Raw genomic sequence first — 56331 nt, 5'->3', positions numbered from 1 at the left:
CCGGTGTCCACGGCGAGCCGGCGCAGAGCCCGGGCGTGGGGTCCGTCGCCGGTCAGCAGGAGCACGGCGTCGGGCACCGCGCTCCGCACGGCGGGCAGGGCGCGGATCAAGGTGTCCTGGCCCTTGCGGGGGACGAGCCGGGCCGCGCAGAGGATCACGGGCCGCCCGCCCAGGCCGTACCGCTCGCGGACACCGCCCGCCAAAGGCCGTACGCCGTCCCGCGCCCCGGACCGTACGGGGTCGGCCGCCATGTCCCGTACGGCTCCGCGCGCCTCCTCCCGTACGCGGAACGCCTCCGCGTCCACCCCCGGCGCCAGGCGCACCATGCGGCGGGCGGCGGCCGGGCCGAGTGCGGTGGCGATGGGCGCGCGGGTCGCCTCGCCCAGATAGGTCACGGTGTCGGCGCGGTCGCCGATCCGCCGGAGCAGGGTCCGGGCCCCGGGTGTGCGGGCCCACCACACCTCGTGCCCGTGCGTCGTGGCGACGGCCCGCCGCACCCCGCTCTCCCGGCGCAGCCGGTCCGCCAGGAGCCCGAGCGGTGCGGCGGCCCCGAACCAGACGCTGTCGCAGCCGTGGTGGCGGGCGATCTGGACCGCACGGGCGGCGACGCGCGGGACCGGGAGCAGGGTGCGGGCCGGGTCGCGGACCACGGGGTGGGGCAGGGCGGCGTCATGGGCGGCCGCCCCGGGTTCGGCGGAGGTGTAGACGACGACGGAGTCCGGGGGGAACCGGCTGGTCATGGCGTGGACGAAGGTCTCGATGCCGCCCTGGCGCGGCGGGAAGTCATTGGTCACCACGAGGGTGCGGCGGCGCGTCATCGCAAGGCCCGCTTCGAGAGGGCGCCCGGCGAGAAGGGGTGCGCGGGTGGTCGCCGGGCGAGGGCCCAGGCCGCGAGGACCAGCGGGTGCACCAGATAGCCGAACCGGGTCGCGGGCATGAACGCGATCGCCAGGAGCAGTCCGAGCGCGAGCCGCACGGCGGCCGCCGGCGCCGTCTCCGGCGGCCGGACGAGCAGGGATACGGCGAGGAGGAGGGCGCTGACCCCGAGCAGCAGCAGGGCCAGGGTCCGGCCGCCGGGGGCGTGGTCGGCGAGCAGCCGGCCGGGGAGCGGGCTCGCGGCGGACGAGACCGCTCCGGTGAGCCCGAGGGGGAAGTCGACGACATGGGTCCGGAAGGCTCCCGGGTCGCGCAGCGCGGCGGGCAGGACGAGCGCGGCGGCGGTGAACAGGGCGACGATCCCACAGCGCAGGGCGGCGCGGCTCCCCCCACGGCCATCGCCCTCCCAAGCGGCGCGGCTCCCCCGACGGCCACAGGCCCGGGGTGCCGTGGCGAGCAGGGCGAGGGCCACCGGCACCGCCGGCCACGCGGTCCACTTGAGGGCGGCGGCCAGACCGAGCGCCAGCCCGGCACGGCCCGCCCGCCCCCGTCCCGCCCCGGCCAGCCCCAGGCACATCAGCCCGGCCACCGGCAGATCGACGCCGCCGACCGCGAGCGGCAGCGCCACCAGGGGGCAGGCTGCGAGCCACCGGGACGGTCCGCGGCGGGCCCCCGCCGGGAGGGCGAGGGCGAACGCGCCGAGGAAGGCGGCACCCATCCACAGCCGGGGGTCGGTGAGCGGCCCGGGACCGACCACCGCCTCCGGGATACCGAAAGCCGCCATGCCCGGGAGGTACGGGTTGAAGTCCTCCGGCACGGTGGGTCGTTCGAGGTAGGGCGTCCCCTCGGAGAGCAGGAGCCCCGCCGAGCGGGCGACGACGTCGACCTCCAACTGCGCCCGGTCCACGGCGAGAAGCACCAGCAGGGGCAGCAGCACCGCGCCGGTGACGGCGACCGCCCCGGCCGTACGGGGACTCCGCCCGCGGGCCGCGAGCACCGCTGCGGCCGTGTAGCCGAGGGCCGCTGTGGCTCCCCAGACCCGGTGCGGGCCGAGCGAGGAGAGGGCCCCGAGCGCCAGGGCGGTGGCCGCGCAGAACGCCCACCAGGCCGCGTCACCGGGCAGCGCGGGACGGTTGCGGTGCAGGTCGGGAAAGGTGGGGAGCGCGAAGATGGCCATGCGTCCGAGGCTAGGAACGGGCCGTCCATGGAACGTCACACCAGCCTCCGGTCCTTGAGGTCAACCCGTGGCATGAGACGTCACCGCGAATTCCACCCCTGCTCCGATGCGTCGGCCCACCGGGTGGCGAAGAATCTCCCGTATGACGCGTACCGTCCCGCCGGACCGCCCGGCCACCGCCACCGCCACTTCTTCCGCCTCCGCCTCCGCCACCGGCTCCGACGTCGTGCCGTCGGACCGGGGCGTCCGGCGACGGCTGCGGCACTGGACGGCGGAGCCCGCGTACGCCTGGCTGACCGGAGCCGCGCTGACGCTCTTCGCGGTCGTGGAGCTGGCCGTCGTACCGGGGTCGGCGATCACGGCCTTCGGGGTGCTGGTCTGCACGGTCTCGCTGGCCCTGCGGGCGACGCGGCCCGCCGTGGGTTTCCTGACCGTGGGCGCGGCCCTCCTCAGCTTCGCGACCGACGGCAACATGGCGTACGCGACCATCGCCGGGTCCCTGATCGGCTGCTACACCCTCGGGCGGCACCGGGTGCAGCATCCGGCGGTGCTCGTCCTGGCCGGTTCGCTGGCCGCGCTGGCCGTCAATCTGGTGCACATCGACCGCTGGGCGCGGGACGGCTCCCCCGGACTGCCCGCGCTCCAGGGCACCGACCGGTTCAGCCTGGGGCTGTACGCCGAGACCCTGGTGCTGACGGTGATGATCCTGGGCGCGGTGAGTACGGGCGACGCGGTGCGGGCTCGGGAGGAGACCCGGCATGCCCGGGCCGCCGCGCAGTCCCGCCTGCTGGCGATGGAACGCCGACAGGCTGCCGAGGCCGAACGGGCGGCGATCGCAAGGGAATTGCACGACATGATCGCGCACTCGGTGTCGGTGATCGCGGTGCGTGCCGAGAGCGCGACGTACACGACCCCGGGCCTCTCGCCCCCGGCACGGGACGCCTTCCAGGAGATCGCGGGCACGGCCCGGGCCTCGATGGCGGAGCTGCGGCGGCTGCTCGGGGTGCTGCGGACGGGCGACGGCGCCGAAACGGCCCCGCTCACCGCCCCGCAGCCCTCGCTGGCCGGTCTGGATGACCTCCTCGATCAGCACCGGGCGGTGGGTGGTGCGGCCGAACTGCGGGTCACCGGCGAGCGGTCACCGTTGCCCGCGTCCTGGGAGCTGTCGGCGTACCGGATCGTCCAGGAGGCCCTGACGAATGCCCGGCGGCATGCCCCGGGTGCCCACACGGTCGTGGAACTCCACTACCGTCCGGGTCTGTTGACGGTACGCGCGACCGACGACGGGCCGGGTCCCGATCCGTCCGGCGGCTCCGGACGGCCGGGGCACGGGCTGGTGGGCATGGCCGAACGGGCCACCCTGCTCGGCGGGAGGCTCACTGCCGGCCGGGGCCCGGCCGGCGGCTTTCTCGTGGAGGCGGAACTTCCGTGGTGATCCGGGTGCTGGTGGCCGACGACCAGGCGGTCGTGCGGACGGCGTTCTCCGGCCTGCTGAACACCCAGGACGACATCGAGGTGGTCGGTGAGGCGGAGGACGGCGAGCAGGCCGTGCTCAGGGCGGCCGAACTACGGCCCGATGTGGCGCTGCTGGACATCCGGATGCCGGGGCTCAGCGGCATCGACGCGGCGCGCGGCATCGTCGCGGCGTCGGGCGGGGCGACGAGGGCGCTGATGCTGACGACGTTCGGACTGGACGAGTACGTGTACGACGCCCTGACCGCCGGAGCCAGCGGCTTCCTGCTCAAGGACGCGACCTTCCCCGAGCTGCTGCACGCGGTACGGGTGGTGGCGGACGGCCACGCCCTGCTGGCTCCCGAGATCACCGGCCGGATCATCGCGGAGTTCACCCGGCAGCGGGTCAGCGCTCCCCCGCCGCGCTCGGTCGACGGGCTGACCGCGCGCGAGGCCGAGGTGCTCGTCCTGATCGCGCGGGGCCTGTCCAACGCGGACATCGCCGACCGGCTGACCATCACCGACCACACGGTGAAGACCCACATCAACCGGCTGTTCGCGAAGATGGAACTGCGGGACCGGGCGCAGGCGGTGATCCTGGCGTACGAACTGGGCCTGGTGGTGGCGGGACCCCGGCAGACGTAGCGGATGGCGGCGGGGCTCCGGCAGCGGGCGGCGGGTGGCGGCGGGACCCCGGCAGCGGGTGGCGGCGGAGCGACGGCGGTCGTAGCGGGAGGCGGGGCGACGGTGACCGCTCGTCGTCTCACTCCGTCGCCAGCACCACTGTCTCCGCCGCGTCGAAGCGGACGCCCACGACCGCGCCCTCGTCCGGGGTGTCCCGCAGGGCGCACTCGGCCTCCAGCACCGGCGCGTTCTCGGGTATCAGGCGTACGGTCACATGGTTCCCCCGGAAGGTGCGGACGCCGACCGTGCAGCGCAGCCCGTCCTCGGGAGCGCCGATCAGGACCCCGGCGGGCCGGACCAGCAGATCCGCCTCGCCCTGCGGGGAGCCCTCGGGCACCGGGACCTTGCCCCAGGCGGTGGCGGCGGCCGGGCCGGTCACGGTCGCCCCGGTGACGTTGTCGAAGCCGAGGAACCGGGCGACGAACGCCGAGGCGGGGCGCTGCCAGACGTCCAGCGGGCCGCCCTCCTGCGCGATCCGGCCGTCCCGCATCACGACGACCCGGTCGGCGAGCGCGAACGCCTCACCCTGGTCGTGCGTGACGGCCAGTACGGTGGTGCCCAACTCCTGGAACAGGGTCCGCAGTTCGACGACGAGCCGTTCGCGGAGGCTGCGGTCGAGCTGGCCGAGCGGCTCGTCCAGCATCAGGAGCTTCGGGCGCGGGGCGAGGGCGCGGGCCAAGGCGACACGCTGCTGCTCACCGCCGGACAGCGCGGCGACCGCACGGCGTTCGGCCCCGGGCAGGCCGACCAGCTCCAGCAGTTCGCGGACCCGGTGCCCGGTCTCGACCCGTCCGACGCCGTGCATCCGGAGCCCGAAGGCGACGTTGGCGCCGACGTCCCGGTGCGGGAAGAGCTGATGGTCCTGGAACATCAGGCCGAGGCCGCGCCGGTGCACCGGGACGCCGCTCTGGTCCTGGCCGGCCAGCAGGACCCGGCCGCCGTCCATGGGCTGGAGCCCGGCGACGGCCCGGAGCAGAGTGGACTTCCCGCTGCCGCTGGGACCGAGCAGGCAGACGATCCGGTGTTCGGCGACCGCCAGGTCCACCGCGTCCAGCGCCGTCCGCCTCCCGAACCGTACGGTGGCGGCCTCCAGGCTCAGCATGTGCGGAACTCCCCTGCCATCGTTCAGAACTCCCCGGATCGGTCGGTACGGATACGTTCGAGGAGCAGCAGCGACACCGCGCACACCAGCATCAGGATCGCGCTGAGGGCCATCGCCTGTCCGTAGTTGAGCTCTCCCGACCGGCCCAGCAGCCGGGCGACGGCGACCGGCAGGGTCGGGTTGTCGGGCCGCGCGATGAAGACCGTCGCGCCGAACTCCCCGAGGGAGACGGCGAAGGCGAAGCCCGCCGCGACCAGCACCGCCCGCCGCACCAGCGGCAGATCGACCTCCCGCCAGGCCCGCAACGGGGAGGCCCCCAGCACGGCGGCGGCCTCCCGCAGCCGGTCGTCGACCGCGCGCAGCACGGGCAGCATGGTCCGTACGACGAAGGGGACGCCGACCAGGGCCTGGGCCAGCGGGACCAGGATCCAGGAGGTCCGCAGGTCGAGCGGCGGCTCGTCCAGGGTGATCAGGAAACCGAAGCCGACGGTGACGGCGGACACCCCGAGCGGCAGCATCAGCAGCGCGTCGAAGCCGCGGACCAGCGGCCCGGCCCGCCGGGTCAGGGCCGCCGCGGCGAGCCCGCCGACGACGAGAGCGATGAGCGTCGCGGCGAGCGCGTACCGCAGGGAGTTGCCGACGGCCTCCAGCGGCGGGACGAGGAAGGTGGAGGAGGAGCCGGACCCGGCCGACTGGAGGGCCTGGTAGTAACCGAAACCGTACCCTCCCGGCCCGTCGAAGGATCGTTCCACCAGCACCCCGAGCGGCAGCAGGATCAGCAGCAGCGCGGTGAGCAGGACGCCGCCGAGCAGCGTCCACTGCCCGGCGCCGCGCGGCCGACGGGAGGTCTGGGCCGGGTCGACGAGCTTCAGCGCCCGCTCCCGGCGGCGTACGGTCGCGGCGTGCACGGCGAGGATCGCGCCGACCGCGGCGAACTGGACCAGGGTCAGCACGGCGGCCGTCGGCAGGTCCAGCAGCTGGGCGGTCTGGCGATAGATCTCCACCTCCAGGGTGGAGTACGCGGGTCCGCCGAGGATCTGCACGACGCCGAAGGAGGTGAAGGTGAAGAGGAAGACCATCAGCGCGGCGGCGGCGACGGCCGGGGCGAGCGCGGGCAGCGTCACCCGGCGGAAGGCGGCGAACCGTCCGGCGCCGAGCACCCGGGCGGCCTCCTCCTGCCGGGGGTCCAGCTGGGACCAGAGCCCGCCCACCGTCCGTACGACCACGGCGTAGTTGAAGAAGACATGGGCCAACAGGATCGCCCACACCGTGGTGTCGAGGCGGACCCCCCACACCTCGTCGAGGAGCCCGCCCCGTCCCAGCAACGCCAGGAACGCGGTGCCGACGACGACGGTGGGCAGCACGAACGGCACCGTGACGACCGCCCGCAGCAGCTGCTTGCCGGGGAAGTCGAACCGGGCGAAGACATATGCCCCAGGCAGGGCGATCAGCAGGGTGAGCGCGGTCGAGGCGAGAGCCTGCCAGGTCGTGAACCAGAGGACGTCGAGGATGTCCGGGCGGGCCAGCACCTCCCCGATCCGCCCGAACTGCCAGTCTCCTGCCGCCTTGAGCCCGCGGCCGACGATCGCGGTCACGGGATAGGCGAAGAACACCGCGAAGAACGCGACGGGCACGGCCATCAGGCCGAGCCGCAGCGCGGCCGCGCGCCGCCCGGGCCCGCGTCGGTCCCGGGCGGCCCCGTCGGCCTTCGCCCCGGGGTCTACTTCAGGACCAGCGACTGCCACGACTGGATCCACTGCTCACGGTTGGCGGTGATCTTCTCGGGCGCGACGGTGGGAGGCGTGTCGATCTTCTCCCCGAACTCGGTGAACAGCTCGGGGAGGGTCGCGTCCCGCACGACCGGGTTCACGAACATGTTCAGCGGCATGTCCTCCTGGAACGTCTTGCTGATCATGAAGTCCAGCAGCGCCTTGCCGCCTGCCTCGTTCTTCGCCCCCGTCAGCAGCCCGGCGTACTCGGTCTGCCGGAAACAGGTGCCGGTGGCGACCCCGGTGGGGGCCTCCTTCGGCCGCGGGTCGGCGTAGAGCACCTCGACGGGCGGGCTGGAGGCGTAACTGACCACGAGCGGCCGGTCGGCGCCCGTCTTCTTGCCGCCCGCGGAGCCGGAGAACTCCTCGTTGTACGCCTGCTCCCAGCCGTCGACGACCTTGACTCCGTTGGCCTTCAGCTTCTTCCAGTACGTCTCGTAGCCGTCCTCTCCCTGTGCGGCGATGGTGCCGAGCAGGAAGCCGAGACCGGGCGATGAACTCGCGGCGTTCTCGATGACGAGGAGGTCCTTGTACGCGGGCTTCAGCAGGTCCTCGAAGGTCTTCGGCGGCGCGAGCTTCTTGTCGGCGAAGTACTTCTTGTCGTAGTTGACGCAGATGTCGCCCGTGTCGACGGGGGTGACCCGGTGCTCCGCGTCCGTCTGCGTGTCCGCCACGACCGTGTCCAGGCCCTTGGCCTCGTACGCGGTGAACAGACCGTTGTCGAGAGCGCGGGAGAGCAGGGTGTTGTCGACACCGAAGAAGACGTCGCCGCGCGGGGAGCCCTTGGTCAGGATCTCCTGGTTGAGCGCGGCTCCCGCATCCCCGCTCTTGAGGATCTCGACCTGGTAGCCGGTCTCCTCCGTGAACGCCTTCAGCACCTTGTCCGAGATGTTGAAGGAGTCGTGGCTGACCAGGGTCACGGTCTTGGAGCCGGGGCCCTTGGACTCCCCGGTGCCCGCGGAACCGTCGTCGCCGCAGCCAGCGAGCACGGTGACGCCGAGAGCGGCGGCGAGCGCGGTCGCCGCGTACTTCGTGGTGGTGTTCATGTGATTCCTCCTGGAGATGACCAGGAAGAGACGCGGCCCCGCCCGCTGTCCGGCGAACCGGAAGCGGGCAGGGCGCAACAGCTTGAGTAAGGTCCGAACTTCCTACCCGGAATGACCCGGGCGAGGTTCAGAGGGTCTGCGGCCAACCTGTCCTCGGTGCCGCACTCTCAGCGCTGTGGCGCTCCCCTGTCGGAATATGAAGTTGATTTCGGGCCCAGGCTACACCGGCGGATTTCGGCCGGTCCCTGAGGTCACCCGTGCGTGCCGAGGACGCCGGACTTCAGCCCTCGGAGGCGGCCGGGGCCCTCAACGCTCGGAGGCGGCCGGGTCCCCTCAACGCTCGGAGGCCGCCAGCTGCCCGCAGGCCCCGTCGATCTCCTGACCGCGGGTGTCCCGGACGGTGACGGGCACGCCGTGGGCCGCGATGGCCTCGACGAACGCCTTCTCGTCCTCGGGCCGCGAGGCGGTCCACTTCGAGCCGGGCGTGGGGTTCAGCGGGATGAGGTTGACGTGTACCCGCTTACCCTTGAGCAGTCGGCCCAGCCGGTCGCCCCGCCAGGCCTGGTCGTTGATGTCCCGGATCAGGGCGTACTCGATGGAGATCCGGCGGCCGGACTTCTCGGCGTACTCCCAGGCGGCGTCCAGCACCTCGCGGACGTTCCACCGAGTGTTGACGGGGACCAGGGTGTCGCGCAGTTCGTCGTCCGGGGCGTGCAGCGAGACGGCGAGGCGGCACTTGAAGCCCTCGTCGGCGAAGCGCAGCATGGCCGGGACGAGGCCCACGGTGGAGACGGTGATCCCGCGCTGCGAGAGGCCGAGACCGTCCGGCTCCGGATCGGTGAGGCGGCGGATCGCGCCGACCACACGGTTGTAGTTGGCGAGCGGCTCGCCCATGCCCATGAAGACGATGTTGGACAGCCGCGCGGGCCCGCCGGGCACCTCGCCGTCGCGCAGGGCTCGCATGCCGTCGACGATCTGGTGCACGATCTCGGCGGTCGACAGGTTGCGGTCGAGGCCGGCCTGCCCGGTGGCGCAGAAGGGGCAGTTCATGCCGCAGCCGGCCTGCGAGGAGATGCACATCGTGACGCGATCGGGGTAGCGCATCAGGACGGACTCGACGAGCGTCCCGTCGTGCAGCTTCCACAGGGTCTTGCGCGTGGTGTCGTCGTCGCAGCTGATGTGCCGCAGCACGGACATCAGGTCGGGGAACAGCGCCTCGGCGAGCTTCTCCCGCGACCCCGCCGGGATGTTGGTCCACTCGGCCGGGTCGTGCGCGTACCGCGCGAAGTAGTGCTGCGAGAGCTGCTGGGCGCGGAACGGCTTCTCACCGGTCGCGGCGACCGCTTCCTTGCGCTCGGCGGGCGTGAGGTCGGCGAGGTGCCGCGGCGGCTTCTTGGATCCGCGGGGCGCGACGAAAGTGAGTTCTCCGGGCTTAGGCATGGTTCATCCAGTGTCGCAGACAGACGGGTGAGGGCCCGCCGCCCTGTGGACGAAGGACCCTCACTCGTGAAACGTGCAGGTGGGACAGGGTGTCGGGATGCCGAAGCGGTCAGCCGGAGCCGACGAACAGCACCAGCAGCAGCCATACGACCGGTGCGGTCGGCAGGAGCGAGTCCAGCCGGTCCATGATGCCGCCGTGGCCGGGGAGCAGGGTGCCCATGTCCTTGATCCCGAGGTCCCGCTTGATCATGGATTCGCCCAGGTCGCCGAGGGTGGCGCTGGCCGCGACCGCGAGGCCGAGCAGCAGTCCCTGCCACCAGGCGCCGCCGTCGATCAGGAACTCCATGCACAGTGCGCCCGCGACCATCGCGAAGGCGATCGCTCCGAACAGACCCTCGCGGGTCTTGCCGGGGCTGATGCGCGGGGCGAGCTTGTGGGTGCCGAAGCGCCAGCCGACCGCGTACGCCCCCGTGTCGCTGACCACGGTGAGGGTCAGGAAGGTCAGGACCCGCCATGCCCCGTCGTCCGCCGTCAGCATCAGGGCGACGAAGGTGGCCAGGAAGGGTACGTAGAACGCCGCGAAGACCCCGGCCGTGACGTCCTTGAGATACCCGTCCGGCGGCTCGGTCATCCGCCAGACCAGCACCGCGAGAGCGGTCAGGGCCATCGCGATCCAGGCGCCCTCGGGTCCCCGCGTGTAACCCGCGATGACCATCGCGGCTCCGCCGACGGCCAACGGCACCAAGGGCGCCTTGATGCCCTTGCGTTCCTGGAGGCGGGAGGTGAGCTCCCAGAGGCCGACGACGACCGCGGCCACTATCACGCCGATGAAAGCGGCCTTCTCGATGAACAGCGAGACGCCGATGACGGCGCCGAGACCCACGCCCACCCCTATGGCGGCGCGCAGATCACGCCCCGCGCGCTTCTTCTGCGGCGGGGGCGGCAGCGGGGTGGACATGGGCTCCTGCGGCTTCTCGTCACGGAACAGGGGGCCGCTGACGTGAGCGGCATCCCTGTCCCGGTCGTCGCGGCTCTGTGCGTCTCTACCTGCGTCGGGAACGTCCGGCACGTTGGGCATGGGCCGAGTCTGCTGGGCGCCATGCACATCGTGGGCAGGACCCGCCGGGGCAGTTCTCATCTCGGGTGTGCCCCGGTAACCGGATCCTTGCGGGGCACCCCAGGAAGAGTCGTTCATCAGACTTCGAGCAGCTCGGCTTCCTTGTGCTTGAGCAGCTCGTCCACCTGCGCGACGTACTTCGCGGTGGTGTCGTCGAGCTCCTTCTCCGCGCGGCGCACCTCGTCCTCGCCGGACTCCTTGTCCTTGACAAGCTTGTCGAGGGTCTCCTTGGCCTTGCGGCGGATGGAGCGGATCGAGATCTTGGAGTCCTCGGCCTTGGTCTTGGCGACCTTGATGTACTCCTTGCGGCGGTCCTGGGTGAGCTCGGGGAAGGTCACCCGGATGATATTGCCGTCGTTGCTCGGGTTGACGCCGAGGTCGGAGTCGCGGATCGCCTGCTCGATGTTGCGCAGCGCGGACTTGTCGAACGGTGTCACGACGGCCATCCGCGCCTCGGGAACCGAGAACGAGGCCAGCTGGTTGATCGGGGTCAGCGCGCCGTAGTAGTCGGCGACGATCTTGTTGAACATCGCCGGGTGCGCACGGCCGGTACGGATCGCGGCGAAGTCCTCTTTCGCGACGACAACGGCCTTCTCCATCTTCTCCTCGGCCTCGAGGAGGATTTCTTCGATCACCACGTGCTCCTGCGTGTCTTGGGTGGGCCCGGCGTCGTCATCGCCTGGCCCTGTGGGTCATGCGTCGCGTCCTCACCTGCACGGTGTCCGACCGGCAGGCCGTTGTCCATCCTGGGGCCGTCAGGCCCGGGTGCTCTCGTCGCTCACGAGCGTGCCGATCTTCTCACCCTTGACCGCGCGAGCGATATTGCCCTCGGTCGTCAACTCGAAGACGAGGATCGGGAGCTGGTTGTCACGGCAGAGCGTGATGGCGGTGGCGTCGGCGATCTTCAGATTGCGGGTGATCACCTCGCCGTACTCCAGTGCGTCGAACTTCACCGCGTCGGGGTTGGTCTTCGGGTCGGAGTCGTAGACCCCGTCCACGCCGTTCTTCCCCATCAGCAGCGTCGCGGCGTCGATCTCCAGGGCACGCTGTGCGGCGGTGGTGTCGGTGGAGAAGTACGGCATGCCCATACCGGCGCCGAAGATCACCACGCGCCCCTTCTCCAGGTGCCGTACGGCGCGGAGCGGGATGTACGGCTCGGCGACCTGGCCCATGGTGATGGCGGTCTGGACGCGCGAGTCGATGCCCTCCTTCTCCAGGAAGTCCTGGAGAGCCAGGCAGTTCATGACGGTGCCGAGCATGCCCATGTAGTCGGACCGGGCCCGGTCCATGCCGCGCTGCTGGAGCTCGGCACCACGGAAGAAGTTGCCTCCTCCGATGACCACCGCGATCTGGGCGCCGTCGCGTACGACGGCGGCGATCTCGCGGGCGATGGTGTGCACGACGTCGGGGTCGACGCCGAGACCGCCGCCGCCGGCGAACGCCTCACCGGAGAGCTTCAGCATGAAGCGCCCGGAACCCTTGTCGTCATCGCGCTTGTCGTCGGCCTGAATGGCGTCCGCGCCCTTGTCCATGGAAATTCTCCTCGTACACATACGAAGAAGGCCATTGCCGGTGGGTCTGGTGTCCCTACAGCGGCAATGGCCTCCTCGTCAGATCTGCGGTCGTCCGGCGTGGGTGCGGCCGTCGACTGCACCAGACCCTATCGGGTCCGGCGCTGTTCGCCCGGACGGACTCAGATGCCGACCTTGATGCGCGAGAAGCGCTTCAGGGTGACACCGGCCTCGTCCAGGACCTTCTGAACCGACTTCTTGGCGTCCAGCGCGTACGGCTGACCCAGGAGGGTGGCCTCCTTGAAGAAGCCGTTGACGCGACCCTCGACGATCTTCGGGAGCGCGGCCTCGGGCTTGCCCTCGGCGCGCGTGGTCTCCTCGGCGACGCGGCGCTCGGCCTCGACGATCTCGGCCGGGACGTCCTCGCGGGACAGGTACTTCGGGGCGAACGCGGCGATGTGCTGCGCGATGCCCTTGGCCAGCTCGGCGTCGGCCTTGTCCAGCTCGACCAGAACACCGATCTGCGGGGGCAGGTCAGGCATGGTGCGGTGCATGTACACACCGACGAAGGCGCCGGTGAACTGCGCGAAGCGGTCCAGGACGATCTTCTCACCGAGGTTGGCGTTGGCCTCGTCGACGTACGCCTGGACGGTCTTGCCGGCCTCGATCTCGGAGGCGAGCAGCGCCTGGGTGTCGGCCGGGGAGGTCGCGGCGACGTGAGCCGCGAGGGTGTTGGCGACGGCCTGGAACTTCTCACCCTTGGCGACGAAGTCCGTCTCGCACTTCAGCTCGAGGAGGACGCCGGACGTCTGGTCCTCGGAGACGAGGGAGACGACGGCACCGTTCTCGGCAGAGCGGCCCTCGCGCTTGGCGACGCCCTTCTGGCCCTTGATACGGAGAGCCTCGACGGCCTTGTCGACGTTGCCGTCGGCCTCGTCGAGCGCCTTCTTGCAGTCCATCATGCCGGCGCCGGTGAGCTCGCGGAGCTTCTTGACGTCAGCGGCGGTGTAGTTCGCCATGAGTCTGTATGTCTCTCTCGAAGTCTGAAAGATCTACGGGTGAACGGCGGGGGCGACGCTTGTGGCGTCGGCCCCCGCCGTCAGCAGCCGTGACGGGCGTCAGGCCTGCTCGGCGTCCGCGTCGGCGGCCGGGGCGTCGGCGGCCGGAGCCTCGACAGCGGCCTCGGCGACGGCCTCGGCCGGCTTCTCGGCGTCGGCGACCTTCTCGGTCTCGGCGGAGGTCTGGACCTCGGCGGCAGCCGCGGTCTCGTCCTTCTTGTCGCCCTCGAGCAGGTCGCGCTCCCACTCGGCGAGGGGCTCGCCGGCGGCCTTCTCGCCCGGCTTCGAGTCACCGGTGGCGGCACCGGAGCGGGCGATGAGGCCCTCGGCGACGGCGTCGGCGATCACGCGGGTGAGCAGGGTGACGGAGCGGATCGCGTCGTCGTTGCCCGGAATCTTGTAGTCGACCTCGTCGGGGTCGCAGTTGGTGTCGAGGATCGCGACGACCGGGATGTGGAGCTTGCGCGCCTCACCGACGGCGATGTGCTCCTTCTTGGTGTCGACGATCCAGACGGCGCTGGGCACCTTCTGCATCTCGCGGATACCACCGAGGGTCTTCTCCAGCTTGGCCTTCTCACGCGAGAGGACCAGGAGCTCCTTCTTGGTGAGGCCGGAGGCGGCCACATCCTCGAAGTCGATGAGCTCAAGCTCCTTCAGACGCTGAAGGCGCTTGTAGACGGTGGAGAAGTTGGTGAGCATGCCACCGAGCCAACGCTGGTTGACGTACGGCATGCCGACACGCGTCGCCTGCTCGGCGATGGCCTCCTGGGCCTGCTTCTTCGTACCCACGAACATGATGGAGCCGCCGTGGGCGACGGTCTCCTTGACGAACTCGTAGGCGCGGTCGATGTACGACAGCGACTGGAGCAGGTCGATGATGTAGATGCCGTTGCGCTCGGTGAAGATGAAGCGCTTCATCTTCGGGTTCCAGCGACGGGTCTGGTGACCGAAGTGGACGCCGCTTTCCAGCAGCTCCCGCATCGTGACGACGGCCATGGCCGTACTCCTTGAGGTGCTCGGTTATCGCGACCGCGGGTTTGCGCTCGCGCCTGACGCCCCGACGCGCCGTGCCACGAGGGACCGAGGAGCGCGGCCACCTCCGAGAAGAGGGAGGTGGCGGGGCGTGCGAAGTCGACCCGGTGACCCGGATCGCCGTAAGAAGTGTACGGGACCCGTTGGGTGCCTGATGACGGCGCTGTCCACAACCGGGGGACGGCGGCGGCGCTGACCGGGTGACGACGCCGCCCACTTCCGGGTGGCCGCGATATCCACAACCGGCGAGTAGTCCACAGGAACGGTCCGCGATCCCCGGAATCCCGGCCTCCGGGCCATCGTGGCGGCATGCGCCATCAGCCCGGCCCACGCCGCTCCCCCGCCCTCCGTCCCCCGCTCCTGCTGCTCCCGCTGCTCCTGCTGTACGCGCTGCTCCCGGCCGGCCCCCCTGCTCCGGGCGGGTCCGTCGTGCCGACCGGGACCCTGGCGTCCTCGCCCGGAGCGGAGGCCGACGCGGTCAGCGGCGCGGGTGCCGGAACCGACGGCGGCACGGACGGCGGAAACAGCGGTGACAGCGGTGACAGCGGTGACACGGACGGTGGCGCTCGGAGCTGGCCGCTGGCGGGGAGGCCCGCGGTGTTACGGGGCTGGGAGCCGCCCGCCGGTCCGTACGGGCCCGGCCATCGCGGCGTGGACCTCGCGGCGGTGCCGGGCGCGCGGGTGCTGACGGCCGCCGACGGCCGGGTGTCGTTCGCGGGGCGGGTGGCGGGACGCGGGGTGGTCGCCGTCGAGGTGGCCGACAGCGGTTCGCCGCCGCTGCGCACCACATACGAACCGGTGCGGGCGCTGGTCGAGGAGGGCGCGCGCACCCGGGCCGGGCAGCCGGTCGGAGTACTGGAGGAGGGGTCGTTCCATTGCCCGGAGGGCTGTCTGCACTGGGGGCTGCGGCGCGGGGACGCCTATCTGGACCCACTCTCGCTGCTGCCGCCCTCACTGCTGCGGAGGGGCCCCTCGCGGCTGCTGCCGGTGTTCTCGGTACCGGAGCCGGACGCCGCCCGGGTCAGCCGCTCACACCGCGCAGGACCATCGCGACGACGGTGTCCGCGATGACGCCCGGCTCCTCCGCGACACCCAGTTCGATACGACGCACAGCGGCGTCGACCGAACCCTGCATGAGCATGGCGGCCAGCCTCGGCTGCGTGTGGCCGAGGTCGCCCAGCGCTTCGACGATCATGGCGATCAGCCCGCCGTGCGCGGCCCGGATCTTCTCCCGGGCGCCCGCGTCCAGCTCACTCGCGGAGATCGCGACGACCGCGCGGTGGCGACGGTCCCCGACCAGGTCGAGCTGTCGGCGCACATACGCCTCGATCTTCGCCTCGGGCGTCTCGGCGCCCTGCATGGCGTTCTCGACCTCGGCCGCCCAGACGGGGAAGTCGACGGCGCACAGCTCCTCGACGACGGCGGCACGGGAGCGGAAGTACTCGTACACGGAGGACCGCGCGAGTCCCGTGCGCTCGGCGAGCGCGGGGAAGGTCAGCGCCTCCGTACCGCCCTCGGACAGCAGGGAGCGCGCGGCGTCCAGGAGGGCGCCGCGCTGCATGGTCCGGTGCTCGGCCACGGAGGCCGCTCGAATCCTGGGCACGCCTCCACTCTACGGCGGCAAGCGTGCGAGGGAAGGGCACGGACGCCGATCGGATGGCCGGAGAGTGCCCGGAAGGGCCGTCAGCGGCCCGCGTCGGCCAGCTTCGCCCGGAGCTGGAGCACGGACTTGGTGTGGATCTGACTGACCCTGCTCTCGGTCACCCCGAGGACGTTGCCGATCTCCGCGAGGGTGAGGCCCTCGTAGTAGTAGAGGGTCACCACGGTCTTCTCGCGGTCGGGGAGGGTGTTGATGGCCCGCGCGAGCAGCCTTCTCAGCTCGCGGTCCTCGGCGACCTCCACCGGGTTGTCGGCGGCGGTGTCCTCCAGGGTGTCCATCAGGCTCAGCCGGTCGCCGCCCTCGCCGCCGACGTGCAGCAACTCCTCCAGGGCGACCACGTTCGCCAACGACAACTGGCTGAAAACAGCGTGTAGTTCCTCCAGTGCGATGCCCATCTCCGAGGCGACCTCGGCCTCCGACGGCGTACGCCTGAACTGTGCCTCCAGCGTGGCGTACGCACGCTCCACGTTCCGTGCCTTCTGCCGGACGGACCGTGGGATCCAGTCCAGGGCCCGGAGTTCATCGATCATCGCGCCACGGATTCTGGTGATCGCGTACGTCTCGAACTTGATGGCCCGTTCGATGTCGAACTTCTCGATGGCGTCGATCAGCCCGAAGACCCCGGAGGAAACGAAGTCGGCCTGCTCGACGTTGGACGGCAGCCCCACACTCACCCTGCCCGCGACGTACTTCACGAGCGGCGAGTAGTGCAGGATCAGCTGCTCTCGCAGTCGCTCGTCGCCCGTGGTCTTGTAGGAACGCCACAACTCGTCGAGGGAGGAAGGGGCGGGAGGGCGCACAGTGCCACGCGCAACCGGTGGTACTGCCGCGCGGTCAGACCCGGAGGTGTGCTGGGGCATGTGGTGCCTTGAGCCGTTCTGCCGTGAAGTGCTGGGGGACTTTTGTCTGGGTCGGAATCCTTGTGAGCGTAGCGTGACTGCGACGTCGCAGTCCGCGCAGGACGGGGGATCCCTGCCGCCTGATCGCGCGCCGCCGTTCACGTCGTCCGCGCCCGCCGGAGGCCGGGGCCGCCGCCGTGGGCGCGAGCCCGGAACAGGTCACCGATCCATCGCGCGAGGTCATCGGCCTTACCTTTTCACCCGAATGCTCCAGGTCAAGTACCGCCTCGCCGCGCGTCGTCGTTGCGTGCCGACGGAGGCGTCAACCGCCAGCCGTCGCCTTCGCGTTCGACGAACCCCAGTGAGTGCAGTTCGTACAGTCGACCGAGTGTTTCGTCGGCGGATGTCCCCGCGGTGCGGGCGAGGTCACGGGGGTGGGCGACACCGTGGTAGGGGAGCGCGTCGAGGACCCCCGCGGTGATCGCGTCCAGGTGGTCCCTGGGCAGCACCGGGCCGCGGCGGACCGGCGGGAGGTCGCCTATGTCCCCGACCAGCTCGACGACTTCGTCCGCGTCGGTGACGAGCACGCCCTCACCGCGCAACAGCTCGTGGACCCCTGCCGACAGGCCGCTGGTGGCAGGGCCTGGGACCCCCATCGCGAAGCGGCCGAGCCGTTGCGCGTGGCGGGCGGTGACCAGCGAACCGCTGCGGTATTCGGCCTCGACCACGACCGTCCCCCTGGTCAGCGCGGCGATGACACGGTTGCGAAGGATGAATCGGCTGCGGGTGGGATGGGATGAAGGGGGCAACTCGCCGACGATGAGGCCCTGTTGTGCCAGCCGCCCGAGCAACTCGGCGTGGCCGCGCGGGTAGGGGACATCGACCCCGCAGGCCAGCACCGCCGTTGTCGCTCCGCCCGCGGCCAGCGCGCCGCGGTGGGCGGCCCCGTCCACCCCGAACGCCGCGCCCGACACCACCACCCAGCCCCGCTCGGCGAGCCCGGAGCCGAGGGCCGCCGCCATGTGCGCCCCGTACGGGGTGCAGGCCCTCGCGCCGACCACCGCGACCGAGCGCAGGGACCAAAGGCGCAGATCGGGCCGCCCCCGCACCCAGAGTCCGACGGGCCGCCCGTCGCCCAGGTCATCCAGCTGGCTCGGCCACTCCCGGTCCCCCGGACAGACGAAGCGCCCGCCCACCGCGGCGACCGCGGCCAAGTCCCGCCCCGGCTCCACGGCGGCGGCGCGCAGCCGGTAGCCCCCGAGCCGTGCGGCGGTCATCCCGGGCAGCTTCTCGGCTGAGCCGTCCTCGACGGTGAGCCTCCGCATCAGCTCGACCGGACCGGTCCGCCGGAGCCAGCGCCCCGCGCGCTCGTCCCCCGGCTCCAGCACCCGGGTCAGGGCGGCCCTGGCCAGCCGCTCCGGCTCTCTGTCCAGGCCCAGTTCCCGGCCGGCCTCCTGGTCGGGGACACGGTCTTGACCGGGGTCGCGGTCGGGGACGCGGCCCGCCCCTTGCCGCCGCTCCCCCGTCAGCCCGCTCACCGCTGCCCCGCCCCCAGCGGCACCCCGCGCTGGATCCCCGTACGCAGCTCCAGGGCGACCGCCACGTCGGAGGCGTCCGGGCGGTCGGCGCCCCGCAGGTCCGCCACGGTCCACGCCACCCTCAGGACCCGGTCCAGCCCCCGGGCCGTGAGGATCCCGCGCTCCAGGTCCCGCTCCGCGGCCGCCAGCGCTCCCGGTGCCACGAGCAGTCGGGTCCGCAGCTCGTGGCCAGGCACCTCACTGTTCGTGGTCCACGGGGTGCCGGCCAGTCGCTCGGCCGCCCGCGCCCGGGCGTCCCGTACCCGGGCGGCGACGACGGCCGTCGACTCGCCGCGGTCGCCGCGCCCCAAGAGATCGGCGCGGTCGACCGGCTCCACCTCGACCCGCAGGTCCACCCGGTCGATGAGGGGCCCGGACAGGCGCGCCTGATAGCGGCGGACGACCGAGGGCGGGCACTCGCAGCCCGCCCCGGTGAGGGTGTGCCGACCGCAGGGGCACGGATTGGCTGCCAGCACCATCAGGAAGCGGGCCGGCAGCCGCACCACCCCCGCGGCCCGTGCGACCACCACATGACCCGACTCCAGCGGCTGCCGCAGCGCGTCGAGGGCCTTGCCCGAGAATTCGGGCGCCTCGTCCAGGAAGAGCACCCCGCGGTGGGCGAGGGACACCGCTCCGGGCCTCGGCATCCCGTTGCCGCCGCCGACCAGGGACTGCATGGTCGCCGAGTGGTGCGGGGCGCAGTAGGGCGCCCGGGAGACGAGCGGTTCACCCGGGGGGAGGATGCCCGCCACGGAGTGGACCGCCGTCACTTCGAGGGATTCCTGCCGGGTCAACGGCGGCAGGACCGACGACAGCCGTTCGGCCAGCATGGTCTTGCCGGTGCCCGGCGGGCCCGAGAGCAGCAGATGGTGCCCTCCCGCCGCGGCCACCTCCAGGGCCTGGCGCGGGCGCGGCTGCCCCGCGACGTCCGCCAGGTCCGGCCGGTGCCCGTCGCCCCGCCCGGCGGCCGGGGCGAGCCCCGCGCCGAGGCCAGTGCCGGGAATCACGAGCCCGGCCAGCATGGTGTCGGGCCGCCCCTGGCCCTCGACCGGCTCCTCGGGCACCGGTTCGTCGCACAGGACGGCGATGAGCTGGCGCAGGCTCCGGACGCCGAGGACCGAGACCCCCGGCACCAGGGCCGCCTCCCCGGCGGTCTGTTCGGGGACGACGACCTGCTCGTACCCCGCTTCGGCCGCCGCGAGGACGGCGGGCAGCACGCCCCGCACCGGACGGACCCGGCCGTCAAGACCCAGCTCGCCGATCATCACCACGTCGGCGATCATGGCCGGGGCGATCCGCTCCGCCGCGGCGAGGACAGCGCACGCTACAGCGAGATCGAACCCCGAACCACTTTTCGGCACGGAGGCCGGGGACAGCCCGACCGTGAGCTTCTTCTGCGGCCACTCCTCCCCGGAATTCACCACGGCGGCCCGCACCCGGTCCCGGCTCTCGATCAGGCTCTTGTCCGGCAGTCCGACCAGGGTGAAGGCCGCCACCCCCGGCTCAAGGTCCGCCTGGACCTCCACCACCACGCCTTCGACGCCGACCAGCGCCACGGAACACGCTCGCGCGAAGCCCATCAGGACACCCCCCGGGCGTGCTCCGTGACGGGGGCACCGCGCCGGGGCACGATCACCCCGATCAGATCGATGCGGACCCCGCCGGGCGGTGGCCCGCCGTGCCGGTCGAGCCAGATCTCGGCGAGCCGTCGCAGCCGGTCCGCCTTGACCGGGCCGACCGCCGCCATGGGGTGTTCGAACCCGTCCGACCTGCGCGTCTTCACCTCGCAGAAGACCAAGGCGTCGCCGTCCCTGGCCACGATGTCGATCTCTCCGGCGCGACAGCGCCAGTTGCGTTCGACCACCGCCATCCCGGCTTCGGCCAGCAGCCGCGCCGCCAGGTCCTCGCCGTACCGCCCGAGTGCTCCCCGTGCGTTCATGTCGGCACCACCTCCGGCACCGACTGTGACCCGGACCGCCGAAAGATGTGGATCTTGGTGGACAACTCCGCGGATGTGGAAAACCCGGCCACCCACACGGGTGACCGGGTCGTTCCTGCAACACGCGTATCGGCGGCCCGGCGGCGGGCGGCGCGGGGTCAGCCTCCCGGAAGTTCCAGATCGCTCTTGTTGAGCTCTTCGATGTTGACGTCCTTGAAGGTCAGCACGCGGACCTGCTTGACGAACCTCGCGGGCCGGTACATGTCCCAGACCCAGGCGTCCGCCATGGACACCTCGAAGAAGACCTCACCCTGGACGGAGTGCACCTGCATCTCGTAGTCGTTGGTGAGGTAGAAGCGCCGTTCGGTCTCGATCACATATTTGAACAGACCGACGACATCGCGGTACTCCCGGTAGAGCTTCAGCTCCATCTCGGTCTCGTACTTCTCGAGGTCCTCGGCGCTCATGGCATGTTTCCCCTTCAGCCGTGCGTGCCCCCCATTGTGCGTCAGCCTCCGGCACCCCTGGACGATTAGACGATTTCGGGGGCCAGAACCAGCGGATCACACGGGGGACCCTCGTCGAGGAGCGTGCGGAGCAGCTCGGCGAGTCTGGTCGGGTACACCGTCTCACGCGTCGCGAGCAGTTCGGCGGAAGTCCACCACCTCAGACCGGCGACGCTGCGCAGTTCCAGGTCGGTGAGGCCCTGCGGGGCGGTCCGGGTCTGTGTCGTGCGGGCCAGGTAGTACCACTCGTCCTGGTCCCAGCGCCGCCCGTCGAACGGGAAGGAGCAGATCCTGGTCCAGAGCAGTGGGCCCAGCTCGATGTCCGTGATCCCGGTTTCCTCGGCGAGCTCGCGGCGGGCCGCCTCTTCCCGGGTCTCGTCGCCCTCCAGACCGCCGCCCGGGGTGAACCACCAGGTGTCGGCCGGGTCGTCCGGCTCGTAGCCGTGCAGCAGCAGGACGCGGTCGTCGGGGTCCAGGAGGACGACCCGGGCGACCCTGCGCGCCCCGGAGGTCACCGTGCCTCTCCGGCGGGTGTCCTTCGGCGGCCGAGGCGCGCCGCCACGGGCCCGTACACCGCGCCGGCGAAAATCAGGGCGGCACCCACCAGGATCACGCCCAGCTGGAACGGCAGCGGGCCGGCGGCGGACACCCCGCCGGGCAGCGCGGCGAACGAGGAGGGCCGGCCGATCATGCCGTCCATCGGCCAGGCCACCGCGTCCACCCGGGCCCGCACGGCGCTCAGCGGCACGGAGCCCTCGCCGCCGTCCTGGAGGTGGACCCGGGAGTCCAGGGAGGTCGCCCGTTCATCGCCGAGCAGAAAGATCTGGCCCTTGGGCACGGTGGCGGAGAAGTCCCGGGGAGAGGCCGGCGCCTTCCTGCCCGGGGAGACCTGGCCCCGGTCGAGGTAGGGCTCGTCGACGGGGGTGCCGTTGACGGTGAGCCGTCCCTCCCGGTCACAGCAGGCCACCTTGTCGCCGCCGATCCCGACGACGCGCTTCACCATCGGTGTGGCGCCCCAGACCTGGTCGGTGAAGACCACCACATCACCGCGTCGGACCTCGGCCCCGTCTATCCGTTCGGCGAGCACCCGATCGCCGGGCTTCACCGTGGGGGACATCGAGTCGGTCGGAACCGTGTACGGCTGGTAGACCACCGCCGCCCAGGCGAAACCGCCGAGGAAGAGCACACAGCCGACGGCCACGGCCAAGCCCGACACCATGGCGCCGAGCCGGCCGCGGCCGTCTTCCTTGCGTCCTGTACCGCTCATCCCAGCGCTCCCCCGTCGGAGATCGACAATCGCTGATCCGAGTCGGCACCCTACCCGGCGGTACGCCCGGCGGTCAGCCTCCGGCGACGCCACAACACGAGGGGCAACGCTCCGGCTGCCCCCAGCGCCGCCGGCGCCATCGCGGCAGCCGCGTTCAGGCCGGGCTGGTCGAAGGTGTCCGGGATCGGAAGGGTCGCCCAGCGGCCCAGCGGCCAGGCGACGACGACGGCGCGGCCGACGACCTCGTCCGTGGAGACCGTGCCCTGTCCCGGGAGCTCCTGGTGGTAGCGCGAGTCCAGGGAGTTCTGCCGGTGGTCGCCCATGACGAAGATCCGGCCGTCCGGCACCTTGATCGGGCCGAAGGGCTTGTCGTTGCACGGGGTGTTCCCCGGGAAGATGAACGACTTCTCGTCCAGGCTCTTCCCGTTGACCATGACCGGTCCGTTCTCCTTGCACTCCACGGTGTCGCCGCCGATCGCGATGACCCGCTTGATCAGGTCCTTCTCCTCGGAGGACGGCATCAGGCCGATGAAGCTCAGGAACTTCTGCACCGCGTTGGGCTCCGGGGTCACGGTGTCCTCCAGCCAGCCGCCCGGATCGTGGAAGACCACGACCTCGCCGCGCTCCGGCTCCGAGCCGAACCACGGTGTCAGCTTGTCGACCAGCACCCGGTCACCCCGCTGCAGAGTGTTCTGCATGGAGTCCGAGGGGATCGAGAACGCCTGTACCAGGAACGTCTTGATCAACAGTGCCAGAACCAGCGCGATACCGACGAGCAGCGGAAGCTCCAGCCAGAAGGAGCGTTGCCTCCTGGCCGGCCTGCCGCCGTCGCCGACCGGGGGGTCGCCCTCACCCTCCGGCGGGATCGCCGCCCCGCCCGCAGGAGACTCGTCGCGCCCCGGCCGGTCCTCGGGTTCGTCGTGTCCGGATCGTGCGCCGACCGCCAAATCCCCCACATCCACTCCTCAATACGTGCCACTGCCCGCGCCCGATCCGGTGCAGGCCAACCACTCCCATAACGAGCGGGAGTTCCGCAGGGGTCGGGAGCCGGACCATTCCATAGGGATCCGGAGGTGCCACACTATTCGACGGGGCCCGAGCCGCCGCCTCCGATGCGCGCGCGTCCGGGACCGCGCTGAAGGCGTCGCGCTCCTCCAGGGTGCTCCAGTGGCCGAAAGGCCAGGCGATCACGACGGCCCGCCCCACGACCTCTTCCTCGGAGACCGTGCCCCGGTCGGGTTCGTCGAGGTGGAAGCGGGAGTCGGCCGAGTCGGACCGGTGGTCCCCCATCATGAAGAGCCTGCCCCGAGCTACCTTCACCTCGAACGAGATGGTGGAGGGCCGGTCGTCGGGGTGGAGGTACGTCTCGGCCAGCGGTACGCCGTTGACGGTGACCCGGCCGTCCTCGCCACAGCACTTCACGGTGTCGCCGCCGACCGCGATGACCCGCTTGATCAGGTCCTGCTCGTCGTCGGACGGCAGCAGCCCGATGAAGGTCAGCAGCTCGGTGACCTGCTTGACGCCGATCGGCGGGTCCTTCTTCTCCCCGGGGTTCTCCTGTTGGAGCCAGCCGCCGGGGTCCTTGAACACCACGACGTCGCCACGCTGCGGCTTCGATCCGAACCACGGGGTCAGCTTGTCCACGAGCACCCGGTCACCGATCCGGATGGTCTGTTCCATCGACCCGGACGGGATGACGAACGCCTGGACCAGGAACGTCTTCAGGACGAGCGCGATCAGCAGCGCCGCGACGACGAGGACGGGGATCTCCCTCACCGCGGACCCACGGCGCTTACGCCGGACCTTCTTGGCGAGCCGGCGACGTTCCGCCCGGGTGGGCAGCGAGCGTGGCCCGGTGGGCCCGGTCCCGGTCGGCAAAGACGCGTCGGGGCCGGGTGCGTCGCGCGGACGTCCGCGGTTACCCATACGCCGCGCCGGGCGCCCGGGCACCGCCGAAGGCGCCGGTGCCCTCCAGCGAACCCGTCCGGGCGGGCGGCCAGCCCAGCCAGTCCACCCGGCCGGTCACCCGCTCGGCGGGGACCATCCCGCCCCCTGGCGATCCGAGATGGTCCCGGGAGTCACTGGAGCGGCTGCGGTGGTCGCCCATCATCCACAGGGCGCCGGCGGGCACCTCGATGTCGAAGGGCGCCCGGGAAGCGGTGTCACCGGGGTACAGGTACGGCTCGTCCACCGTTGCGTCGTTGACCGCGAGCCTTCCCCGCGCGTCGCAGCAGACGACGCGGTCACCGCCCACGCCCACCACGCGCTTCACGAAGTCGGTGTCGGCGGGCTCCGCGAGCCCCAGGGAGGACGCCGCCCCGCGCACCAGCCCGGTCAGCGGGTTCGCGTCGAGGTCCTCCCGTACGAACGAGCCGGTGCCGTCGAAGACCACCACGTCGCCGCGCTCGGGCTCGGCGCCGAACCGGTATGCCAGCTTGTTGACGAGAACCCGGTCACCGACCTGCAGGGTGGGCTCCATCGAGCGGCTGGGGATCAGGAAGGGCTGGACCACGTAGGAGCTGAACAGCAACAGGGCGACAGCGGCCAGGACCACACCGGCGAGCACCCGCCGCGAGGACAGGACGGAGACGACACGGTCCCGCGTACGCGAAAAGCGCGACCTCTCCCCGGACCCCGCGTCGGGTTCCGAGGAGCGGTCGCGCTCCGAGTGCTGTGCTTGCGTGTCCATCGCGGCCGAAGCTTATCCGGCCACGCTGTGAACGCGTGCGGCAGCTCAGTTGTCGCGCTTCTCCTTGATCTTCGCGGCCTTGCCGCGCAGCTCACGGAGGAAGTACAGCTTGGCGCGACGGACGTCACCGCGGGTGACGAGCTCGATCTTCTCGAAGATCGGGCTGTGCACCGGGAAGGTGCGCTCGACGCCGACGCTGAAGGAGACCTTGCGGACCGTGAAGGTCTCGCTGACGCCCGAGCCCTGGCGGCGGATGACGATGCCCTTGAACTGCTGGATACGGGAGCGGTTGCCCTCGATCACGCGCACGTGGACGTTGACGGTGTCACCGGCGCGGAACGCCGGAAGGTCCGAACGGAGGGTGGCGGCGTTCACGCCATCGAGCAGGGAAGTCATGGTTTCTGCTTTCTTCGCCGACGCCACAGGTCATCGACGGAATGTTGTTGAAGAGTTCGGGGTGCTGATCGCGTCGGGCGGGCGTCTTTCCCCCTGTGGCAGGGGCGCACACCGGACGTACAGCAGCGGCCTATTCTTCCACGGCGGTGGGCCTGCGCCAAAATCGGCCGCCGGGCTCCGGCGCGAAGCCGAGGATGGAGAGGATCTCGCGGTCCTTCTTGTCGAAGCCGCTCGCCTCGCACCGCTCGATCAGGTCGGGCCGGTTGAGTGCCGTGCGGGCGAAGGCCCTGTCCCGCCGCCACCGGGCGATCCTGCCGTGGTGGCCGCTGAGCAGGACGTCCGGGATGGAGCGGCCGCGCCACTCGGGAGGCTTGGTGTAGACGGGGCCCTCCAGGAGGTTGGCCATCGCACCCGGGGCGAAGGAGTCGTCCTGGTGGGACTCGGCGTTGCCGAGGACACCGGGCAGCAGCCGGGCCACGGCCTCCGTGATCACCAGGACGGCCGCTTCCCCGCCCGCCAGCACATAGTCCCCGATGGAGACCTCGACGACCCGGAGCCGGGTGGCGTACTCGTCGATCACCCGGCGGTCGATGCCCTCGTACCGCGCCGGGGTGAAGACGAGCCAGGGCTCGGCGGAGAGTTCGACGGCCAGTTCCTGGGTGAACGGCAGGCCGCTGGGCGTGGGCACGACGAGCACCGGGGAGTGCGCCCCGGCCTCGTAGCCGTCGGCCAGGGCCTCGTCCAGCGCCTCTCCCCAGGGCCCGGTCTTCATGACCATGCCGGGGCCACCGCCGTAAGGGGTGTCGTCGACCGTGTTGTGCCGGTCGTACGTCCACTCCCGCAGGTCGTGGACGTGGACGTCCAGCACGCCGCGGGCGCGGGCCTTGCCGACGAGGGAGACGCTCAGCGGTTCCAGGTACTCCGGGAAGATCGTGACGACGTCGAGCCGCATCAGGCGTCGCCCTTCGGCGCCTCGTCCGGGTCTCCAGCGGTCTCTTCCTCGTCGCGCGAGGAGGCGACCACGGCCTCGCTCTCGTCGATCAGGCCGGGCGGCGGGGTGATGACCGCGCGCTGCTCCTCCAGGTCGATCTCCGTGACGATCTCCTCCACGAAGGGGATCATCACCTCGCTGCCGTCGGGGCGCTCCACGATGAACAGGTCCTGCGAGGGCAGGTGGGAGATCTCGGTGATCCGGCCGATCCCGGTGCCGTCGGCGAGCACCACGTCGAGGTCGATCAGCTGGTGGTCGTAGAACTCGCCCTCGTTCTCGGGCAACTCCTCCGGGTCCACCTCGGCGATGAGCAGGGTGTTGCGCAGGGCCTCGGCGCCGGAGCGGTCGCGCACGCCCTCGAAGCGCAGCAGGAGCCTGCCGCTGTGGACCCGGCCGGTCTCGATTCTCAGCGGCCCTGTCGCCGCCGGTTCGGTGGCCAGGACGGCGCCGGGTCCGAGCCGCAGCTCCGGCTCGTCCGTTCGTACCTCGACGGTGACCTCGCCCTTGATGCCGTGGGCGCGGCCGATCCGCGCGACTACCAACTGCACGCTGTTCTCCGATTGGTGGGTGGGGACGTCGACCTGTCGGAAACGTCCGGGTGGCCGACGACAAAGGCCGGGGACGGCCCTAAGGCCCTCCCCGGCCCTGGCCGGTGTTCAACTCGCCTATCAGCGAACCTGGTCCACATCGACGAGGTCGACGCGGATCCCACGGCCGCCGATGGCACCCACGACCGTGCGCAGAGCGCGAGCGGTGCGGCCGTTACGGCCGATCACCTTGCCGAGGTCGTCGGGGTGGACCCGGACCTCCAGCACGCGCCCGCGACGCAGGGTGCGTTCGGCAACCTGCACGTCGTCGGGGTTGTCGACGATGCCCTTCACGAGGTGCTCGAGAGCCTCCTCGAGCATGCTCAGGCCTCGGTCGACTCGGTGGACGCGGAGGCGTCAGCCGCCTCGTCCGCCTTCTTGTCGGCCTTCTTGGCCTTGGGGGTGATGGCCTCACCCTTGGCCTCGTCACCGTCCGAGGACAGCGCCTCGAACAGCGCGCGCTTGTCAGCCTTGGGCTCCGGCTGCAGCAGCGGCGCGGGGGCCGGAAGGCCCTTGTGGGCCTGCCAGTCACCGGTGAGCTTCAGGATCGCGAGGACCGGCTCGGTCGGCTGGGCGCCGACGGACAGCCAGTACTGCGCGCGCTCTGCGTTGACCTCGATGCGCGAGGGGTTCTGCACCGGGTGGTACAGGCCGATCTCCTCGATGGCCCGGCCATCACGGCGGGTACGGGAGTCGGCGACGACGATGCGGTAGTGAGGCGAACGGATCTTGCCCAGACGCTTCAGCTTGATCTTGACTGCCACGGAAGTGGTGTCTCCTGGTCTATGACGTGGTTGGGCACAACTAGATGCCACGTGGGGTTGCGGTACTCGGAGTGCCCGATGGACGCGTCAGCCGGAGGAGAGAGGGGTCCTATGCGACTGTCGAGTACAGCTAGCCATTGTGCCACACCACATCGGCTCACCCCACCGCGACCGCCGCTTCCGGAATCTGGAACGGCTTGCCGCAGCCGCCGCAGACGATCGGCGCCTGCGCCAGGACCGACGGGACGACGCGGACGTTGCGTCCGCAGTCGCAGACGGCCTTGACCCGCACACCGCCCCCGGAGGAACCGTGCCGGGCGGCAGGTCCACGGAAGGAGCGCTTGGTGTCGGCGGCGGTGGCGACGGAGTGCGCCTTGAGGGCGCGCTGTAGCCGTTCGCTGGTCGGACGGTACCGGCGCTTGGCTTCCGGAACCAGCGTGACCAGCGAGAATCCGCTGCTGGGGTGGGGTTCCTCGGCATGATCGAGGCCCAGTTCCTCGGCGATCGCGAGGAAGCGTCGGTTGTGGTAGCGGCCGGCGCGGGAGGTGTCTCGGACTCCTCTCGCGGCGGCGATGCCGTGGACTGCCTCATGGAGCAGTCGCTCGAAGGAGAGCTCGGCGCCACAGGCGGACGAGGACTCTCCGATCAGGGACTCGGGCGCGGCAAGATCGGGCAGCTCGGGGTGGTACCGCTGAATGTCGGCCCACGCCTGTGCCAGCTCTGCGGCAAGTACAGGTGGTGTCGTGCTCACGTCGTGACAACGAGCCCGAGGGCCCCGGTGTTCCTATTCCGGGGCATCCCAAATAATTTGCACGTACCAGTCAGTTGCCCTTGATGCGTCCGGACGCGGGCGGGTGCGCAGAACTGCGGAGAAGACGCACAGCTCACACCAAGGTGGTGCACAGCGTGCGGTACGTCCGGGGCTCCGGAGTGAGAAGCGCGGGCGGCCCGCGCTCCTGCCGAATCCGCCCGAGAGACTACCCGCCCCTCCGTTCGACGTGCCCGGAGCGGGGTGTCGGGTGAGACTGGTCGGAGAGCAGACGCGGAACGGGGTGCGCGAACGGGGCACGCAAGCACTGCTCCACCACCCCTGGACGGAATGGCGGACGCGCAGTTCTCCGGCTACGGGGTGCGCAACACGCGCACACGGGGACGTCCACTCGGGCACGACCGACCTCTTGGCGGATTGGGGCACTTTCCATGACACCAACGCTCGTCCGGAACCAGCCGGCCGCGGACACCTCCGCACCGGCGGACGCCGGTACCCGCGCACGCGACTGGGCCGAGATCCAGGAACGCATGCTCGCGCCGCTGTACGAGGCGGTGTACGACCGGATGGAGGTCGGGACCGCCACCCGCATGCTGTCCCTCGGCTGTGGCTCGGGCCTGGCGATGCTCGTCGCGGCGGCCCGGGGGGCGCACGTCACGGGTATGGACTCCGACCGGGAGCGCCTGGCGCTGGCCCGGGCACGGCTGCTGCCCGACGCGGACTGGGACGAAGCGCCCGCGCACTCCCCGCACCCGGCCCGCCGTCGGGCCCGGCTGCTGGAGGACGGGCGGCCCGCGCCCGCCGGCACGGACGGCGCCCCGTTCGACCTGATCACGGTCTTCGAACCGATCGGCTGTGCGGCCGGGGACTCCGAGGGGCTGGTGCCCGCGCTGCGGTCGGCCGTGCCGCTGGCGGTCCGGGGCGCCTCGGTGGTGCTGACCGGATGGGGACCGCCGGAGCGCTGCGCCACGGCCGCGGTGCTGAGGGCGGCCGCGCGGCCGGCGGAGTCCGCGCGGACTCCGCGTACGGACCCCGGCAGGTGGCGGCCCACGCTCCGGGACGATCTGGAGGACGTGGCGGCGCGGGCCGGGTTGAAGCCGGACGGTTCGGGTCGGGTGTCCTGCCCGTTCGGCTACGCGGACGTGGGCAGCGCGGTGCGCGGGCTGCTGTCCACCGGCCTCTTCGACGCCGCTGTGCGGGCCACGGACCGCTCCCGGGTGGAGCAGGAGGTCACGGTGGCCCTGCGTCCGTACCGACGGCAGGACGGCACGGTGTGGATGCCGAACGTCTTCCGCTATCTGGTCTGCGTGACCTGAGGACCCGGGGCCCGCTCGCAGGACATGCGTAAGGGGCGCCCTCTCTCAGGGGCGCCCCTCACGCGTACGGATCGGGTCCCGCTACATGAACTTCTTGAACTCGTCCGGCAGCTCGAAGTTCTTGTCCTCCTGGGCGGGCAGGCCGAACGCGCCGCCCTGGGCGGCCTGCTCGCGGCGCTCGGCGGCGGCGGCCTCCTCGGCCTTGCGCTTCATGGGGTTGCCGCTCTTACGCTTGCCCTTGGCCTGCTTGACCTGCTTCTTCTGACGGCCGGGGCCGCCGCCCATGCCGGGCATGCCCGGCATCCCGGGCATGCCGCCGCCCTGGGCCATCTTCGACATCATCTTGCGGGCCTCGAAGAAGCGCTCCACGAGGCTCTTGACCGCGGAGACCTCGACGCCCGAACCCTTGGCGATACGGGCCCGGCGCGAGCCGTTGATGAGCGTCGGCTCGGCGCGCTCCTTGGGGGTCATCGACTTGATGATCGCGGCGGTGCGGTCGATGTCGCGCTCGTCGATGTTGCTGATCTGGTCCTTGATCTGCCCCATGCCGGGCAGCATCCCGAGCAGCTTGGAGATGGAGCCCATCTTGCGGACCTGCTCCATCTGGGCCAGGAAGTCATCGAGCGTGAAGTCCTTGCCGCCCTTGCTGGAGGACAGCTTGGAGGCCATTTTGGCGGCCTCTTCCTGGCTGAACGTCTTCTCCGCCTGCTCGATCAGGGTGAGCAGGTCACCCATGTCGAGGATGCGGGAGGCCATCCGGTCCGGGTGGAACGCGTCGAAGTCCTCCAGCTTCTCGCCGTTCGACGCGAACATGACCTGCTTGCCCGTGACATGGGCGATCGACAGGGCCGCACCACCGCGGGCGTCGCCGTCGAGCTTGGAGAGCACCACGCCGTCGAAGCCGACGCCGTCGCGGAAGGCCTCGGCGGTGTTGACCGCGTCCTGACCGATCATCGCGTCGACGACGAAGAGGATCTCGTCGGGGCTGACGGCGTCGCGGATGTCCGCGGCCTGCCGCATCAGCTCCTGGTCGATGCCGAGGCGTCCGGCGGTGTCGACGATGACGATGTCGTGGACCTTGGCCTTGGCGAACTCGATGGAGTCCTTGGCGACCTGGACCGGGTCGCCGACGCCGTTGCCCGGCTCGGGGGCGTACACGGCGACGCCGGCGCGCTCGGCGACGACACTGAGCTGGTTGACGGCGTTGGGGCGCTGGAGGTCGCAGGCGACGAGCAGCGGGGAGTGGCCCTGACCCTTGAGCCAGAGGCCGAGCTTTCCGGCCAGCGTCGTCTTACCGGCGCCCTGGAGACCGGCGAGCATGATCACGGTGGGCGCGGTCTTGGCGAACCGCAGTCGCCGGGTCTCGCCGCCGAGGATGGCGACGAGCTCCTCGTTGACGATCTTGACGACCTGCTGGGCGGGGTTCAGCGCCTGGGAGACCTCGACGCCGCGCGCCCGCTCCTTCACCTTGGCGATGAAGGCCCGGACCACGGGCAGGGCGACATCGGCTTCCAGCAGGGCGATACGGATCTCGCGTGCCGTGGCGTCGATGTCCGCCTCGGACAAGCGGCCCTTGCCCCTGAGGTTCTTGAAAGTCGCGCTAAGGCGGTCGGAGAGAGTATCGAACACGGCGCTCGTCGGTCCTCAGGGTCGGGGGCGGGGCAGGTCGGTCGCCCTCCAGGGTATCCGTCCCCCGGGTAACGCCAAGCCCTCGCCCGGATCCGGAGCCCGGGGAGGGCTTGAAGTGGGTGTTCCGCGGGTCAGCCCAGGGCCTTCTCGACTTCCCGGGCGACCTCGGCGGCGCGGGCCGGGGACAGCGGTTCGCCGTCGGTGCCGGTGACGTAGAAGGCGTCCACGGCGTTGGCGCCGAGGGTGGAGGCATGGGCGCTGCGCACCCGTACGGCGCTCTGTTCCAGGGCCCGGCCGATCCGGTGCAGCAGGCCCGGGGCGTCCTGGGCGCGGACTTCGATGACGGTGGCGCGGCGGGAGCCGGCGGCGGCCACGGTCACCCGGGGCGGCGGGGCCTTCACGCCGCGCCGGCGCGGGTAGGCGGCCTCCCGCTCCGCGAGGCGGGCCTGGATGTCCAGGGAACCGTCGAGGGCGCGTACGAGGTCGGCACGGAGGCGGGCGGCCTGGGGCAGGGACCCGTACTCGGCGGCGACGCGCCAGCTGAGCAGCAGCAGGTCCGCCCGCTCCCCCAGCTCGTCGGGGAGCTCCACCGCGCGCAGGTCGGCGGCGCGCACGGTGAGGCGGTGCAGGGCGAGGACTCCGGCGGCGGCGGGCAGGACGCCGGGGCGGTCGGGCACGGCGATGAGGAGTTCGACGCCTACGGGTTCCGCTTCGCCGTCCCCGGCGGGCTCCTCGGTTCGGGTATGGAGGGCGAGGACGGGTTCGCCGGTACGCAGGGCCTCGATGGCGAGGCGTTCGTGCCCGGCGCTGGGCGCGGTCTCCTCGGGCTCGCCGGGAAGCCCCCCGGCGAGAACGGCCGCGACGCGTTCGGCCAGGTCGGTGACGAGGGAGGCGCGCCAGGAGCTCCAGGCGGCGGGCCCGGTGGCGAGCGCGTCGGCCTCGGTGAGTGCGTGCAGCAGTTCCAGGGTGGAGGTGCTGGAGACGGCTTCGGCCACCGATCGCACGGTGGCGGGGTCGTCGAGGTCGCGTCGGGTGGCGGTCTCGACGAGCAGCAGGTGGTGGCGTACGAGGGTGGCGATGACGCCCACGTCGTGCTGGTCGAAGCCGATCCGGGTGGCCACGTCCCGGGCGATGACCTCACCGGCCACGGAGTGGTCGCCGGGCCGGCCCTTGCCGATGTCGTGCAGGAGCGCGGCGACCAGGAGGAGGTCGGGGCGGTGGACACGGCGGGTGAGGGAGGCGGCGCGGACGGCGGTCTCCACGAGGTGCCGGTCGACGGTCCAGGTGTGGACGGCGTTGCGCTGGGGACGGCAGCGGACGCGTTCCCAGTCGGGCAGCAGTCGGGTGATGATCCCTTCCGCCTCGAGCGCCTCCCAGACGCCGACTGTGGCCTCGCCCGCGCCGAGCAGGGTGACGAGTTCCTCGCGGGCCTCGGGGGGCCAGGGGACCGGCAGCGGCTGGGTGGTGGCCGCCAGATGGCGGACGAGGTGGCGGGAGAGCGGGAGTCCGGCCTCGGCGGCGGCAGCGGCGGCGCGCAGAGGGAGGACCGGGTCGCGTTCGGGGCGGGCGGCGCGGGCGAGGACCACTTCGCCGTCCGCGTCCACCACGCCGTCGGCGAGCGGGGTGCGTTCGGGGGCGGCCTTGGAGCCGAGCCCGCCGCCGAACATGGCGCGGAGTCTCGGGCGGACGGAGCGGGCGCGCAGGACGCGGTTGACCTCGCGCCAGGTGACGTCGGTGGCGTACGAGACGGTACGGGCGGCCTCGTAGACCTTGCGGAGCAGGGTGTCGGCGTCGAGGAGGCCGAGGGCTCGGGCGACCTGGTCCTGGTCCTGGAGGGCGAGGCGGTCGGTGGCGCGCCCGGTGGTGAGGTGCAGGGCGTCGCGGGTGTCCAGGAGGGTGCGGCGGGCCTCGGTGAGGCCTTCGCGGGGGGCGTCGGCGACCCAGGACGCGGCCACGGCGCGCAGGGCTGTGGCGTCGCGGAGGCCGCCGCGGGCCTCCTTGAGGTCGGGTTCCAGGAGGAACTGGAGCTCGCCCATCCGCTCGGCCCGTTCCTGGCAGAGCTCGTGGAGTGCGGGGAGGCGTTTGGGGGCCTGGTTGCGCCAGTCGGCGAGGATCGCGGTGCGCAGGGTGGCGATGAGGCCGAGGTCGCCGGTGACGGGGCGGGCGTCCAGCAGGCCGAGCTGGACCTTGAGGTCCTCGCCCGCGGTCTTCCTGGCCTCGCCGGGGGTGCGTACGGAGTGGTCGAGGGCCAGGCCCAGGTCCCAGACCGGGTACCAGATGCCGTCGGCGAGGGCGGCGAGTGCCGCCGCGTCGGCGCTGCCGTCGTGCAGGAGGAGCAGGTCGAGGTCGCTGCGTGGGGAGAGCTCGCCGCGGCCGTAGCCGCCGACTGCTACGAGGGCGGCGCCGCGCACCCCGGCGCGTGTCGCGGCGGCGGTGAACAGGCCGGTGAGCCAGTCGTCGGTGAGGCGGGCGAGGGCCGCACGGCGCGGCGGCCCGGCCGGCGCCTCCTGCTGGAGGAGGCGCAGCCGGGCCGCCGCGTAGCCGCTGAGTCCCGGGCCTTCGGTTTCGGTGGTCACTTCGGTACGCGTCACCCAGCTGCCTTCCGTTGGCGGGCTGTCGGTCAGAGGGCGTCCGGGCCGCGCTCGCCGGTCCGGACGCGGACGGCGGTCTCGACCGGGACGCTCCAGACCTTGCCGTCTCCGATCTTGCCGGTACGGGCGGCCTTGACGACGACCTCGATGAGCTGTTCGGAGTCCTCGTCCTCGACGAGGACCTCGATGCGGATCTTGGGGACCAGGTCGACGGTGTATTCGGCGCCCCGGTAGACCTCGGTGTGACCGCGCTGCCGCCCGTAACCGCTGGCTTCGGTGACGGTGAGCCCCTGGACCCCGAAGGCCTGGAGGGCCTCCTTGATCTCGTCCAGCCGGTGGGGCTTCACGACCGCGGTGATGAGCTTCATGCGTCCACCTTCTTTGCGTTCGGTGCTGTCGTCGGGGCCGGTGCCGGTGCGGCGGTGCGGGAGACGGTGCCGCCGCCGGCGCCGCTGAAGTCGTACGCCGTCTCGGCGTGCTCGACCTGGTCGATGCCGGAGATCTCGTCGTCCTCGGAGACCCGCATCCCGATGGTCCGATCGAGCAGGAGGGCGATGAGGGCGGAGACGACCAGAGAGTACGCGAGGACGGCGACGACGCCGACGGCCTGCTTGCCGAGCTGTTCGAGGCCGCCGCCGTAGAGGAGTCCCTTGGCGTCGGACTGGACACCGCCGGTGGCGAAGAAGCCGACCAGGATGGAGCCGATGATGCCGCCGACGAGGTGGACGCCGATGACATCCAGGGAGTCGTCGTAGCCGAACCTGTACTTCAGGCCGACCGCCATGGCGCACAGGACACCGGCGATCGTGCCGACCGCGATCGCGCCGAGCGGGCTGACGGAGCCGCCCGCCGGGGTGATGGCGACGAGTCCGGCGACCGCGCCGGAGGCGGCGCCCAGAGTGGTGAAGGAGCCGTGGCGCAGCTTCTCGTAGACGAGCCAGCCGAGGACGGCCGCGGCGGTGGCGACCTGGGTGTTCAGGAACATGACCGCGCCGACGCCGTCGTCGTTGCCGAGCCAGGATCCGGCGTTGAAGCCGAACCAGCCGAACCACAGGAGGGCCGCGCCGAGCATGACGAGCGGCAGGCTGTGCGGGCGCATCGGGTCCTTCTTGAAGCCGACGCGCTTGCCGATGACCAGGATGACGCCGAGGGCGGCAGCGCCGGCGTTGATGTGGACGGCCGTGCCGCCGGCGAAGTCGATGACGCCCATCTCGAAGAGCCAGCCCCCGGCGCCCCACACCCAGTGGGCGACGGGGAAGTAGACGACGCTGACCCACAGGACGATGAATACCGCCCAGGCCGTGAACTTCACCCGGTCGGCCAGGGCACCGCTGATCAGGGCCGGGGTGAGAACGGCGAACATCAGCTGGAAGACGGCGAAGACGTAGACCGGGATGGTGTAGCCGTCCCAGAGTTCGGTGACGCCGATGCCGCTGAGGCCGACGTAGTCGGAGTTCCAGCCGATGACCGAGCCGACGTCGGTGCCGAAGGCGAGGCTGAATCCGTAGAGCACCCACAGGATCGTGACGATCCCGAGGCTGATGAAGCTCATCATCAGCATGTTGAGGGTGCTCTTGACGCGGACCATGCCTCCGTAGAAGAAGGCCAGGCCGGGGGTCATGAGCATCACCAGGGCCGAGCAGATGAGCATGAACCCGGTGTTGGCGGCAGACAGCTCGGGGGCGTCTGCGGCAAGCGTCGTGATGCCTGGGGGCATCGGCGTCTCCTCGTCGTCGGGTGCGGCCGCGGCGTGCGGGGGAATGCTGCGGGACCACTGGGGAAGGTGCGGGCCGGTTATGAGCCACGAGATTGGCCGAGGGCCGTTTCCGGGGATGCCGCACGATGTTTCGCGAGCGTGACGAAGAGAGATCGCGTGTTTCGGCCCGGTGAATCCGGGGTGGCGCATCCGGTGCCCTGCCTACCATGCGGCACACGCCGCATACGGTGCGGTTGAAACGCCCGGGGCCGAAGAACACGAAAACCGGCCACGGCGACCCTCCGGATGACCAGGCGGTGGGGAAGCCGAGTCGGGCTGTACGGAAGGGGCGCCGCGGCAGGGGCCGGGGTGCCGGTCAGACAGCTTCGGCGGTCTCCGGCAGCTGTTCGTGGAGCAGCTCGGTGAGCCGGGCGACGTCGGCGACGTCGCCGAAGTTCCTGGCAGCGGTGTCGACGGTCTTGCGCAGGCGGGTGTTCACCCGCTCGGAGCGGACCTTCTTTGCGATCTTCAGGGCGCGGGCGGCGAGCACGGTGGACTCCTCCGGCTCGCGCTGGAGGAGATGGACGGTGGCCATGCCGATGAGGTTGAGCGCGTAGGAGCGCTGGTGCTCGTCGTCCTCGCCGAACAGCTCGACGGCCTTGTCCATGGCGGGCTGGGCGAGCGAGGCGTATGTGGGGCTGCGCCCGGCGACATAGGCCAGGTCACGGTAGGAGTGGGCGTTCTCCCCGTTCAGCTCGGCCTCGGAGAAGAAGCGGATCCAGTCGGGCTCCGGCTCGCCGTCGAGACCCGCGTCCAGGAAGGTGTCCTCGGCCATCCGGACGGCCCGCTTGCACTTGCTGGGCTGGCCCATGTTGGCGTAGGCGCGGGCCTCCATCGCGTGCAGCATCGCCTGGGTACGGGAGGTGGCGCAGTCTCGGCTGCCGTACTGCGCGAGGTGGATCAGCTCCAGGGCGTCGTCGGGGCGGCCCAGGTGGATCATCTGGCGGCTCATGCTGGAGAGGATGTAGCTGCCGAGCGGCTTGTCCCCGGCTTCCTTGGCGGCGTGCAGGGCGAGCACGAAGTACTTCTGGGCGGTGGGCTGGAGGCCGACGTCGTAGCTCATCCAGCCCGCCAGCTCGGCCAGTTCGGCGGCGCAGCGGAAGAGGCGCTGGGCAGTGGGTCCTGGCTGCGGCTCCTGGAGCAGGTCGGTGACCTCGTGCAGCTGCCCTACGACGGCCTTGCGGCGCAGCCCGCCGCCGCACTGGGCGTCCCACTGCCGGAACATCGCGGTGGTCGACTCCAGCAGGTCCAGCTCGGGCCCGGAGAGCCGGGAGGGGCGGTGGGCGGGGGCCGGGGACTGCGGCTCGCCGGAGCTCTGGACGGGGACGGGCACCAGCCAGCGCTGCATCGGCTCGATGAGGGCGGGGCCCGCGGCCAGCGCCAGCGAGCTGCCGAGGAAGCCGCGCCGGGCGAGCATCAGGTCGCTGCGGGAGAACTCGCTGAGCAGGGCGACGGTCTGGGGGCCGGCCCAGGGCAGGTCGACTCCGGCCACCGAGGGTGACTGGTGGGCGGTGCGCAGCCCGAGCTGTTCGATGGCGACGACGGTGCCGAAGCGCTCCGAGAACAGCTCGGAGAGGATGCGCGGGATCGGCTCGCGCGGCTGTTCCCCGTCGAGCCAGCGCCGCACCCGGGAGGTGTCGGTGCTGATGTGGAGAGCGCCCATCTGCCGCGCCCGCCGGTTCACCTGGCGTGCCAGCTCGCCCTTGGACCAGCCACTGCGCACGAACCACGACCCCAACTGCCCGTTGGAGCGCTTCCCGGCATCCGTGTCGCCTGTGCCGCTGCCACTCACTGGAACGCCCCCATCCCGCCGAAACCTCTATCGCGCGAACCATTGTCAGAATGCCGTGCATCGGTGCTGTCCGTAAGAGATAGGAACACCCTCGAACAGGAAATCGGGTTGCCTGCGGCATACCCGTGGGTGCACATACTCCCAGGGTTCGCGTACCGACGGTAATCCTACGATCACCCCTCCCGCGAGGGGGGTTGAGGAAACGCCACCATTCGCCACCCCTTCGAATGAACCCGACTGCCGCTGGGCGCGCTTGACTTGACCAATCAGGGCCGAGGGCGAGCGGATGGAAGCATTCGGGAGCGCGTACACCGTGGCGCACTCCCTTTCGCACTACCGCGCACGCCACTCGATCGAGTTTCAGCGACGGAGGGTCACCCGGGCAACGCGGGTCGTAACCACCGACGAGCCGGACCCGTTGGAGGGGGCATGGGCTTCACGATCGGCGGCATCCGGGAGATGCGATCCGGTGCGCGGCGACGCCACCGCGGCACCGAGGGCACGGCGGTGGCCGAGTACACCGGACTGTGGGGCTGGGCGGTGACGCCCGGAGCACGGGCCGAGGCCGGCTCCTGCTCGTGCGGCGAGCCGGCCTGCCCGGCACCGGGAGCCCACCCGCTGGACTTCGCCCGGGAGGTCCCGGCCGGCAGCGGCCTGGACCGCGCGTCGGACGCCTGGGCCCGGACGCCGGGAGCGGCGATGCTGTTGGCCGTGGGCCGCTCCTTCGACGTGCTGGACGTCGCGGAGGGGGCCGGGCGGCGGGCCCTGGTGCGGATGGAGCGGATGGGGCTGCCGTCGGGGCCGGTCGCGGTGACGCCGACCGGCCGGGCGCAGTTCCTCGTCGCCCCCGGGGCCGCCGCCGAACTGCCCGAGTTGCTCTACCGGATGGGCTGGGACGACGCAGGGCTGGACCTGCGCGGCCTCGGCCCGGGGACCCACATCACCGCCCCGCCCTCCGACCTCGGCGGCCTCGGCCCGGTCCGCTGGCTTCGGCCCCCGCTGCTGGACACCGTGGCCGCTCCGCCGCAGGCGCGGCTGCTGTTGGGGACCCTGGCGTACGTCTGCCACCGCTCGTAGTTTTCGAAGCGGGCGCGGAAACGGCGGACGGGCGGCAGGCTCCTCCCAGGAGCCGCCGCCCGTCCGCCGTGCCGGCCGAGGGATGGATCAGTCGCCGATCAGGGCGTCCACGAAGGCGCCCGGCTCGAACGGGGCGAGGTCGTCCGCCCCCTCGCCGAGACCGATCAGCTTCACCGGTACGCCCAGCTCGCGCTGGACCGCGATGACGATGCCGCCCTTGGCGGTGCCGTCGAGCTTGGTGAGGACGATGCCGGTGATGTCCACGACCTCCGCGAACACCCGGGCCTGGACGAGGCCGTTCTGTCCGGTGGTGGCGTCGAGGACGAGCAGGATCTCGTCCAGCGGGCCGTGCTTCTCCACGACGCGCTTGACCTTGCCCAGCTCGTCCATGAGGCCGGTCTTGGTGTGCAGCCGGCCCGCGGTGTCGATGAGGACGACGTCCGCACCCTCGGCGATGCCTTCCTTGACCGCGTCGTAGGCGATCGACGCCGGGTCACCGCCCTCGGGCCCGCGGACCGTGCGCGCGCCGACCCGTTCGCCCCAGGTCTGGAGCTGGTCGGCGGCGGCGGCGCGGAAGGTGTCGGCCGCGCCGAGCACCACGCTGCGTCCGTCGGCGACGAGCACCCGGGCCAGCTTGCCGGTGGTGGTGGTCTTGCCGGTGCCGTTGACGCCGACGACCATGACGACGCCGGGGGTCTCGGCGCCGCCCTCGGTCCTGACCTCTCGGTCGAGGTCCGGGCCGAGCAGGGCGATCAGCTCTTCGCGGAGCAGGTTGCGCAGGTCCTCCGGAGTGCGGGTGCCGAGCACGCGGACGCGCTCGCGGAGCCGCTCGACCAGTTCCTGGGTGGGGGCGACGCCGACGTCGGCGGTGAGGAGGGTGTCCTCGATCTCCTCCCAGGTGTCCTCGTCGAGGTTGTCGCGGGAGAGCAGGGTGAGGAGCCCCTTGCCCAGCGAGTTCTGCGAGCGGGCGAGCCGGGCCCGCAGGCGGACGAGCCGGCCGGCGGTGGGCTCGGGGACCTCCAGCGCGGGCGGCGCGGGAGCCTCGGCGACCGGGGCCTCCTCCGCGGGCGCGGTGGCGTCCGGGAGGCCGACTTCGTCGATGGTGCGCCGCGCTTCGTCGCGCGGCGTCCCGGCCTCCTCGCCGACCTGCGGTTCGGCGGGAGGAGTGATGGTCGGCGTGCTCGGCGGCGGGGGCGGCAGCTTCTTCTTACGGCTGCCGACCACGAGCCCGCCGACCAGGCCGACAGCGACCAGGGCGATGACTACAGCGAGGATGACGATTTCGACGAGTTCCATAACCCGTCCAGTATCGGCCACGGCCGTGCCACGGGCGCGGCCCCGGCTGCCCCCCGGCGATCCATCGGGGCCATATGCACCTTTTGGCGGCAATTCAAACACCGACCCCTACACTTCTGACGCCACGTCAGCTACGGTGCCGCCGCCCGTCCAGATGCCCGGATACGCATCTGCCCACCTGCCCGCCCGCCCCGCCTGCCCATCTGCCTCGGCGAAGGGACGCCCCCGATGGCCTTCACAGTGGTCCGGTTCAATCTCGTCGACCCCGCAGCCACACCCGTATCGCTCTCGGCCCGCTATCGCGCCGCCCTGGAGATGGCGGCGTACGCGGACGGGCACGGCGTCGACACGGTGCAGACCGAGGAGCACCACGGGGTGGCGAACTCCTGGCTTCCCTCCCCGTTCACGTTCGCCGGGGCGGTCTTCGGCGCCACCCGCCGGATCGCGGTGACCGTCTCGGCGATCATCGGGCCACTGCACGATCCGCTGCGTCTCGCGGAGGACATCGCGGTGCTGGACCTGCTGAGCGCGGGCCGGCTGGTGACCGTCGCGGGGATCGGCTACCGCCCCGAGGAGTACGAGCGGGCCGGGGTCGAGTGGGGGCGGCGCGGCAGGCTCCAGGACGAACTGCTGGAGACGCTGCTGGCGGCGTGGACCGGGGAGCCGTTCCCGTACCGGGGCCGTACGGTGCGCGTCACCCCGCGCCCGTACACGCGCCCGCACCCGCTGCTGCTGGTCGGCGGCAGCTCACGGGCGGCGGCGCGGCGGGCGGCCCGGCTGGGGCTGCCGCTGTTCCCGAGCGCGCATCTGCCGGAGCTGGAGGCGTACTACCACGAGCGGCGCGCCGAGCACGGGACGGAAGGCTTCTGCATGATGCCCGCTGCCGAGACCCCGCTGCTGCACGTGTCCGAGGACCCGGACCGTACGTGGGCCGAGTACGGCGAGCACTTCCTGCACGAGGCGCGCACCTACGCCTCCTGGCAGTCCAAGGACATCCGCTCGGCGGTGCGCTCGTCGGCGGCGACGGTGGCGGAGCTGCGCGAGGAGGGGGTGTACCGGATCGTCACGCCGGACGGACTGAAGGCCCTGGAGGCGGAGAGCCTGGTCCTGCACCCCCTGTGCGGCGGGATGCCGGTGGAAGAGGGGTGGCGCAGCCTGCGGCTGTTCTGCGAGGCGCTGGAAAAGCCGACCGCCCCGGCTCGGTAGACCGGGGCAGCGCGGGCGGGAAAAGGGGCTAGCCCATCTCCTCCAGCGTCTTGCCCTTGGTCTCCTTCACGAATTTCAGCACGAAGGGGATCGAGAGCACGGCGAAACAGGCGTAGATGATGTACGTCCCCGAGAGGTTCCAGTCGGACAGGCTCGGGAAGCTGGCGGTGATCGCCCAGTTGGCGATCCACTGCGCGAAGACGGCAACGCCGAGGGCGGCGGCGCGCAGACGGTTCGGGAACATCTCGCCCAGGAAGACCCAGACGACGACACCCCACGACAGGGCGAAGAAGAGCACGAAGACGTGGGCGGCGACCAGGGCGACCGTCCCCTGCGTGGTCGGCAGCTTGCCGTCGACCAGATCCGCGGAGAACGCCCAGGCCTCGACCGCGAGCGCGAGCGCCATGCCGACCGAGCCGACGAGGGCGAGCGGCCTGCGGCCCACCCGGTCCACCAGCACCATCGCGATCACCGTGCCGATGATGTTGACGATCGAGGTGGTGAACGAGTAGAAGAACGAGTCGGTCGGGTCGATGCCGACGGACTGCCACAGCGTCGCCGAGTAGTAGAACGCGACGTTGATGCCGACGAGTTGCTGGAACATCGACAGGCCGATGCCGACCCAGACGATGGGCAGGAAGAAGAAGCGGTTGCCGAGCAGGTCCTTGAAGGAGGACTTGTGCTCGCGGTGCATGGCGGTCTCGATCTCGGCCACCCGGGCGTCGAGGTCGATGTTCTTCCCCTCGACCTCTTCGAGGATCTTGCGGGCTTGGGCCTTCCTGCCGACCGAGATGAGGAAGCGCGGGGACTCGGGGATGGCGAAGGAGAGCAGTCCGTACAGGAGGGCCGGGACGACCATCACGCCGAGCATCCACTGCCAGGCCTCCAGGCCCAGGATCTTGCCGCGCTGGTCGCCGTCGGCGATCTGGAGGATGGCGTAGTTGACCAGCTGGGAGATGGCGATGCCGATGACGATGGCCGCCTGCTGGAAGGAGCCGAGCCGGCCGCGGTAGGCGGGCGGGGAGACCTCGGCGATATAGGCCGGGCCGATCACCGAGGCCATGCCGATGGCGAACCCGCCGATGATGCGCCACATCGCCAGGTCCCACAGCGCGAACGGCAACGCGGAGCCCACCGCGCTGACCGTGAACAGCACGGAGGAGATCTGCATGCAGCGGATGCGGCCGATACGGTCCGCGATCCGGCCGGCGGTGGCGGCGCCGATCGCACAGCCGATCAGTGCGATGGCGATGACCTGGGCGAGCGTGCCGGACCCGATGTCGTACCGGTCGCGGATCGCCTCGACGGCCCCGTTGATGACGGAACTGTCGTAGCCGAAGAGGAAGCCGCCCATCGCCGCGGCCGCGGTGATGAAGATGACGTGGCCGAGATGGTCCGGATGGGCCGCCCGGGCCCCGGACCCGGGTCCGTTCGCTGTGCTGGTCACATGGACTCCTGATGCCTGGCCGCAAGTCAGACGTGGGGGTGAGCCTTCCCAGTGGGGCACAACTTCCCGACCGCCACCACTTGAAGGTGAAATGGACTGCGCAGAGGTTGTGCATCCAGGAAGCGGAGCCGAACAGTGGGTCGAGTGGGTCGATCCCCGTGTACCCAAGAGTTCACAGAAGGTGCGTTGAACTTCTGATGATTCGGCAGAGGTCAGCGCAGCCGCTGGCTGATGACCTTCGAGACCCCGTCGCCCTGCATGGACACGCCGTACAGCACGTCGGCGACCTCCATCGTCCGCCTCTGGTGGGTGATCACGATCAGCTGGGAGCTCTCCTGGAGCTCCTCCATGATCCGGATCAGCCGCTGCAGATTGGTGTCGTCCAGCGCGGCCTCGACCTCGTCCATCACATAGAACGGGCTGGGCCGGGCCTTGAAGATCGAGACCAGCAACGCCACCGCCGTCAGGGACCGCTCACCGCCCGACAGCAGGGAGAGCCGCTTCACCTTCTTGCCCGGCGGACGCGCCTCGACGTCCACCCCGGTGGCGAGCATGTTGTCCGGGTCGGTCAGGACGAGCCGCCCCTCTCCGCCGGGGAAGAGCCGCGAGAAGACCCCCTCGAACTCACGGGCGGTGTCCCGGTAGGCCTCCGTGAAGACCTGCTCGACCCGCTCGTCGACCTCCTTGATCACCTGGAGCAGATCGGCCCGGGTCTTCTTGAGGTCTTCCAGTTGCTCCGACAGGAACTTGTGCCGTTCCTCCAGCGCCGAGAACTCCTCCAGGGCGAGCGGATTCACCTTCCCGAGTTGCTGGTACGCCCGTTCGGCCGACCGCAGCCGCTTCTCCTGCTCGGCCCGCAGATACGCCTTCGGCCGGTTACGGGGATGCTCCGGCGCCTGGGGCAGCGCTTCGCCCTCGGCGGCGGGCGACGGGGGGACGAGCTGGTCCGGCCCGTACTCGGAGACCAGCCCCGCGGACTCCACGCCCAGCTCCTCCAGGGCCTTCGTCTCCAGCTGTTCGATCCGCAGCCGCTTCTCCGCGCCCAGCACCTCGCCCCGGTGGACCGAGTCGGTGAGCTTGTCCAGCTCGCCCTTCAGCCCCCGGCCCCGGTCGCGCTCGACGGCCAGCTCACGCTCCCGCTCGCCCTTCGCCGCCTCGGCCGCCGTCCGCTCCTGGTCGGCCCGTACGAGGGACACCTCGACATGCGCCAGCAGCTGACGCGCCCCCGACGCCACGGCGGAAGCGACCTCGGCCTCGTACCGAAGCCGGTCCCGGCGCTGTTCGGCACGGGTGCGCGCCTCCCGTTCGGCTCGGGCGGTCCGGTCCAGCGAGTCCGCGCGGCCGGCCAGCGCCTTGACCCGCTCCTCGTGGGTACGAACCTGGAGCCGGGCCTCCATCTCGGTCTGGCGGGCGTTGGCCCCGTCGGCGGCGAGCCGGTCCCGCCGTGATGTGTCGGGCTCCTCCTCCGCCGGGGTCTCCTCGGCCACCAGCAGTCGTTCGGCCAGCTCCTCGGCCTCCTCCGTCGCCCGCTCCAGGGCCTCCTGGGCACGGGCCGCGGACGCGGTCATGCGCTCGGCCTCGCCGGCCGCGCCCCGGGCCTGCCCGGCGAGCCGCCCGAGCTGCTGGGCGAAGCCGGACCTCTCCCGCTCGGCCGCCCGGCGGCGCTCCCCCAGCTCCTCCACGAGCGCGGTCCGCTCCGTGCGCCGCTCCCCCGCCAGACGCTGGGCCTCGGCGAGCTCCTCGCACCGCACGGCGAGGTCGGCCAGCTCGGCGGCGGCCTCGTCGACGGAGGCCCGCACCTCCAGGAGGCTGGGCGCCCCGGCCGACCCGCCCTGGGCGAAGTGGGCGGAGAGCACGTCGCCCTCACCGGTCACGGCGGTGATCCCGGGATGCGCGGCCACCAGTTCCTCCGCGTCCTTGAGCGTCCCGACGACCACCGTGTCCGGTACGAGGCGGCGTACGGCCCCGAGCAGCGCGGCAGGCCCGCGCACCAGGTCGGCGACGGCGGGGGCGGCGAGGACGGTGTCCGTCCCGGCACGGCCCGCCGGGTGTGCCGCGGCGTCCGTGCCACCGTGCCGTGCGGCGGACGCCGACGCCACGGCTTCGGGCGCTCCGCCCTGTCCGGGCAGCACGGCAGCCGCGGGATGCGGGGCTTCCTCCCGTACGGACGCCTCCTCCCGCACGGGGGTCTCCTCCCGCGCGGGTACCTGCTCACCGGACTGCTCCGGTACGTGATGGGGCCCGACGGCCGCGAAGTCCGCGAGATCAGCGCGATCCGCGCCCAGCAGCATCGCCGCGCGCCCCGCGTCCCGTTCGCGCAGCAGCCGGATCGCGTCGGCGGCCGTGGCCGGGTCCGTGACGGCCACGGCGTCCGCCGCGGCGCCGAGGGCGGCGGCCACCGCGATCTCGTACCCGGGCTCGATGGTCAGCAGTTCGGCCGCCGGGCCGAGGAGCCCGGCCGGCCGGTCCCGGGCCCCGAGCAGTGCGCCCGTACCGTCCTTGCGGCGCAGCCCCAGGGACAGCGCCTCGTGCCGGGCCGCGACCGCAGCCCGCCTGCGTTCGGCGGCGGTCGCCTCGTCGCGCGCCGTGCTGTGGGCGGCCCGGACATCGGCGAGGAGCTGCTTGGCCTCCTCGTGGCGGGCGGTCAGCTCCTCGCCGGCGCCGTTCACCCCCTCGACCTCGGCCTTGAGCTGCTCGTACTCCTCCTGGGCGCCCACCGCGCGCTCCCGCGCCTCGTCGCGCGAGGCGGCCAGCCGGTCGATCTCGGCCTGTGCCGAACCGGCCCGGCCCCGGGCCGCGTTGACCTGACCGTTCAGCCGGGCCAGCCCTTCGCGCCGGTCCGCGATGGCGCGGGCCGCGTCCTTGAGCCGGCGTTCCTCAGCGGCCAGCTCGCGTTCCAGGCCGGCACGGTGGGCAACGGTGTCCTCCCGTGCGTGTTCGGCCGCCTCCAGGGCCGCCGTCAGCTCCGCCTCCTGCTCGCGGATCCGGGCGGCCTCGCGCTCCAGTTCCTCGGGGTCGCGGCCCCGCCGCTCCTCGGCGGGCACCTCGGAGGCGCTGCGGACCCGGGCGTCGGCCAGCGAGATCGTGCCGCGGACCCGCTCCGCCAGTTGCGACAGCTCGTACCAGGTCTGCTGGGCGCGCTGGAGCCGGGGCGCGAGCCGGCGCACCTCGCCCTCCAGCTCTGCCTCACGGGCGAGCGCCGTCCTCAGCTCGGCCTCGGCCACGTCCTTGCGCTTCTTCAGCTCCGCCTCGTCGGCGATCTCGTCGCGCAGCGCGTCCCGCAGGGTCACCAGGTCGTCCGCGAGGAGCCTGAGCCGGGCGTCGCGCAGGTCGGCCTGGATGACGGCGGCCCGGCGGGCGACGGCGGCCTGCCGGCCGAGCGGTTTGAGCTGGCGGCGCAGTTCGTCGGTGAGGTCCTGGACCCGGGCCAGGTTGGCGCCCATCGCGTCCAGTTTCCGCAGCGCCTTCTCCTTGCGCTTGCGGTGCTTGAGGACGCCCGCGGCCTCCTCGATGAAGGCCCGGCGGCCCATCGGGTCGGCGTGCAGCACGGAGTCCAGCTGGCCCTGCCCGACGATGACATGCATCTCACGGCCGATGCCGGAGTCGGAGAGGAGTTCCTGGATGTCGAGCAGCCGGCAGGTGTCGCCATTGATCTGGTATTCGCTGCCGCCATTGCGGAACATGATCCGAGTGATCGTCACTTCGGCGTACTCGATGGGAAGTACGCCGTCGGAATTGTCGATGGTCAGCGACACTTCGGCGCGGCCGAGCGGAGGCCGGCCGATCGTCCCGGCGAAGATCACGTCTTCCATCTTGCCGCCGCGCAGGGATTTGGCGCCCTGTTCCCCCATGACCCAGGAGAGCGCGTCCACCACATTGGATTTGCCGGATCCATTGGGACCGACGACGCAGGTGATCCCCGGTTCGAACCGCAGGGTGGTGGCGGACGCGAACGATTTGAAACCACGTAGGGTCAGAGCCTTGAGGTGCACGCCGCCGGACTCTACCTTTCGCTCTCGGTTTCGCTGATGAAGGTGCAGGGCACATCAGACGGTAAGCGAAGGCCGGTACGTCCGGATCGGGGGTCGGGCAAAGAAAAAGGGACGCCGAAGCGTCCCTGTGAATCTTGCTGGTGTCCGTGTGAATCCAGCTGCGGTCCTGCGCTGTGCATCGCAAAACGACCGGACAACGACGCCCCAACGATGCGGGAACCTCGGTGTTCGGGGGACGGCGATCCGTGACGCAGAACGAATCGGAGATGTTCCGAGGCTACTGAGCGTGCCCGGCCCTACCGGCCCGAGGGGGCCGGGGTGGTCAGGTCAGCGCAGGCTCGCCCTGGGGTACATCGATGTCGATGCTGTCGAGCAGCGACTCTTGGTGCTGGGCGGCGGCGTTGAGCGCGTCGTTCTCGTCCTGGATCCGGTTGAGCTCGGATTCCAGGTCCTGGACGCGCTGCTGGAGCCGTCGCATCTCGGCGAGAAGTCGCGGGTCGGAACCGCCGACGTAACCGAGAAGCGCCTTTGCCATGATGGATGGTCCTCCACAATGAGTGACCGACCGATGCGGTGTGGGTCGTCAGGGGATCGCACCCGCGGTGCTCGGCAGGGCTCTGTCACCACTGCGGTTCTGCTGCTAATCAGCTCTACCGAACAGCTAAGGTGCGCGGGGTTTTCAGCGTCTCACCAAAAAGTTTGACGGTCAACACGATCACACCCCGTGTACCCGGGTGTCCCGGGGGTGCGCGGCCGGGCGATCATGCGGCGCGACTCTCCTGCGGGCCCCCGAGGGGTGTGCGGATCTTCGTCAATCCCGCAGCCTTGCACGACATCCCGCATCTGGCAACCATCGGCTGCCGCCGGGTCCCGTCGCAGGTCATTTCGGGTGCGGGGCGCGAGCCGACGCCGCGGTGTCCGTTCGGCGCACGGCGTTCACCGAGCGGATCCCACGGGTCGCGCGGGAGCCGGATCAGCGAATGGCGAATCCGTCGTATCCACCGCGCGGGGTGTCCCAGATCTCAGTGACTCCGTCCACACGCCCGGGTGTGTCGTCGGACCGCAGCCAGTCCAGCAAACGGTGGCAATTCTCACGCGACCCTTCGGCCACGATCTGCACCCTGCCATCGTCCAGATTGAGGGCGAACCCGATGAGACCGCCGATCTCCAAAGCATTTGCCCTGGTGAACCAGCGGAAGCCTACTTGCTGTACTCGGCCGCGTACCCAGACGACGAGGCGCGCTTCTTCGTTCATGCCCGAACGCTAACCGGCCCCTTGCTCGTGAAGCACGTCGCCCCCTTTCACCCATGGGCTACAGTCCCGTCGGAACAGCCTCACTCGATCGGGTGAGTAATCGGACGGGTGTCGGGTGTCGGGTATCGACTGGGAAGTCGATCAAGCAGCATTCGCTCCGCGTGCCACCGAATTCGATCAACGGGCAGTCGAGCGACGTCGCAACGGCGTCCGGAGTAGCAGGAAGGCACAGCGCATGGGACGCCACCGACGATCCGCCGCAGGCCCCGCCGCTGAAGAACCCGCGGCCGGGGCCGCTTCCCGAGGCCGGGGCACGCGCCGCAAGAAGTCCGCCGTGCCGATCCGCACCGGGCTCCTCGGCGTCTCGGCGGCCGTGGCCGTCGGCGCGGTCGCCGTCGCCTCGGGTCTGATCCCCGGCGGCGACACCTACACCTCCGGCAACACCACCGCCGCCGACCAGGTGCGCACCGGCGGCGCTCCGGACCTGCTGACGCAGGGCGGCAGCTCCACCGCGCCGGCCGACCGGTCCGCCTCCCCGACCAGCCGGGGTTCCGAGCGCCCGGAGGCGAGCAAGGCCCCGTCGAGGACACCGTCCAAGGCACCTTCGGCCTCGCCCTCGAAGGCGCCGTCGAAGTCGGCCGCCCCCTCCACGTCGACGAAGTCGGCCGCCACCCCGGCCGAGAGGGCGAAGGCACCCGCCTCGGCCCCGGAGAAGAGCGCACCGGCGAGCAAGGCCCCGGCCCCGCCGAGGACCTCCTCCGCCCCGCCGCCCAGCAAGAAGCCGAGCCCCTCCCCCACCGACGCCTCCGCACGCACCGAGGTGTTGGCCCTGGTCAACCAGGAGCGCGCGAAGGTCGGCTGCTCCCCGCTGACCACCAGCGCCCCGCTGACCTCGCTGGCCCAGAACTTCAGCGAGGACATGGCGGCCCGCGGCTTCTTCGACCACACGGACCCGGACGGCGACACTCCCTGGGACCGGGCCGCGCAGGCCGGCGTGCAGGGGCTCGGCGCGGAGAACATCGCCCGCGGCCAGGGGGACGCCCAGGCCGTGATGGAGGGCTGGATGGACAGCGAAGGCCACCGGGCGAACATTCTCAACTGCGACTACACGACCATCGGCATCGGCGTCCACAAGGGCTCCGGCGGCCCTTGGTGGGTCCAGAACTTCGGCTCCTGACCCACCCCCACGGTCCACGTACTCCCGCACAGCGCTCCCTCGGGGTGAGCACGGTGCGGGAGTGATCTTCTGCAGGGGCAGTGGTACGGACCGTCTCACTCCGCTCGGGCTGATCCGGTTCGCCGAGGGGCGGATGGACGATGTGCCGGCCGCCCGTACGCGCTACGACGAGGCGCGCGGCGGCCGTTGACAGCGCGGGCAGTAGTAGCTGGACCGGTTCATCCAGGCACGGCGGCGCATCGGGGTGCCGCACCGATGGCAGGGCTCGCCCTCCCGGCCGTACGCGTCGAGCGACCGGTCGAAGTAACCGGACTCGCCGTTCACGTTGACGTACAGGCTGTCGAAGCTGGTGCCGCCCTGGGCGAGTGCCGCGTTCATGACGTCGCGGGCGTGGCCGAGCAGCTCGGCGGACTTGGGGCGGGTCAGCGTCGCGGTCGGCCGGTCGTAGTGCAGCTTGGCGCGCCAGAGCGCCTCGTCCGCGTAGATGTTGCCGACCCCGCTGATCAGTGACTGGTCGAGCAGGGCGCGCTTGACCGTGGTGCGGCGCAGCCGCAGCGCGGTGTGGAACGCGGCGTCGTCGAAGAGCGGGTCGAGGGGGTCCCGGGCGATGTGCGCGATGGTGTCCGGCAGACCTTCGGGGGTGTTGTCGTGCAGCGAGAGCCCGCCGAAGGTGCGCTGGTCGACGAAGCGCAGCTCGGTGCCGAGCGCGTCGTCGAACCGCATCCGGATCCGCAGGTGCTTCTCGTCGGGCGCCTCCGTCGGTTGCACCAGCAGTTGTCCGCTCATGCCGAGGTGCCCCAGCAGGGAGGCGGAGGCCTCGTCGATCGGCACCCAGAGGTACTTGCCGCGGCGCATCGCCGCCCCGAAGCGGACTCCGCGCAGCCGGGCGGCGAAGTCGACGCCGCCCGCGAGGTGCCGACGGACCGAGCGCGGGTGCAGGACCTCGACCTCGCTGACGGTGCGGCCGCTGACCCAGCGCTCAAGGCCCCGGCGGACGACTTCGACCTCGGGCAGCTCAGGCACGATGCACCACTCCAGACACGATGACGGCGGTACGGGAGCTCGGGACCGGCTCCCGGACGTACGGGGAGGCCGTGCGCGGGCTCCCCGGGACAGGGAGAACCCCCCGGTGCGGATGGCACCGGGGGGTTCCCGTTTCGCTTCAGGCCGGAGCGGCGTCCGTGTGCGGCGACGGATCGGCAGGGGTATCGGCGGCCCCTCCGTCGGCCGCGGACTTCTCCGCGGCCTGTCGTGCCTCAGCGGCGGCGCTGATCTCACGCCAGGCGGACTCGGCCGCCTGCTGCTCCGCTTCCTTCTTGCTACGGCCGGTGCCGGTGCCGTACGAGACACCACCGACGCGAGCGGCAGCGGTGAAGGTCTTCTCGTGATCCGGACCGGTCTCCGTGACGAGGTACTCGGGGACTCCGAGGCTCTCGCTCGCGGTGAGCTCCTGGAGGCTGGTCTTCCAGTCCAGGCCGGCACCGAGGTTCGAGGACCTGTCGATCAGCGGGTCGAAGAGCCGGTGGACCAGCTCCGAGGCCACGCTGAGGCCCTGGTCGAGATAGACCGCGCCGATCACTGCTTCCAGTGTGTCGGCGAGGATGGAAGCCTTGTCCCGGCCCCCCGTGCCCTCTTCACCGCGGCCGAGCCGGATGAAGGAGCCGAGTTCGAGGCCGCGGCCCACTTCCGCAAGTGCACGCGAGTTGACCACCGCGGCCCGCAACTTGGCCAGCTGGCCTTCGGGCAGGTCGGGGTGGGTGCGGTACAACGTGTCCGTGACCACCAGGCCGAGCACCGAATCCCCGAGGAATTCGAGCCGCTCATTGGTGGGCAGACCGCCGTTCTCGTATGCGTACGAACGGTGGGTCAGCGCACGCACCAGAAGGGCGGACTCGAGGTGGTACCCGAGCCGCCCTTCCAGAAGCGTGTGGGACGAGGCTGTGTTGACGTTGTCTGCCTGCTTCTTGGCGCTGGACAACTCAGACATCGGGCCTCTCACCAGCCGCTCAGACCTCGAGGACCTGGCGCTTGTTGTAGGTGCCGCAGCTCGGGCACGCAATGTGCTGGAGCTTGGGCTCCTGGCACCGCTCGCACGAAACCAGGGTGGGGACCGCAGCCTTCCACTGCGACCGGCGGTGGCGCGTGTTGCTGCGCGACATCTTCCGCTTCGGAACAGCCACGGCTACTTCTCCTGCTTCTCGTCGACGCCAGGTTCGGCGCCGCCCATGTTGTCCTTCTCGCCGTCCTGAACGGTCTCGGCGAGTCCTTGCAGTGCCGCCCAACGAATGTCGAGGGCATCGTGGTGGTGGTCCGGATTCTCGTCCAGCCTGATTCCGCATTCGGAACACAGACCGGCGCAGGTCTCCTTGCACACCGGCTGCATGGGCAGTGCGAGCACTACCGCGTCACGCAGCATTGACTCGAGGTCGAACAAGCCGTCCTCGAGGAAGAACCTGTCCTCGTCGTCCTCGGCGTCGTCGGCCGGTTCCGCCGCACTGCTGCGGCCCCGGTCATCGGCGTCAGGGTACGAGAACATCTCCTGGAAATCCGCTTCGACCTCTGTGGCCAGCGGCTCCAGACACCTTACGCACTCCCCCTCGGCGGTTGCACGGGCGGTGCCTGTGACAAGCACCCCTTCCATGACCGATTCGAGGCGGAGGTCCAGCTCCACGGGTGCGCCTTCCGGCACGCCGATGACGCCGTCGATGCCCAGGACCGGTGAACCGGGTGCGTCCACCGTGCGGGTCAGCCGCTTCAGGGCACCGGGACGCCGACCCAGCTCGTGCGTATCGAACACGAGAGGATTGCGGTGGTCGAGGTGGCCGTTCAGGGCTTTTCCTGCTTTCGAATCATGGGTGTCGTCCTGCGAAGGGGGCCGTCTACGGTCCGGGGACGAACCGTCTCCGTTCCGTGGACGAAACGGGCAGCCGAGATCGCGGACCTATGTGCGACCGAGGATTCAGGATACTGGACGGACCGCTCAGCACCCAATCGGGGCGGCCTTCCCGGGATCAGCGGCCCTGCTCGTACCGGCGCAGCTGATCCAGGTCGATCATGCTGGTGTCGAAGAGGCTGGTCTCGTCCAGCGCGCCCCCGCCCTGCTGGTCGGCCGCCTGGGGCTGAGGCTGCTGGGCCTGCTGCTGCCAGCCGTAGTCCGGCTGGGCGCCCGGCTGGGACGGGTACCCGGCCGGGTCGTAGCTCCCCTGCTGCTGGTACGCCGCGTACGGGTCGGGCTGCTGCTGATAGCCGTACGTGTCCTGGACGCCCTGCTGGAGCGGCTGCTCCTGGTAGCCGTAGGCCGCCTGCGCGTAGCTCGGCTCGCCCTGCGGCGGCGCGGGGTACTGGGGCGGCTGGGGCGCCTGCCGCGGTTCCGGGGCGAGCTCGGCGAGGCCGGCCAGGTAGTCGGCGTCGCTGGTGTGCCCCTGGCCGCCCGCGGCGTCCTGAGCGGCCATGTGCGCGCCGAGGTCGTCGCTGGCGACCCGGCCGTGCAGCTTCTGGCGGCCCCGGCCGACCGCCTCCAGGGTCTTCGCGAGAACGGCCTCGAAGGCGCCGAACTTGGCGTCGACGTAGGCGTCGGCCCGCTGCCGCAGGGTCTCCGGGTCGGTGCTGCGCTCGGGAGCCTCGGTGAAGTCGGGGTCCTGATAGCCCTGCTCGTCCAGGCCCTGACCTCGGCCGAGGAGCTTCTCGCGGCCCCGGTCCACGGAACCGATGGTCTTGGTGAGGACGACCTCGAAGTTGGCGAGCTTGCTGTCGACGTAGTCGTCGGCCTCCGCCCGGACCTCCTCGGCCTCGCGGCGGGCCTCGGACAGGATCCGGTCGGACTCGCTCTGCGACCGGCGGGCGATCTCGGTCTCGGAGATCAGCGAGGCGCGCTGGGCGTGGGCGGACTCGATGATCCGCTCGGCCTCCTGCCGGGCCTGCACGGCGAGCTGCTCATGGCCGCCGATCAGCTCCTGCGCCTGGGCGAGGGAGCCGGGCAGGGCCTGACGCACCTCTTCGAGCATGGCGAGCAGCTCGGCGCGGTTGACCACGCACGAGGCCGACATGGGCATGGATCGGGCGCTCCCGACCGCGTCGACGATCTCGTCGAGCTTCTTCTGCACGTCCACCGTGTGCTCGCCACTCTCTGCTGCTCTGTTGAAGCTGCTGCTCCGTTGGAGACGGACGGGACGACTGTAAGGCCAGTCGGCCGCCACCCGACACCTGGTGACGGGCCGTCAGCGGCTCAGCGTTGGCCCAGTCGCTCCACGAGCGCCTCGTGGACGGTCGGCGGCAGCAGGTGGGAGACATCGCCGCCCCAGGTCGCCACCTCCTTGACCAGCGAGGACGACAGAAAGCTGTACGTCGGATTGGTCGGCACGAAGAGCGTCTCGACGCCGGAGAGGCCGTTGTTCATCTGGGCCATCTGCAACTCGTAGTCGAAGTCGCTGACGGCCCGCAGGCCCTTCACGATCGCCGGGATCTCCCGCTGCTTGCAGAAGTCGACCAGCAGGCCGTGGAAGGACTCCACCTCGACGTTGCCGAAGTCGGCGGTGACCTCGCGGATCAGCTCGATCCGCTCGTCCACGGTGAACAGCCCCTTCTTGGACTGGTTGATCATCACCGCCACGTGCACCACGTCGTACAGTTTCGAGGCTCGGCCAATGATGTCGAGATGTCCGTTGGTGATGGGGTCGAACGACCCCGGACAGACGGCGCGGCGCACTGTGATCCCCTCGCTCTCCGGTCCAGTCATCGTGCGTCTTCGCACGTAGCGGCGGCGCGACCGTACCAAAGCGTCCCCTCGCCGTAGCGACGGGAGCGCAGTGGCTCGAATCCGGCGGGCCAGCCGAATGCTCCGCCCCGGGTGCCGCGTTCCACCGTGACGAGGACATCGGCCGTGAGCCACCCCTGAGCACGGAGTGTGAGCAGGATCTCGCGAAGATCCTCGTCGGTGACGGCGTACGGCGGGTCCAGGAAGACGATGTCGTACGGGTCGGCGGGCGCCGGTCCTGTCACGATCTGCTCGGCTTTGCCGGTGCGGACCTCGGCGCCGGGCAGACCGAGGGTGCGGACGTTGTCGCGGACGGTGCGGACCGCCTTCGGGTCGGCCTCGACGAGCAGGGCGTGCACCGCGCCGCGGGAGAGCGCTTCGAGGCCGACGGCGCCGGATCCGGCGTACAGATCGGCGACCCTGGCCCCCTCCAGGGTGCCGAGCAGCGCTTCCCAGGTGGAGAAGAGGCCCTCGCGCGCACGGTCGGAGGTGGGGCGGGTACCGGTGCCGGGCGGGACGGCCAGGCGGCGTCCGCCGGCCGAGCCGGCGATCACGCGGGTCATGGGTGTGGGGTCCTCGGGGTCGTGGGCGTACGGCGCACGGGGCCGTCGGCGGTCGGTACGCGCGCTGTGCGCGTGCCGTGCGTCCACGATATGGCGTACCGCTTCCGCCGGCCCGTCCGCCTCTGTCCTGCCCGTGGCCTCTCACCGGCTCCCGCCCGGCTCTCACCCCTTGTCGAGATACTCCTCGCGGTCCTTGTCCAGGAGGGCGGCCAGCACCGTTCGCAGCTCCGGCAGGTGTTCCAGTCCGGGGTCGGCGGCGACGATCGCGACGGCTTCCTCGCGGGCGGCGACGATCACCTCCTCGTCGTCGATGACGGTGAGCATCCGCAGCGAGGAGCGCACTCCGGACTGGGCCTGGCCCAGCACATCGCCCTCGCGGCGCTGCTCCAGGTCGATGCGGGAGAGCTCGAATCCGTCCAGGGTGGCGGCGACGGCGGAGAGCCGGGCGCGGGCGGGGCTCGCCTCGTGGGCCTCGCTGACCAGCAGGCAGAGCCCGGGGGCGGAGCCCCGACCGACACGGCCGCGGAGCTGGTGGAGCTGGGAGACGCCGAAGCGGTCGGCGTCCATGATCACCATGGCGGTGGCGTTGGGGACGTTGACCCCGACCTCGATGACGGTGGTGGCGACCAGGACATCGACGTCCCCGGCGGAGAACCGGCGCATGACGTCGTCCTTCTCGTCGGGGTGCATCCGCCCGTGCAGCACCTCGACGCCCAGTCCGGCCAGCGCGCCCCTGCGCAGTTCGTCGGCGATCTCCAGCACGGCGAGCGGCGGCCGTTTCTCGGGGTCCTCGTCGGCGGCCTGCTTCTTGGCCTTCGCCTTCTTGCCGTCCTTCCCCTCCGCCTCCTCCGCGTCGTCGCCGATGCGGGGGCAGACCACATACGCCTGGTGGCCGTTCTCCACCTCCTCGCGGACGCGTTCCCAGGCACGGGTGAGGAAGTGCGGTTTGTCCTTGGCGGGGACGACATGGCTGGCGATCGGGGAGCGGCCGGCCGGGAGCTGGTCCAGGACGGAGGTCTCCAGGTCGCCGAAGACCGTCATCGCGACCGTACGGGGGATGGGGGTGGCGGTCATGACGAGGAGGTGGGGCGGCTGCTTGCCCTTGGAGCGGAGGGCGTCGCGCTGTTCGACGCCGAAGCGGTGCTGTTCGTCGACGACGACCAGGCCCAGGTCGTGGAACCGCACCTTGTCCTCGATCAGCGCGTGGGTGCCGATGACGATCCCGGCCTCGCCGGTGACCAGGTCGAGCAGGGCCTGGCGGCGGGCGGCCATGCCCATGGAGCCGGTGAGCAGGACGACCTTGGTGCCCCGGTCCGGGCCGCCCAGCGCCCGCCCGTCGCCCGACCCCCGCCCCTCATCGGGAGGCGCCTCGCGCCACAGCCCCCAGCTCTCGGCCAGCTCGCCCATCATCTCGGTGATCGAGCGGTGGTGCTGCTGCGCGAGGACCTCGGTCGGGGCGAGCATCGCGGCCTGGCCGCCGGCGTCGACGACGGTGAGCATGGCGCGCAGCGCCACCATCGTCTTCCCGCTGCCCACCTCTCCCTGGAGGAGGCGGTGCATCGGATGTTCGGTGGCCAGGTCGTCGAAGATCTCCTTGCTGACCTTCTCCTGGCCCTCGGTGAGGGTGAAGGGCAGTTTGGCGTCGAAGGCGTCCAGCAGGCCGTCCGCGACGGGGCGGCGGGCGACGGCGGGCAGTTGGGTGTCGGCGTACCGGCGGCGGGCCAGGGCGACCTGGAGGACGAACGCCTCGTCCCACTTGAGCCGGGCCCTGGCGTCCTCGACGTCCGCCTTCGTCTGCGGGCGGTGCGCCTTCAGCAGGGCCTCGGGCAGCGGGGTGAGGCCCCGGCCCTCGCGCAGGGAGGCGGGCAGCGGGTCCACCGCGTCCCGCGCGCTGGGCAGGACGGCGTCGACGGCCTTGGCGATCCGCCAGGAGTCGAGCTGCTTGCAGGCGGGGTAGATCGGCAGCAGCCGTCCGGCGAAGGCGTCCACGGCCTCGGTCGCCTCGTCGGCGTCGGAGGCGTCGAGCAGTTGGTACGTGGGGTGGGCCAGCTGCATCTTGCGGTTGAAAACGGAGACCTTGCCCGCGAACATCGCCTGGCGGCCCGGGAGCAGTTCCTTGTGCGGCTTGTGGACCCCGTGGCCGAAGAAGACCAGCTGGAGGCGGCCGCTGCCGTCGGTCAGGGTGACCTCCAGACGTTTGCCCCGGCCGTTGTTGAACATCATGATCCGGGCG

At 71.3% G+C, this 56331-nt stretch carries 54 protein-coding genes (2 of these 54 cut by a window edge); 8 read left to right on the top strand and 46 right to left on the bottom strand.

All coding sequences use genetic code 11. The annotated features are described in order from the left end of the window. On the bottom strand, nt 1-818 hold the 5' portion of the coding sequence (locus tag ACZ60Q_RS15305; RefSeq protein WP_469633608.1) for a glycosyltransferase family 4 protein. Its footprint begins 391 nt before the window's first position; the window shows 818 of its 1209 coding nt (coding positions 1-818); it begins with the start codon at nt 816-818; the stop codon falls past the left edge of the window. Then, the gene (locus ACZ60Q_RS15300; protein ID WP_469633605.1) at nt 815-2053 is read right to left on the bottom strand and encodes a hypothetical protein; all 1239 of its coding nucleotides are present in this window, start codon (nt 2051-2053) and stop codon (nt 815-817) included. Before ACZ60Q_RS15300 ends, ACZ60Q_RS15305 begins: the two co-directional genes overlap by 4 nt. Nucleotides 2054-2195: 142 nt before the next feature. On the opposite strand from ACZ60Q_RS15300, the gene ACZ60Q_RS15295 reads away from it, so the two are divergent. Beyond that, complete coding sequence (locus ACZ60Q_RS15295; protein WP_469633602.1) at nt 2196-3488, top strand: sensor histidine kinase; 1293 nt, start codon at nt 2196-2198, stop codon at nt 3486-3488. Beyond that, nucleotides 3482-4150 carry a response regulator gene (locus ACZ60Q_RS15290; RefSeq protein WP_469633599.1) on the top strand — a complete coding sequence of 223 codons (669 nt, stop codon included), beginning with the start codon at nt 3482-3484 and terminating at the stop codon, nt 4148-4150. Before ACZ60Q_RS15295 ends, ACZ60Q_RS15290 begins: the two co-directional genes overlap by 7 nt. 118 nt (nt 4151-4268) lie before the next feature. Here the strand turns inward: ACZ60Q_RS15290 and ACZ60Q_RS15285 are convergent, their stop codons facing one another. From ACZ60Q_RS15285 to rpsB, 9 genes are all read right to left on the bottom strand, one after another. Next, nucleotides 4269-5291, bottom strand: coding sequence for an ABC transporter ATP-binding protein (locus tag ACZ60Q_RS15285; RefSeq protein ID WP_469633597.1), 1023 nt, complete (start codon nt 5289-5291; stop codon nt 4269-4271). A 23-nt stretch (nt 5292-5314) separates the two neighbouring features. Further along, nucleotides 5315-6931, bottom strand: a complete 1617-nt coding sequence (locus tag ACZ60Q_RS15280; protein WP_469633859.1) for an ABC transporter permease — start codon at nt 6929-6931, stop codon at nt 5315-5317. An 80-nt stretch (nt 6932-7011) separates the two neighbouring features. Further along, nucleotides 7012-8106, bottom strand: coding sequence for a thiamine ABC transporter substrate-binding protein (locus ACZ60Q_RS15275; protein WP_469633595.1), 1095 nt, complete (start codon nt 8104-8106; stop codon nt 7012-7014). A gap of 333 nt (nt 8107-8439) precedes the next feature. Beyond that, nucleotides 8440-9546 carry a dual-specificity RNA methyltransferase RlmN gene (rlmN, locus tag ACZ60Q_RS15270; RefSeq protein ID WP_469633593.1) on the bottom strand — a complete coding sequence of 369 codons (1107 nt, stop codon included), beginning with the start codon at nt 9544-9546 and terminating at the stop codon, nt 8440-8442. A 109-nt stretch (nt 9547-9655) separates the two neighbouring features. Then, the gene (locus tag ACZ60Q_RS15265) at nt 9656-10741 is read right to left on the bottom strand and encodes a phosphatidate cytidylyltransferase (RefSeq protein ID WP_469633590.1); all 1086 of its coding nucleotides are present in this window, start codon (nt 10739-10741) and stop codon (nt 9656-9658) included. Then, complete coding sequence (gene frr / locus ACZ60Q_RS15260) at nt 10741-11298, bottom strand: ribosome recycling factor (RefSeq protein ID WP_003965937.1); 558 nt, start codon at nt 11296-11298, stop codon at nt 10741-10743. The genes ACZ60Q_RS15265 and frr overlap by 1 nt, the downstream gene beginning before the upstream one ends. Nucleotides 11299-11418: 120 nt before the next feature. Continuing rightward, nucleotides 11419-12195: a UMP kinase gene (gene pyrH / locus ACZ60Q_RS15255; protein ID WP_469633587.1), complete on the bottom strand. Its 777-nt coding sequence runs from the start codon at nt 12193-12195 to the stop codon at nt 11419-11421. Nucleotides 12196-12356: 161 nt separating this feature from the next. After that, on the bottom strand, nt 12357-13193 hold the full coding sequence (gene tsf, locus ACZ60Q_RS15250) for a translation elongation factor Ts (protein ID WP_469633584.1): 837 nt from the start codon (nt 13191-13193) through the stop codon (nt 12357-12359). A 99-nt stretch (nt 13194-13292) separates the two neighbouring features. Beyond that, on the bottom strand, nt 13293-14228 hold the full coding sequence (gene rpsB / locus ACZ60Q_RS15245) for a 30S ribosomal protein S2 (protein ID WP_469633582.1): 936 nt from the start codon (nt 14226-14228) through the stop codon (nt 13293-13295). A gap of 345 nt (nt 14229-14573) precedes the next feature. Here rpsB and ACZ60Q_RS15240 point away from each other — a divergent pair, with 345 nt between their 5' ends. Further along, nucleotides 14574-15335, top strand: coding sequence for a peptidoglycan DD-metalloendopeptidase family protein (locus ACZ60Q_RS15240; RefSeq protein WP_469633580.1), 762 nt, complete (start codon nt 14574-14576; stop codon nt 15333-15335). Here ACZ60Q_RS15240 and ACZ60Q_RS15235 read toward each other — a convergent pair. The 17 genes from ACZ60Q_RS15235 to ACZ60Q_RS15155 form a co-directional block, all read right to left on the bottom strand. Further along, on the bottom strand, nt 15286-15843 hold the full coding sequence (locus tag ACZ60Q_RS15235) for a TetR/AcrR family transcriptional regulator (protein ID WP_018960723.1): 558 nt from the start codon (nt 15841-15843) through the stop codon (nt 15286-15288). The genes ACZ60Q_RS15240 and ACZ60Q_RS15235 overlap by 50 nt on opposite strands. Nucleotides 15844-15947: 104 nt before the next feature. Further along, on the bottom strand, nt 15948-16784 hold the full coding sequence (gene whiG / locus ACZ60Q_RS15230; protein ID WP_003965944.1) for an RNA polymerase sigma factor WhiG: 837 nt from the start codon (nt 16782-16784) through the stop codon (nt 15948-15950). A 254-nt stretch (nt 16785-17038) separates the two neighbouring features. Further along, on the bottom strand, nt 17039-18151 hold the full coding sequence (gene dprA / locus ACZ60Q_RS15225; RefSeq protein WP_469633856.1) for a DNA-processing protein DprA: 1113 nt from the start codon (nt 18149-18151) through the stop codon (nt 17039-17041). Nucleotides 18152-18297: 146 nt separating this feature from the next. Then, complete coding sequence (locus ACZ60Q_RS15220) at nt 18298-19920, bottom strand: YifB family Mg chelatase-like AAA ATPase (RefSeq protein WP_469633577.1); 1623 nt, start codon at nt 19918-19920, stop codon at nt 18298-18300. After that, the gene (locus tag ACZ60Q_RS15215) at nt 19920-20279 is read right to left on the bottom strand and encodes a YraN family protein (RefSeq protein ID WP_097962321.1); all 360 of its coding nucleotides are present in this window, start codon (nt 20277-20279) and stop codon (nt 19920-19922) included. The genes ACZ60Q_RS15220 and ACZ60Q_RS15215 overlap by 1 nt, the downstream gene beginning before the upstream one ends. A 158-nt stretch (nt 20280-20437) precedes the next feature. Continuing rightward, a complete protein-coding gene (locus tag ACZ60Q_RS15210; RefSeq protein ID WP_003965949.1) occupies nt 20438-20746 on the bottom strand; it encodes a DUF2469 domain-containing protein in 309 nt (102 codons plus the stop codon). A gap of 65 nt (nt 20747-20811) precedes the next feature. Then, complete coding sequence (locus tag ACZ60Q_RS15205) at nt 20812-21300, bottom strand: NUDIX hydrolase (RefSeq protein WP_469633574.1); 489 nt, start codon at nt 21298-21300, stop codon at nt 20812-20814. Continuing rightward, on the bottom strand, nt 21297-22052 hold the full coding sequence (lepB, locus tag ACZ60Q_RS15200; RefSeq protein ID WP_469633571.1) for a signal peptidase I: 756 nt from the start codon (nt 22050-22052) through the stop codon (nt 21297-21299). The genes ACZ60Q_RS15205 and lepB (ACZ60Q_RS15200) overlap by 4 nt, the downstream gene beginning before the upstream one ends. 50 nt (nt 22053-22102) lie before the next feature. After that, nucleotides 22103-22999, bottom strand: a complete 897-nt coding sequence (gene lepB / locus ACZ60Q_RS15195; RefSeq protein ID WP_469633853.1) for a signal peptidase I — start codon at nt 22997-22999, stop codon at nt 22103-22105. Further along, a complete protein-coding gene (gene lepB / locus ACZ60Q_RS15190; RefSeq protein WP_469633568.1) occupies nt 22902-23978 on the bottom strand; it encodes a signal peptidase I in 1077 nt (358 codons plus the stop codon). The genes lepB (ACZ60Q_RS15195) and lepB (ACZ60Q_RS15190) overlap by 98 nt, the downstream gene beginning before the upstream one ends. Beyond that, entirely contained in the window at nt 23971-24741 is a 771-nt protein-coding gene (gene lepB / locus ACZ60Q_RS15185) for a signal peptidase I (RefSeq protein ID WP_469633565.1), read from the bottom strand. The genes lepB (ACZ60Q_RS15190) and lepB (ACZ60Q_RS15185) overlap by 8 nt, the downstream gene beginning before the upstream one ends. 45 nt (nt 24742-24786) lie before the next feature. Continuing rightward, nucleotides 24787-25137, bottom strand: a complete 351-nt coding sequence (rplS, locus tag ACZ60Q_RS15180) for a 50S ribosomal protein L19 (protein WP_469633562.1) — start codon at nt 25135-25137, stop codon at nt 24787-24789. A gap of 130 nt (nt 25138-25267) precedes the next feature. Continuing rightward, nucleotides 25268-26089: a tRNA (guanosine(37)-N1)-methyltransferase TrmD gene (gene trmD, locus ACZ60Q_RS15175; RefSeq protein WP_469633559.1), complete on the bottom strand. Its 822-nt coding sequence runs from the start codon at nt 26087-26089 to the stop codon at nt 25268-25270. Continuing rightward, nucleotides 26089-26676 carry a ribosome maturation factor RimM gene (rimM, locus tag ACZ60Q_RS15170; protein WP_469633556.1) on the bottom strand — a complete coding sequence of 196 codons (588 nt, stop codon included), beginning with the start codon at nt 26674-26676 and terminating at the stop codon, nt 26089-26091. The genes trmD and rimM overlap by 1 nt, the downstream gene beginning before the upstream one ends. Nucleotides 26677-26796: 120 nt before the next feature. Continuing rightward, nucleotides 26797-27036: an RNA-binding protein gene (locus ACZ60Q_RS15165; RefSeq protein WP_003965959.1), complete on the bottom strand. Its 240-nt coding sequence runs from the start codon at nt 27034-27036 to the stop codon at nt 26797-26799. Nucleotides 27037-27038: 2 nt separating this feature from the next. Next, nucleotides 27039-27479, bottom strand: coding sequence for a 30S ribosomal protein S16 (gene rpsP / locus ACZ60Q_RS15160; protein ID WP_469633553.1), 441 nt, complete (start codon nt 27477-27479; stop codon nt 27039-27041). A 157-nt stretch (nt 27480-27636) separates the two neighbouring features. Beyond that, entirely contained in the window at nt 27637-28230 is a 594-nt protein-coding gene (locus ACZ60Q_RS15155) for a hypothetical protein (RefSeq protein WP_469633550.1), read from the bottom strand. Nucleotides 28231-28679: 449 nt separating this feature from the next. Here ACZ60Q_RS15155 and ACZ60Q_RS15150 point away from each other — a divergent pair, with 449 nt between their 5' ends. Next, nucleotides 28680-29564 carry a methyltransferase domain-containing protein gene (locus ACZ60Q_RS15150; protein WP_469633548.1) on the top strand — a complete coding sequence of 295 codons (885 nt, stop codon included), beginning with the start codon at nt 28680-28682 and terminating at the stop codon, nt 29562-29564. Nucleotides 29565-29645: 81 nt separating this feature from the next. On the opposite strand, the gene ffh is transcribed toward ACZ60Q_RS15150, so the two are convergent. The 5 genes from ffh to nsdA form a co-directional block, all read right to left on the bottom strand. After that, nucleotides 29646-31193 carry a signal recognition particle protein gene (gene ffh, locus ACZ60Q_RS15145; RefSeq protein ID WP_469633545.1) on the bottom strand — a complete coding sequence of 516 codons (1548 nt, stop codon included), beginning with the start codon at nt 31191-31193 and terminating at the stop codon, nt 29646-29648. 131 nt (nt 31194-31324) lie between these two features. Further along, complete coding sequence (locus ACZ60Q_RS15140) at nt 31325-33784, bottom strand: [protein-PII] uridylyltransferase (protein ID WP_469633542.1); 2460 nt, start codon at nt 33782-33784, stop codon at nt 31325-31327. A gap of 29 nt (nt 33785-33813) precedes the next feature. After that, nucleotides 33814-34152, bottom strand: a complete 339-nt coding sequence (locus tag ACZ60Q_RS15135) for a P-II family nitrogen regulator (protein ID WP_007452846.1) — start codon at nt 34150-34152, stop codon at nt 33814-33816. Continuing rightward, a complete protein-coding gene (locus tag ACZ60Q_RS15130) occupies nt 34149-35501 on the bottom strand; it encodes an ammonium transporter (protein WP_469633538.1) in 1353 nt (450 codons plus the stop codon). The genes ACZ60Q_RS15135 and ACZ60Q_RS15130 overlap by 4 nt, the downstream gene beginning before the upstream one ends. Nucleotides 35502-35856: 355 nt before the next feature. After that, a complete protein-coding gene (gene nsdA, locus ACZ60Q_RS15125; RefSeq protein WP_469633535.1) occupies nt 35857-37332 on the bottom strand; it encodes a transcriptional repressor NsdA in 1476 nt (491 codons plus the stop codon). Nucleotides 37333-37761: 429 nt separating this feature from the next. On the opposite strand from nsdA, the gene ACZ60Q_RS15120 reads away from it, so the two are divergent. Further along, complete coding sequence (locus ACZ60Q_RS15120) at nt 37762-38409, top strand: bifunctional DNA primase/polymerase (protein WP_469633532.1); 648 nt, start codon at nt 37762-37764, stop codon at nt 38407-38409. Between the two features lie 87 nt (nt 38410-38496). Here the strand turns inward: ACZ60Q_RS15120 and ftsY are convergent, their stop codons facing one another. Next, on the bottom strand, nt 38497-39705 hold the full coding sequence (ftsY, locus tag ACZ60Q_RS15115; RefSeq protein WP_469633529.1) for a signal recognition particle-docking protein FtsY: 1209 nt from the start codon (nt 39703-39705) through the stop codon (nt 38497-38499). 228 nt (nt 39706-39933) lie between these two features. Between ftsY and ACZ60Q_RS15110 the strand changes: the two genes are divergently transcribed. Beyond that, a complete protein-coding gene (locus tag ACZ60Q_RS15110) occupies nt 39934-40911 on the top strand; it encodes an LLM class flavin-dependent oxidoreductase (protein WP_469633526.1) in 978 nt (325 codons plus the stop codon). A gap of 28 nt (nt 40912-40939) precedes the next feature. Here ACZ60Q_RS15110 and ACZ60Q_RS15105 read toward each other — a convergent pair whose 3' ends face one another. The 4 genes from ACZ60Q_RS15105 to ACZ60Q_RS15090 form a co-directional block, all read right to left on the bottom strand. Continuing rightward, nucleotides 40940-42358, bottom strand: a complete 1419-nt coding sequence (locus ACZ60Q_RS15105) for a sugar porter family MFS transporter (protein ID WP_469633523.1) — start codon at nt 42356-42358, stop codon at nt 40940-40942. A gap of 212 nt (nt 42359-42570) precedes the next feature. Continuing rightward, the gene (locus ACZ60Q_RS15100; RefSeq protein WP_469633520.1) at nt 42571-46350 is read right to left on the bottom strand and encodes an AAA family ATPase; all 3780 of its coding nucleotides are present in this window, start codon (nt 46348-46350) and stop codon (nt 42571-42573) included. A gap of 322 nt (nt 46351-46672) precedes the next feature. Further along, nucleotides 46673-46885 carry a hypothetical protein gene (locus tag ACZ60Q_RS15095; protein WP_003965973.1) on the bottom strand — a complete coding sequence of 71 codons (213 nt, stop codon included), beginning with the start codon at nt 46883-46885 and terminating at the stop codon, nt 46673-46675. A 438-nt stretch (nt 46886-47323) separates the two neighbouring features. After that, nucleotides 47324-47605: an acylphosphatase gene (locus ACZ60Q_RS15090; protein ID WP_030085033.1), complete on the bottom strand. Its 282-nt coding sequence runs from the start codon at nt 47603-47605 to the stop codon at nt 47324-47326. 235 nt (nt 47606-47840) lie between these two features. Here ACZ60Q_RS15090 and ACZ60Q_RS15085 point away from each other — a divergent pair, with 235 nt between their 5' ends. Both ACZ60Q_RS15085 and ACZ60Q_RS15080 read left to right on the top strand, forming a co-directional pair. Continuing rightward, nucleotides 47841-48782: a CAP domain-containing protein gene (locus tag ACZ60Q_RS15085; protein ID WP_469633517.1), complete on the top strand. Its 942-nt coding sequence runs from the start codon at nt 47841-47843 to the stop codon at nt 48780-48782. 61 nt (nt 48783-48843) lie between these two features. Next, nucleotides 48844-48972 (top strand): hypothetical protein, encoded by a 129-nt coding sequence (locus tag ACZ60Q_RS15080; RefSeq protein WP_469633514.1) that lies wholly within the window; start codon nt 48844-48846, stop codon nt 48970-48972. On the opposite strand, the gene mutM is transcribed toward ACZ60Q_RS15080, so the two are convergent. From mutM to recG, 8 genes are all read right to left on the bottom strand, one after another. After that, nucleotides 48945-49805, bottom strand: coding sequence for a bifunctional DNA-formamidopyrimidine glycosylase/DNA-(apurinic or apyrimidinic site) lyase (gene mutM / locus ACZ60Q_RS15075; protein ID WP_469633511.1), 861 nt, complete (start codon nt 49803-49805; stop codon nt 48945-48947). The genes ACZ60Q_RS15080 and mutM overlap by 28 nt on opposite strands. 139 nt (nt 49806-49944) lie before the next feature. After that, nucleotides 49945-50769 (bottom strand): ribonuclease III, encoded by an 825-nt coding sequence (rnc, locus tag ACZ60Q_RS15070; protein ID WP_469633508.1) that lies wholly within the window; start codon nt 50767-50769, stop codon nt 49945-49947. 19 nt (nt 50770-50788) lie between these two features. Beyond that, entirely contained in the window at nt 50789-50962 is a 174-nt protein-coding gene (rpmF, locus tag ACZ60Q_RS15065) for a 50S ribosomal protein L32 (protein WP_003965982.1), read from the bottom strand. A 2-nt stretch (nt 50963-50964) separates the two neighbouring features. Next, nucleotides 50965-51579, bottom strand: a complete 615-nt coding sequence (locus ACZ60Q_RS15060) for a YceD family protein (protein ID WP_469633505.1) — start codon at nt 51577-51579, stop codon at nt 50965-50967. Between the two features lie 214 nt (nt 51580-51793). Next, nucleotides 51794-52891 (bottom strand): ATP synthase subunit B family protein, encoded by a 1098-nt coding sequence (locus tag ACZ60Q_RS15055; protein WP_469633502.1) that lies wholly within the window; start codon nt 52889-52891, stop codon nt 51794-51796. A gap of 116 nt (nt 52892-53007) precedes the next feature. Continuing rightward, on the bottom strand, nt 53008-53487 hold the full coding sequence (gene coaD, locus ACZ60Q_RS15050) for a pantetheine-phosphate adenylyltransferase (RefSeq protein WP_179892251.1): 480 nt from the start codon (nt 53485-53487) through the stop codon (nt 53008-53010). Nucleotides 53488-53513: 26 nt separating this feature from the next. Continuing rightward, on the bottom strand, nt 53514-54098 hold the full coding sequence (rsmD, locus tag ACZ60Q_RS15045; protein WP_469633499.1) for a 16S rRNA (guanine(966)-N(2))-methyltransferase RsmD: 585 nt from the start codon (nt 54096-54098) through the stop codon (nt 53514-53516). A gap of 162 nt (nt 54099-54260) precedes the next feature. Next, nucleotides 54261-56331, bottom strand: partial view of an ATP-dependent DNA helicase RecG gene (recG, locus tag ACZ60Q_RS15040; RefSeq protein ID WP_469633496.1) — the 3' portion only. The gene runs 206 nt beyond the window's last position; only the last 2071 of its 2277 coding nucleotides appear in the window; the start codon falls outside the window, past its right edge; it ends in the stop codon at nt 54261-54263.

The organism is Streptomyces sp. NPDC104313, from assembly GCF_055583985.1.
Note: the sequence above shows the minus strand (reverse complement) of the source record. Positions and strands in the feature narration are given on the sequence as shown.

Coding starts and splice junctions, on each gene's coding strand:
- ACZ60Q_RS15300 (WP_469633605.1), bottom strand. CDS start 2,053: ATGGCCATCTTCGCGCTCCCCACCTTTCCCGACCTGCACCGCAACCGT.
- ACZ60Q_RS15295 (WP_469633602.1), top strand. CDS start 2,196: ATGACGCGTACCGTCCCGCCGGACCGCCCGGCCACCGCCACCGCCACT.
- ACZ60Q_RS15285 (WP_469633597.1), bottom strand. CDS start 5,291: ATGCTGAGCCTGGAGGCCGCCACCGTACGGTTCGGGAGGCGGACGGCG.
- ACZ60Q_RS15280 (WP_469633859.1), bottom strand. CDS start 6,931: ATGGCCGTGCCCGTCGCGTTCTTCGCGGTGTTCTTCGCCTATCCCGTG.
- ACZ60Q_RS15275 (WP_469633595.1), bottom strand. CDS start 8,106: ATGAACACCACCACGAAGTACGCGGCGACCGCGCTCGCCGCCGCTCTC.
- rlmN (WP_469633593.1), bottom strand. CDS start 9,546: ATGCCTAAGCCCGGAGAACTCACTTTCGTCGCGCCCCGCGGATCCAAG.
- ACZ60Q_RS15265 (WP_469633590.1), bottom strand. CDS start 10,741: ATGAACGACTCTTCCTGGGGTGCCCCGCAAGGATCCGGTTACCGGGGC.
- pyrH (WP_469633587.1), bottom strand. CDS start 12,195: ATGGACAAGGGCGCGGACGCCATTCAGGCCGACGACAAGCGCGATGAC.
- tsf (WP_469633584.1), bottom strand. CDS start 13,193: ATGGCGAACTACACCGCCGCTGACGTCAAGAAGCTCCGCGAGCTCACC.
- rpsB (WP_469633582.1), bottom strand. CDS start 14,228: ATGGCCGTCGTCACGATGCGGGAGCTGCTGGAAAGCGGCGTCCACTTC.
- ACZ60Q_RS15240 (WP_469633580.1), top strand. CDS start 14,574: ATGCGCCATCAGCCCGGCCCACGCCGCTCCCCCGCCCTCCGTCCCCCG.
- whiG (WP_003965944.1), bottom strand. CDS start 16,784: ATGCCCCAGCACACCTCCGGGTCTGACCGCGCGGCAGTACCACCGGTT.
- ACZ60Q_RS15220 (WP_469633577.1), bottom strand. CDS start 19,920: ATGGGCTTCGCGCGAGCGTGTTCCGTGGCGCTGGTCGGCGTCGAAGGC.
- ACZ60Q_RS15215 (WP_097962321.1), bottom strand. CDS start 20,279: ATGAACGCACGGGGAGCACTCGGGCGGTACGGCGAGGACCTGGCGGCG.
- ACZ60Q_RS15210 (WP_003965949.1), bottom strand. CDS start 20,746: ATGAGCGCCGAGGACCTCGAGAAGTACGAGACCGAGATGGAGCTGAAG.
- lepB (WP_469633571.1), bottom strand. CDS start 22,052: ATGAGCGGTACAGGACGCAAGGAAGACGGCCGCGGCCGGCTCGGCGCC.
- lepB (WP_469633568.1), bottom strand. CDS start 23,978: ATGGGTAACCGCGGACGTCCGCGCGACGCACCCGGCCCCGACGCGTCT.
- lepB (WP_469633565.1), bottom strand. CDS start 24,741: ATGGACACGCAAGCACAGCACTCGGAGCGCGACCGCTCCTCGGAACCC.
- rplS (WP_469633562.1), bottom strand. CDS start 25,137: ATGACTTCCCTGCTCGATGGCGTGAACGCCGCCACCCTCCGTTCGGAC.
- trmD (WP_469633559.1), bottom strand. CDS start 26,089: ATGCGGCTCGACGTCGTCACGATCTTCCCGGAGTACCTGGAACCGCTG.
- ACZ60Q_RS15165 (WP_003965959.1), bottom strand. CDS start 27,036: ATGCTCGAGGAGGCTCTCGAGCACCTCGTGAAGGGCATCGTCGACAAC.
- ACZ60Q_RS15150 (WP_469633548.1), top strand. CDS start 28,680: ATGACACCAACGCTCGTCCGGAACCAGCCGGCCGCGGACACCTCCGCA.
- ACZ60Q_RS15135 (WP_007452846.1), bottom strand. CDS start 34,152: ATGAAGCTCATCACCGCGGTCGTGAAGCCCCACCGGCTGGACGAGATC.
- ACZ60Q_RS15130 (WP_469633538.1), bottom strand. CDS start 35,501: ATGCCCCCAGGCATCACGACGCTTGCCGCAGACGCCCCCGAGCTGTCT.
- ACZ60Q_RS15120 (WP_469633532.1), top strand. CDS start 37,762: ATGGGCTTCACGATCGGCGGCATCCGGGAGATGCGATCCGGTGCGCGG.
- ftsY (WP_469633529.1), bottom strand. CDS start 39,705: ATGGAACTCGTCGAAATCGTCATCCTCGCTGTAGTCATCGCCCTGGTC.
- ACZ60Q_RS15110 (WP_469633526.1), top strand. CDS start 39,934: ATGGCCTTCACAGTGGTCCGGTTCAATCTCGTCGACCCCGCAGCCACA.
- ACZ60Q_RS15095 (WP_003965973.1), bottom strand. CDS start 46,885: ATGGCAAAGGCGCTTCTCGGTTACGTCGGCGGTTCCGACCCGCGACTT.
- ACZ60Q_RS15090 (WP_030085033.1), bottom strand. CDS start 47,605: ATGAACGAAGAAGCGCGCCTCGTCGTCTGGGTACGCGGCCGAGTACAG.
- ACZ60Q_RS15085 (WP_469633517.1), top strand. CDS start 47,841: ATGGGACGCCACCGACGATCCGCCGCAGGCCCCGCCGCTGAAGAACCC.
- rnc (WP_469633508.1), bottom strand. CDS start 50,769: ATGTCTGAGTTGTCCAGCGCCAAGAAGCAGGCAGACAACGTCAACACA.
- rsmD (WP_469633499.1), bottom strand. CDS start 54,098: ATGACCCGCGTGATCGCCGGCTCGGCCGGCGGACGCCGCCTGGCCGTC.